54 protein-coding genes and 1 riboswitch (2 of these 55 cut by a window edge) are annotated in these 57,671 nt (G+C 42.8%); of the genes, 23 read left to right on the top strand and 31 right to left on the bottom strand.

Annotated elements, in window-relative coordinates:
- From NEE14_RS01415 to NEE14_RS01405, 3 genes are all read left to right on the top strand, one after another.
- On the top strand, window positions 1-677 hold the 3' portion of the coding sequence (locus NEE14_RS01415; RefSeq protein ID WP_005938364.1) for a PcfJ domain-containing protein. Its footprint begins 598 nt before the window's first position; only the last 677 of its 1,275 coding nucleotides appear in the window; its start codon lies off the left edge, out of view; the stop codon is at window positions 675-677.
- 350 nt (window positions 678-1,027) lie between these two features.
- Window positions 1,028-1,792: a ParA family protein gene (locus tag NEE14_RS01410; protein ID WP_005938361.1), complete on the top strand. Its 765-nt coding sequence runs from the start codon at window positions 1,028-1,030 to the stop codon at window positions 1,790-1,792.
- 85 nt (window positions 1,793-1,877) lie between these two features.
- Window positions 1,878-2,351, top strand: a complete 474-nt coding sequence (locus NEE14_RS01405) for a hypothetical protein (protein ID WP_005938359.1) — start codon at window positions 1,878-1,880, stop codon at window positions 2,349-2,351.
- Window positions 2,352-2,446: 95 nt separating this feature from the next.
- Here the strand turns inward: NEE14_RS01405 and NEE14_RS01400 are convergent, their stop codons facing one another.
- Genes NEE14_RS01400 through NEE14_RS01350 form a run of 11 tightly spaced genes read right to left on the bottom strand, consistent with a single transcriptional unit; the run spans window position 2,447 to window position 15,706 of the window.
- Window positions 2,447-3,511 carry an HIRAN domain-containing protein gene (locus NEE14_RS01400; protein ID WP_005938356.1) on the bottom strand — a complete coding sequence of 355 codons (1,065 nt, stop codon included), beginning with the start codon at window positions 3,509-3,511 and terminating at the stop codon, window positions 2,447-2,449.
- 20 nt (window positions 3,512-3,531) lie between these two features.
- Window positions 3,532-3,762 (bottom strand): hypothetical protein, encoded by a 231-nt coding sequence (locus tag NEE14_RS01395; protein WP_026231524.1) that lies wholly within the window; start codon window positions 3,760-3,762, stop codon window positions 3,532-3,534.
- On the bottom strand, window positions 3,752-6,022 hold the full coding sequence (locus NEE14_RS01390) for an ATP-dependent RecD-like DNA helicase (RefSeq protein WP_005938351.1): 2,271 nt from the start codon (window positions 6,020-6,022) through the stop codon (window positions 3,752-3,754). Before NEE14_RS01390 ends, NEE14_RS01395 begins: the two co-directional genes overlap by 11 nt.
- A gap of 34 nt (window positions 6,023-6,056) precedes the next feature.
- Window positions 6,057-7,250 (bottom strand): hypothetical protein, encoded by a 1,194-nt coding sequence (locus NEE14_RS01385; protein WP_005938349.1) that lies wholly within the window; start codon window positions 7,248-7,250, stop codon window positions 6,057-6,059.
- A gap of 12 nt (window positions 7,251-7,262) precedes the next feature.
- Entirely contained in the window at window positions 7,263-10,397 is a 3,135-nt protein-coding gene (locus tag NEE14_RS01380) for a type I restriction endonuclease subunit R (protein ID WP_251967695.1), read from the bottom strand.
- A gap of 46 nt (window positions 10,398-10,443) precedes the next feature.
- Complete coding sequence (locus NEE14_RS01375; RefSeq protein ID WP_106480334.1) at window positions 10,444-11,031, bottom strand: restriction endonuclease subunit S; 588 nt, start codon at window positions 11,029-11,031, stop codon at window positions 10,444-10,446.
- Window positions 11,032-11,041: 10 nt separating this feature from the next.
- Entirely contained in the window at window positions 11,042-12,130 is a 1,089-nt protein-coding gene (locus NEE14_RS01370; RefSeq protein ID WP_005938338.1) for a Fic family protein, read from the bottom strand.
- 13 nt (window positions 12,131-12,143) lie between these two features.
- Complete coding sequence (locus NEE14_RS01365; RefSeq protein WP_005938336.1) at window positions 12,144-12,896, bottom strand: restriction endonuclease subunit S; 753 nt, start codon at window positions 12,894-12,896, stop codon at window positions 12,144-12,146.
- On the bottom strand, window positions 12,896-13,888 hold the full coding sequence (gene xerA / locus NEE14_RS01360) for a site-specific tyrosine recombinase/integron integrase (protein ID WP_005938334.1): 993 nt from the start codon (window positions 13,886-13,888) through the stop codon (window positions 12,896-12,898). Before xerA ends, NEE14_RS01365 begins: the two co-directional genes overlap by 1 nt.
- Window positions 13,889-13,941: 53 nt before the next feature.
- Window positions 13,942-15,501 carry a type I restriction-modification system subunit M gene (locus tag NEE14_RS01355; RefSeq protein ID WP_005938332.1) on the bottom strand — a complete coding sequence of 520 codons (1,560 nt, stop codon included), beginning with the start codon at window positions 15,499-15,501 and terminating at the stop codon, window positions 13,942-13,944.
- Window positions 15,502-15,505: 4 nt separating this feature from the next.
- Complete coding sequence (locus NEE14_RS01350) at window positions 15,506-15,706, bottom strand: helix-turn-helix transcriptional regulator (protein WP_005938330.1); 201 nt, start codon at window positions 15,704-15,706, stop codon at window positions 15,506-15,508.
- Window positions 15,707-16,138: 432 nt separating this feature from the next.
- Here NEE14_RS01350 and NEE14_RS01345 point away from each other — a divergent pair, with 432 nt between their 5' ends.
- A complete protein-coding gene (locus NEE14_RS01345; RefSeq protein WP_147349075.1) occupies window positions 16,139-16,348 on the top strand; it encodes a hypothetical protein in 210 nt (69 codons plus the stop codon).
- 260 nt (window positions 16,349-16,608) lie between these two features.
- Here NEE14_RS01345 and NEE14_RS01340 read toward each other — a convergent pair whose 3' ends face one another.
- A complete protein-coding gene (locus NEE14_RS01340) occupies window positions 16,609-16,785 on the bottom strand; it encodes a hypothetical protein (RefSeq protein ID WP_153880861.1) in 177 nt (58 codons plus the stop codon).
- A 472-nt stretch (window positions 16,786-17,257) separates the two neighbouring features.
- Between NEE14_RS01340 and NEE14_RS01335 the strand changes: the two genes are divergently transcribed.
- From NEE14_RS01335 to NEE14_RS01325, 3 genes are all read left to right on the top strand, one after another.
- Window positions 17,258-17,572 (top strand): hypothetical protein, encoded by a 315-nt coding sequence (locus tag NEE14_RS01335; RefSeq protein ID WP_005938326.1) that lies wholly within the window; start codon window positions 17,258-17,260, stop codon window positions 17,570-17,572.
- A 7-nt stretch (window positions 17,573-17,579) separates the two neighbouring features.
- Window positions 17,580-17,942, top strand: a complete 363-nt coding sequence (locus NEE14_RS01330; protein ID WP_005938324.1) for a hypothetical protein — start codon at window positions 17,580-17,582, stop codon at window positions 17,940-17,942.
- A gap of 84 nt (window positions 17,943-18,026) precedes the next feature.
- The gene (locus NEE14_RS01325; RefSeq protein WP_005938322.1) at window positions 18,027-18,404 is read left to right on the top strand and encodes a hypothetical protein; all 378 of its coding nucleotides are present in this window, start codon (window positions 18,027-18,029) and stop codon (window positions 18,402-18,404) included.
- Window positions 18,405-18,437: 33 nt separating this feature from the next.
- On the opposite strand, the gene NEE14_RS01320 is transcribed toward NEE14_RS01325, so the two are convergent.
- Window positions 18,438-18,692 (bottom strand): helix-turn-helix domain-containing protein, encoded by a 255-nt coding sequence (locus NEE14_RS01320; RefSeq protein WP_005938320.1) that lies wholly within the window; start codon window positions 18,690-18,692, stop codon window positions 18,438-18,440.
- Between the two features lie 865 nt (window positions 18,693-19,557).
- Here NEE14_RS01320 and NEE14_RS01315 point away from each other — a divergent pair.
- The 4 genes from NEE14_RS01315 to NEE14_RS01300 all read left to right on the top strand — a co-directional run bounded on the left by NEE14_RS01315 (window position 19,558) and on the right by NEE14_RS01300 (window position 22,705).
- Window positions 19,558-20,127 carry a hypothetical protein gene (locus tag NEE14_RS01315; protein WP_005938318.1) on the top strand — a complete coding sequence of 190 codons (570 nt, stop codon included), beginning with the start codon at window positions 19,558-19,560 and terminating at the stop codon, window positions 20,125-20,127.
- Window positions 20,128-20,129: 2 nt separating this feature from the next.
- Complete coding sequence (locus tag NEE14_RS01310) at window positions 20,130-20,630, top strand: SLOG family protein (protein WP_005938315.1); 501 nt, start codon at window positions 20,130-20,132, stop codon at window positions 20,628-20,630.
- Window positions 20,631-20,725: 95 nt separating this feature from the next.
- On the top strand, window positions 20,726-21,409 hold the full coding sequence (locus tag NEE14_RS01305) for a LexA family protein (protein WP_005938311.1): 684 nt from the start codon (window positions 20,726-20,728) through the stop codon (window positions 21,407-21,409).
- Window positions 21,410-21,436: 27 nt separating this feature from the next.
- Complete coding sequence (locus NEE14_RS01300) at window positions 21,437-22,705, top strand: Y-family DNA polymerase (protein WP_005938308.1); 1,269 nt, start codon at window positions 21,437-21,439, stop codon at window positions 22,703-22,705.
- A 123-nt stretch (window positions 22,706-22,828) separates the two neighbouring features.
- On the opposite strand, the gene NEE14_RS01295 is transcribed toward NEE14_RS01300, so the two are convergent.
- From NEE14_RS01295 to NEE14_RS01285, 3 genes are all read right to left on the bottom strand, one after another.
- Complete coding sequence (locus NEE14_RS01295) at window positions 22,829-23,809, bottom strand: IS30-like element IS4351 family transposase (protein ID WP_005794072.1); 981 nt, start codon at window positions 23,807-23,809, stop codon at window positions 22,829-22,831.
- Window positions 23,810-23,924: 115 nt separating this feature from the next.
- Entirely contained in the window at window positions 23,925-24,869 is a 945-nt protein-coding gene (locus NEE14_RS01290; protein WP_251968784.1) for a hypothetical protein, read from the bottom strand.
- The gene (locus NEE14_RS01285) at window positions 24,866-26,173 is read right to left on the bottom strand and encodes a 3'-5' exonuclease (RefSeq protein ID WP_251968785.1); all 1,308 of its coding nucleotides are present in this window, start codon (window positions 26,171-26,173) and stop codon (window positions 24,866-24,868) included. Before NEE14_RS01285 ends, NEE14_RS01290 begins: the two co-directional genes overlap by 4 nt.
- Window positions 26,174-26,285: 112 nt before the next feature.
- On the opposite strand from NEE14_RS01285, the gene NEE14_RS01280 reads away from it, so the two are divergent.
- Window positions 26,286-27,494, top strand: coding sequence for a glucuronyl hydrolase (locus NEE14_RS01280; protein ID WP_338578760.1), 1,209 nt, complete (start codon window positions 26,286-26,288; stop codon window positions 27,492-27,494).
- Window positions 27,495-27,832: 338 nt separating this feature from the next.
- Here the strand turns inward: NEE14_RS01280 and NEE14_RS01275 are convergent, their stop codons facing one another.
- Window positions 27,833-28,288 carry a helix-turn-helix domain-containing protein gene (locus tag NEE14_RS01275; protein WP_005938268.1) on the bottom strand — a complete coding sequence of 152 codons (456 nt, stop codon included), beginning with the start codon at window positions 28,286-28,288 and terminating at the stop codon, window positions 27,833-27,835.
- Window positions 28,289-28,432: 144 nt separating this feature from the next.
- Here NEE14_RS01275 and NEE14_RS01270 point away from each other — a divergent pair, with 144 nt between their 5' ends.
- The 5 genes from NEE14_RS01270 to NEE14_RS01250 all read left to right on the top strand — a co-directional run bounded on the left by NEE14_RS01270 (window position 28,433) and on the right by NEE14_RS01250 (window position 34,393).
- Window positions 28,433-28,624 carry a hypothetical protein gene (locus NEE14_RS01270; protein ID WP_005938271.1) on the top strand — a complete coding sequence of 64 codons (192 nt, stop codon included), beginning with the start codon at window positions 28,433-28,435 and terminating at the stop codon, window positions 28,622-28,624.
- Window positions 28,625-28,642: 18 nt separating this feature from the next.
- Window positions 28,643-28,966 carry a hypothetical protein gene (locus NEE14_RS01265; protein WP_005938274.1) on the top strand — a complete coding sequence of 108 codons (324 nt, stop codon included), beginning with the start codon at window positions 28,643-28,645 and terminating at the stop codon, window positions 28,964-28,966.
- Window positions 28,967-29,192: 226 nt separating this feature from the next.
- Window positions 29,193-29,396 carry a hypothetical protein gene (locus tag NEE14_RS01260; protein ID WP_005938277.1) on the top strand — a complete coding sequence of 68 codons (204 nt, stop codon included), beginning with the start codon at window positions 29,193-29,195 and terminating at the stop codon, window positions 29,394-29,396.
- Window positions 29,393-32,683 carry a DNA primase gene (locus tag NEE14_RS01255; protein ID WP_005938279.1) on the top strand — a complete coding sequence of 1,097 codons (3,291 nt, stop codon included), beginning with the start codon at window positions 29,393-29,395 and terminating at the stop codon, window positions 32,681-32,683. Before NEE14_RS01260 ends, NEE14_RS01255 begins: the two co-directional genes overlap by 4 nt.
- 138 nt (window positions 32,684-32,821) lie before the next feature.
- On the top strand, window positions 32,822-34,393 hold the full coding sequence (locus tag NEE14_RS01250) for an RNA-binding domain-containing protein (protein WP_005938281.1): 1,572 nt from the start codon (window positions 32,822-32,824) through the stop codon (window positions 34,391-34,393).
- An 86-nt stretch (window positions 34,394-34,479) separates the two neighbouring features.
- Here the strand turns inward: NEE14_RS01250 and NEE14_RS01245 are convergent, their stop codons facing one another.
- Together NEE14_RS01245 and NEE14_RS01240 are read right to left on the bottom strand one after the other, a co-directional pair.
- Entirely contained in the window at window positions 34,480-34,764 is a 285-nt protein-coding gene (locus NEE14_RS01245; protein WP_025066952.1) for an HU family DNA-binding protein, read from the bottom strand.
- Between the two features lie 401 nt (window positions 34,765-35,165).
- On the bottom strand, window positions 35,166-35,456 hold the full coding sequence (locus NEE14_RS01240) for a cupin domain-containing protein (protein WP_225684282.1): 291 nt from the start codon (window positions 35,454-35,456) through the stop codon (window positions 35,166-35,168).
- Between the two features lie 259 nt (window positions 35,457-35,715).
- Here NEE14_RS01240 and NEE14_RS01235 point away from each other — a divergent pair, with 259 nt between their 5' ends.
- The 3 genes from NEE14_RS01235 to NEE14_RS01225 all read left to right on the top strand — a co-directional run bounded on the left by NEE14_RS01235 (window position 35,716) and on the right by NEE14_RS01225 (window position 38,051).
- Window positions 35,716-36,036 carry a winged helix-turn-helix transcriptional regulator gene (locus NEE14_RS01235; protein ID WP_018452726.1) on the top strand — a complete coding sequence of 107 codons (321 nt, stop codon included), beginning with the start codon at window positions 35,716-35,718 and terminating at the stop codon, window positions 36,034-36,036.
- A 162-nt stretch (window positions 36,037-36,198) separates the two neighbouring features.
- A complete protein-coding gene (locus tag NEE14_RS01230) occupies window positions 36,199-37,179 on the top strand; it encodes an IS30-like element IS4351 family transposase (protein ID WP_005794072.1) in 981 nt (326 codons plus the stop codon).
- On the top strand, window positions 37,176-38,051 hold the full coding sequence (locus NEE14_RS01225) for a hypothetical protein (RefSeq protein WP_338578759.1): 876 nt from the start codon (window positions 37,176-37,178) through the stop codon (window positions 38,049-38,051). Before NEE14_RS01230 ends, NEE14_RS01225 begins: the two co-directional genes overlap by 4 nt.
- 460 nt (window positions 38,052-38,511) lie before the next feature.
- Here NEE14_RS01225 and NEE14_RS01220 read toward each other — a convergent pair whose 3' ends face one another.
- From NEE14_RS01220 to NEE14_RS01200, 5 genes are all read right to left on the bottom strand, one after another.
- Window positions 38,512-39,717, bottom strand: a complete 1,206-nt coding sequence (locus NEE14_RS01220; RefSeq protein ID WP_338578758.1) for a glycoside hydrolase family 88 protein — start codon at window positions 39,715-39,717, stop codon at window positions 38,512-38,514.
- Window positions 39,718-40,178: 461 nt separating this feature from the next.
- Window positions 40,179-42,359 (bottom strand): DUF262 domain-containing protein, encoded by a 2,181-nt coding sequence (locus NEE14_RS01215; protein WP_251968132.1) that lies wholly within the window; start codon window positions 42,357-42,359, stop codon window positions 40,179-40,181.
- Entirely contained in the window at window positions 42,356-44,089 is a 1,734-nt protein-coding gene (locus NEE14_RS01210; protein ID WP_251968131.1) for a DUF262 domain-containing protein, read from the bottom strand. The genes NEE14_RS01215 and NEE14_RS01210 overlap by 4 nt, the downstream gene beginning before the upstream one ends.
- Before the next feature lie 721 nt (window positions 44,090-44,810).
- Window positions 44,811-45,602, bottom strand: a complete 792-nt coding sequence (locus NEE14_RS01205) for a DUF3089 domain-containing protein (protein WP_251968130.1) — start codon at window positions 45,600-45,602, stop codon at window positions 44,811-44,813.
- Window positions 45,603-45,842: 240 nt separating this feature from the next.
- Window positions 45,843-46,598, bottom strand: a complete 756-nt coding sequence (locus NEE14_RS01200; protein ID WP_251968129.1) for an MBL fold metallo-hydrolase — start codon at window positions 46,596-46,598, stop codon at window positions 45,843-45,845.
- A gap of 216 nt (window positions 46,599-46,814) precedes the next feature.
- On the opposite strand from NEE14_RS01200, the gene NEE14_RS01195 reads away from it, so the two are divergent.
- Complete coding sequence (locus NEE14_RS01195; RefSeq protein ID WP_251968128.1) at window positions 46,815-47,114, top strand: glutaredoxin-related protein; 300 nt, start codon at window positions 46,815-46,817, stop codon at window positions 47,112-47,114.
- 1 nt (window position 47,115) lies between these two features.
- Entirely contained in the window at window positions 47,116-47,730 is a 615-nt protein-coding gene (locus NEE14_RS01190) for a YqiA/YcfP family alpha/beta fold hydrolase (protein WP_251968127.1), read from the top strand.
- A 1-nt stretch (window position 47,731) separates the two neighbouring features.
- Here NEE14_RS01190 and NEE14_RS01185 read toward each other — a convergent pair whose 3' ends face one another.
- The 6 genes from NEE14_RS01185 to cobJ all read right to left on the bottom strand — a co-directional run bounded on the left by NEE14_RS01185 (window position 47,732) and on the right by cobJ (window position 56,451).
- On the bottom strand, window positions 47,732-49,606 hold the full coding sequence (locus NEE14_RS01185; RefSeq protein ID WP_251968126.1) for a TonB-dependent receptor plug domain-containing protein: 1,875 nt from the start codon (window positions 49,604-49,606) through the stop codon (window positions 47,732-47,734).
- A gap of 75 nt (window positions 49,607-49,681) precedes the next feature.
- On the bottom strand, window positions 49,682-50,083 hold the full coding sequence (gene nikR, locus NEE14_RS01180; RefSeq protein WP_251968125.1) for a nickel-responsive transcriptional regulator NikR: 402 nt from the start codon (window positions 50,081-50,083) through the stop codon (window positions 49,682-49,684).
- A gap of 62 nt (window positions 50,084-50,145) precedes the next feature.
- Window positions 50,146-51,981, bottom strand: a complete 1,836-nt coding sequence (cbiD, locus tag NEE14_RS01175) for a cobalt-precorrin-5B (C(1))-methyltransferase CbiD (RefSeq protein WP_251968124.1) — start codon at window positions 51,979-51,981, stop codon at window positions 50,146-50,148.
- A gap of 7 nt (window positions 51,982-51,988) precedes the next feature.
- Window positions 51,989-53,815: a precorrin-4 C(11)-methyltransferase gene (gene cobM, locus NEE14_RS01170; RefSeq protein WP_262922379.1), complete on the bottom strand. Its 1,827-nt coding sequence runs from the start codon at window positions 53,813-53,815 to the stop codon at window positions 51,989-51,991.
- A gap of 3 nt (window positions 53,816-53,818) precedes the next feature.
- Window positions 53,819-55,018 carry a precorrin-6y C5,15-methyltransferase (decarboxylating) subunit CbiE gene (gene cbiE / locus NEE14_RS01165; protein ID WP_251968123.1) on the bottom strand — a complete coding sequence of 400 codons (1,200 nt, stop codon included), beginning with the start codon at window positions 55,016-55,018 and terminating at the stop codon, window positions 53,819-53,821.
- On the bottom strand, window positions 55,015-56,451 hold the full coding sequence (gene cobJ / locus NEE14_RS01160) for a precorrin-3B C(17)-methyltransferase (RefSeq protein ID WP_251968122.1): 1,437 nt from the start codon (window positions 56,449-56,451) through the stop codon (window positions 55,015-55,017). Before cobJ ends, cbiE begins: the two co-directional genes overlap by 4 nt.
- Window positions 56,452-56,504: 53 nt before the next feature.
- Window positions 56,505-56,712: riboswitch (cobalamin riboswitch) on the bottom strand.
- A gap of 60 nt (window positions 56,713-56,772) precedes the next feature.
- Here cobJ and NEE14_RS01155 point away from each other — a divergent pair.
- Window positions 56,773-57,162, top strand: coding sequence for a GtrA family protein (locus NEE14_RS01155; RefSeq protein ID WP_251968121.1), 390 nt, complete (start codon window positions 56,773-56,775; stop codon window positions 57,160-57,162).
- 9 nt (window positions 57,163-57,171) lie between these two features.
- Here NEE14_RS01155 and NEE14_RS01150 read toward each other — a convergent pair whose 3' ends face one another.
- Window positions 57,172-57,671, bottom strand: partial view of an SDR family NAD(P)-dependent oxidoreductase gene (locus tag NEE14_RS01150; protein WP_251968120.1) — the 3' portion only. The gene runs 229 nt beyond the window's last position; only the last 500 of its 729 coding nucleotides appear in the window; its start codon lies off the right edge, out of view; it ends in the stop codon at window positions 57,172-57,174.

Here is a 57,671-nt window from a genome sequence, read left to right as displayed (position 1 = left end):
TGATGAAAGCCGTGCTGACAGACAGCCGGATGGAAACCATCCTCAAGTCAAAAGATTTACATGCCGTGTCTTACTTTGTACACCGACCTTTGGAACTTGACCGATGCTGGCAGTCGTATAAAGTAGCCACCCGGCATCACTACCGCCCTTCGGACATGGGATTGTGGGCAGATACCATCCGCTTGCTGGAGCAGTGTGGCAAGGACATCTGCAACCCCAAGTATATCTGTCCGCAGAACCTCAGAGCCGAGCATGACTATTGGATGAACCGACACAACCAAATGGAGCAGAAACGCAGAAGCCAGGAGCAGATGCAGCGAGCCAAACGGAAGGAAGCCGAGTTCTACAAGGAGAAGTCACGCTACTTCGGTATCACCATCACCGACAAAGACCTGGTGATTTCGGTACTCGATAGTCTGGAGGCCTTCCAAACCGAGGGAAATGCCCTGCATCATTGTGTCTTCCAATGCGAATACTATGCCAAGGCGGACAGCTTGATACTATCGGCTCATGACAAGGAGGGGAATCCCATCGAAACGATTGAGTTTTCACTGACCGAGGGGAAAGTGATACAGAGCCGAGGGCTGTGCAATACGAATACTCCGCACCACGACCGGATTGTCCGGCTGGTCAATGCCCATGCCCATCAGATACTCGCAGCCAAACAGACAGCGTAAATTCCTTATATATGTTCCGCTCCGACTTCCGCCGTGAGGCGTGGGTCGGAGTTTAAAAGCATACCATGCGAAATGTATTGACAAATTATTTCATACTGAATTAAGACGCTCTTTCTGCTTGCCAATACTTGAATATAGGGAAGATTGTTCAGCAGGACAAAAACCATCTTGATGTTTGTCTGATATTTGTTTAATGTTTATTTAATGGTTGATTAACAAGGAAATAAAATCATCAGAAAAGTGATATTTCCGCAGAATAAATGAGTAAGCTTTCTGCCTAATCAGCAAGTAATAAAGTATTTTTGTAAGTAAAGAAAAAATGGAATAGTAAACTTTTAATCTTGAAGATAATGAAAGGAAATAACTTGACAATCGCTATCGGCAATCAGAAAGGTGGAGTCGGGAAGACCACCTCGACAGCCTGTATAGGTGCAGCGCTCGCCCTGCAAGGAAGACGTGTGTTGCTCATTGACCTGGATGCACAGCAGAACCTCACGTTCACGCTGACGCAGAACGAAGACCCGGAAACGAGCATCTATGACACCCTGGTCAAAGACCAACCGCTGCCCATCGTTTCCGTCCGAGAAAATCTTGACCTCGTTCCGGCTTCATTGGATTTGGCAAGAGCCGAAATAGACATGGCTACCATGATGGCAAGGGAGGGCATCCTCAAATCCTACCTCGATGAACAGAAGGAGAAGTATGACTACATCCTGATGGATTGTTCGCCCTCACTCGGTATCGTAACCACCAATGCGCTGGTGGCAGCGGACAAACTCTACATACCGCTTACTGCCGAAGCCTTGCCCTTGAAAGGCTTGACCATGCTGGATGATATAGTCCGGGAGGTGAAGCGCCGAGTGAACCCGACGCTGGAGTTGGGTGGAGTGTTCTTCACCCGGTTCAATAACCGGAAGCTGAACAAGGAAGTGATTTCCATGGTAGAAAAACGGTACGGAGAGAAGGTGTTTCAGACGAAAATCCGTGAGAATATCGCCATAGCCGAGATGCCGCTGTCCGGTCAGACCATCTTTGAATACGACCCGAAAAGCAATGGTGCAGCGGACTATCGCACACTGACCGATGAAATAATCAGTCGGGAGGAAAATTGGTAAACTATATTACTATATGACTATTCACAAAGGTTATTGGTAACATAGTAAGTAAATCAGCAAGTAAACAAGTAATAAAGTAAGCAATATGAGTAAGAAGAATTTATCCTTATTGATGGACGGCTTCATGGGTGAAGCCAATCAAGCAGAACTGGCAAAGGAACAGCCTAAGGAAAAAGCTGTTGAACAAGTCGCAGAACAAGCGGAACAGCCAGCAGCTCAAGATGATAAGCAGGAAATTCCGAAGGCAGCACCTGCAAAAGCATCTTCTAAGCAGGAAACAACCGAAACGGCTGCTCCCGAGCAACTGAAGTCCAAACTGGATGCCAAACGCAGGGAGAATGTGGGTCGCCCCAAGAAAGGAGAAACAGCCAAAAGTGTCAAGAAGCCCCAGGAAATCCGCGCCACCTTCATCGTGGATCCGGATTTGGTTCGCAAAGTGAAGTACATTTCCCTCGTGGAAGGCATCCTCTTGAAGGATGTTATCTCCGAAGCGCTGAACAACTATGTGGATGCCTGGGAGGAGAAGAACAAGAAAATCCGGTTGCCGAAGGCGAAGTGATAACATGCAAAAACGGAGCAAACTGTTACAGCCTGCTCCGTTTTGTTTGTTCGCTTTCTTGGTTTTCAAATCTACTGAATACTGACTATCACATATTACTCGCAATCAAATAATTGTTTGAAATGTTCCTTTATATCCGGAGATAGTCTTCCCTCTGGTTCGCTGGTAGGGATTTGCTGGAAGTCCAGGAACTCCAGGTCTTTGTTTTTGCAGCTCAATGGCCCCTGGATATTGGTCAGGATAAAAATCGTAGTGTCATCGTCAAACATTAAATCCACCGGTTCAACATCCAGAAATTTAGCGGCTTCATATTCTCCCCGTGCCATCACTTTCATGCGATACAACCTGGTCTTTCTTCCTGCGGGACAAAGGAAGATTACCTCGTCATTCTTTTGAGGAAGGTCTTTCAGCGATATGGGGAATCCACCCCATTGAAACTCTACAGATCCGAGATTTTCAAGTTCATTCGAAATGCCCTTAAAGTCATCTTTGTTTACTTTCACAGCAAAGGTGTTGCAGGATAGGGCTTCCATATCTTCCAGTTCTTCGTCACTTTGGACATAGATAGTCATGCGTAGACGCTCTTTCATGGTGCCATTCATTTTCTTTGTAGTCAGTTCAGCAATGAAAGTATTGTGCAAGCCTTGGTCCATCAATTGAGCAATCAGTTCGTTATCGCTTTGGGGAACGTAGCCGATGATGTATTCGAAATCGAAATTCTCAGGGTCACCTTCATAGTCTCCGGCAAAGGCTATGGCAACTGCATTGAAATCATGCTTGTTGTTGTAATCACGAATCAGTACCAATTGTTCTCCTTCATCTACATCTTCCCACCATTCTTCCGGATTATATCTGTTCCATCTGCTGATGGCACATTCCTTGAAGAAAAACCGTTTTCTTCTTTTAAAGGGAGTGTCTTTCAGAACTGTTTTTCCCGGATTTTCCAGTTGTTTCCAGATATTTTCATACCAGTCAATATGGTCAATGCCTTGTCTTTTCAATTGCTCCTGCAAGGTATTCCAGTCATTATCCGCTTTGACTGTTACTTCCGAACAATTGTCATCACAGGTACAATCAGTTGGCTGGTAGCTTAACTTGTATTGCTTGGCAATCTCTTTTATGATTGCTTTTATCACATTGCTTTTATCTATCTTGTTCATGGTGAATGGTTGTATTGAATTTATCGAATCAGCTCGTTGAGCTTGTCCTCTCTGACAATTTTAGGCTGCGCCTTACCTGCCAGAATCAGTACTTTCTTGCCGTTGCGGTAGATATGGAGTTGTCGACTGCGTACCACTGCAGTGATTTCTTTATCCTCCTGTATGGCTTTCCATATCGGATAGTATTCACCTCCCTGTAGAAACAGCTTCTTTTGAAGGTGGGAACACATATTGGTAGTATCAATGGTCATCATGGTTGTCATTCATTTTCGTTTTAATGGTAGGTTGTTCCTTTCCGTAGCTTTCGCTGGGTTCGGCGGCTGCTTCCATAACAGGTTCATTCATCGGATAAATCTTGCCCAACTTCTTCTCCGTGGGTTTTGCCAATTCTGGATTCAGACGCTCCTTCAGTTTCGTGTTCCGTTTCAGCACCGACATGTTGCGGATGGCAAAAGAGAGCGCCTTTTTGGTACCGATGAGCACGCAAATCTTCTTGGCACGGGTGATGCCCGTATAAATCAGGTTACGCTGAAGCATAACATAGTGTGTCATAAGAACAGGCATCACCACGATGGGATATTCCGATCCTTGCGACTTGTGAATGGTCGTAGCGTAGGCCAGTGTCAACTCATCCAGTTCTGAGGCTTCGTATTCTACCAGACGCTCCTCAAAGTTCACCAGCAGCGTACGTTCCTCCATATCCACCGATTCCACATAGCCGAGGTCCCCGTTGAACACATCCTTGTCGTAGTTGTTGCGCAGCTGCATCACCCGGTCGCCCTGACGGAAGGAATAGCCGCCCCGGTTCAAGGCAATCTGGGAAGGATTCAGTGCATTTTGCAGAGCCATGTTCAGATTGGCAGCACCCACCACACCCCGTTGCATGGGAGTCAGTACCTGAATGTTGCTCACCCTTTGGCTGTAGGCTTTCGGCAGTCTACTCTTCACTAGATTGACGATGTCCTCCGCCACTTTTTCCGGCTCCTCCTGCTGGATGAAGAAGAAGTCCGTCTGCTTGCCGTTGCTCGTATCAGGGAAACGTCCCTGGTTGATAGCATGGGCACTCATTACGATGCGGCTGGTTTGTGCCTGACGGAAAATGCGGGTCAGCCGGATGACCGGAATCTTTTCACTCTCAATGATGTCGCGCAACACGTTGCCGGCACCTACACTCGGCAACTGGTCGATGTCGCCCACGAAGACCACGCGCATGGAAGAGGGGATGGCCTTCATCAGGTTGTTCATCAGGATGATGTCAATCATCGAACACTCGTCCACAATCAGTGCGTCCCCTTCCAGGGGATTCTCATCGTTCCGCTTGTAGCCGTCTTTCGGATTGAACTCCAGCAGCCGGTGAATGGTCTTGGCCTCCATGCCGGTGGCTTCGCTCATACGTTTGGCTGCCCGCCCCGTAGGAGCCGCCAGCAGAATGCGGAGTCCCATATGCTTCAAAGCCGCAATGATACCCTGCGTAGTGGTCGTCTTACCGGTACCCGGTCCACCCGTCAATACCATCACCTTTGAACGGATGGCTTCCTCGATGGCTTGCAACTGCACCTCGTCATATTCAATGCCTGTTTCCTTCGATAAAGCCTGCACATCCATCTTCTTGGCAAAGAGATCCTGTCCTGATTCACGGAGCAAAGCCTGCAGCCTGTTGGTCGTACCTACTTCGGCAAAATAGAAAGGCGGCAGATAGATGGCTTCGTCTTCCAACTTCAAGTCATCCGTCTGCACCATATTACTCAAAGCCTCACGGATAGGCGCTTCGTCCGCTTCCAGCAATTCCAACGCTGCTTTGACCAACTGTTCCTCTTCAGCATAGACATGCCCTTCGTTGGCCAGCTGATTCAAGGTATAGATGATGCCACTCTTACAGCGGCGCAGGTCGTTCTTTTCGTAGCCCATCTTCGCTGCAATGCTGTCGGCCGTCTTGAAGCCGATGCCCCAGATGTCGTCTGCTAGTCGGTAAGGGTTCTCCTTTACCTTGTCGATGCTTTCCTTGCCGTACTGGCGGTAAATCTTGGCCGCATAGGCCGTACTGACACCATACCCCTGCAGGAAAAGCATCACATTCTTGATGTCCTTCTGCTTCTCCCAACTCTCGCGAATCTTCTCCACGCGTTTTTTTCCGATGCCCGGCACCTCGTAAAGCCGTTCGATGTCTGTCTCGATCACATCGATGGTTTCCAGACCAAACTGACGGACGATGAGTTGGGCAAATTTCGGACCGATGCCTTTTACCAGTCCGCTTCCCAGATATTTCTCGATGCCATAGACTGTGGCCGGCATTACTTCCTCCCACGATTGGCATACGAACTGGCTGCCGTAGCGTTTGTCCACCTTCCAGTCGCCCTCACACAACAGCACACTTCCGGCAGGCACCTCCAGCAGGTTGCCCACCAGTGTCACCAGGTCGTCATAGCCTTTGACCTTGACCCTCATTACCGAATACCCGTTCTCGGGATTCTGGTAGGTTATTCGTTCTACTACGCAGCGAAGTCTGAGCATAATATTTCGTTAAAACAGATTTGAACTTAGCAGACTAGCAAGGAATATGGTGCTTGTTGCAATATTCGATAACCTCCTCTTGAGTGTCGAATCCTTTGTCACAGAACTTTTGTAGTCCTCCCTTTACATCTTCAATGAACTCTTTTTGTGCATTGAGGACACTAGTTGCTTTATTAATAAAACTTTTATAGTCTGCATTTATTCGGCAGAGTTTATCTATGGTATAATAGTCCAACTCATTTCTACGAGCTGGGAAGAGTTCTTTAGTTGCATCTGTATAAGGAGATAATAGGATGATTCCTATACCAAAGGCTCGGTTGAGACGGGCTATCTCTTCCATCAGATCTTCATTGATTTCAAATGCAATCAAGTACCCATAATTGGCCCAACTGCTGTTGGAGAGGGCTTGAAAGAAATACTCCTTCAGTTGGTGGTCGTTTTCAATCGTACGCTTTAGTTCATACGAATGCAAAGCGATGTACTCTTTGGTCTCTGTAGCTTTCAGCAAGGAACGGGTTGCAGTCTCTTGAAACTCGTGAAATTCTACGCCCACCATATCAGGATGCACCCACTTTTGAGCTTGGTCTGCACTTTTGAAGCTATTCTCATGGAAAATGGTCTTGGAATAGATACTTTTGCTGAGAAGATAGTTAGTAAGGAGTCGGTGCAGACTGCGTTCTTTGTACATTTCTACTTTTGCTTGAACAACCGGTGCAATAAATGGCTTTTCGTTACTTATCAACTGTTCCAACTCTTCAGTATATTTAGTGATGTTACAGCAAGTACCGATTGAGCCTGTGGAGTTTTGCAGACTTTTAGACATGCTTTGTCTGGGAATGGTAATATTTAGCCATTGCACTTGTCTACGATGTGGAAGAGCTTGATTGGGAACATAGTGGTAGTTCCCGGTAATCTCTGCCACACAATAACCACCTTCTCCATTGGGAGCAAGAACTATGTCACCTATCTTTAGTCCATAGCATACAGTCCAAAGAAATCCAATGGATGTTCTAGCTGTACCCATAGATTTCTCAGGATTGCATTCTAAATATTTGGCAATCATATGATGCCGCCAGCTATTTTCATCATTGTGAGGATAGGATGTTAAATCCTCCTCTTTTATAAAGTTGACCCCGATGTAGTTGTGTTCAAGGCAGTCTTGAATGTACTTTCCACCTTCACCTAACATGATACGATTATATTGTCTCATTTTATGATAGTCAATCATTTAACGGTATATTTACTCTTCATTATCTGCCCAAAGTTCGCATTGACGCATTACAACTTCAATAGCATTTTGTGCTTCTTCTGGTGGATAATGGTACTTCTTTAGAAGACGTTTTATCATCGTTCGCATTTTAGCGCGAGCTGTTTCCTTTTGTCTCCAATCCAAAGTACGGTTTTTCCTGAGTGCATCTGTGATCTCTCTTGCCATGGCGACCAGTTGATTGTTTTCGTAGAAATCCTTGACGGCCCGAGGTCGTGTCAACGCATCGTAGAATGCCTGCTCTTCATCAGATAAACCAAGAGCATTACCTTCTTCTGCGTGTTGCTTCATTAACTTAGCCATTTCCAGAAGTTCCTTTATCACTTCTTCATTGGAAATCATACCACGGAGATATTCAGCCAAGCGTTTATCTAACATTTCACTGAACAATTCAGCTTGTGTTAGATTCTTTTTTTGATGTTTTTTGATATGTTGAGCAAGTAACTTTTTCAACATTTCAATAGCTAGATTCTTCTCCTTCATATTGGCAACATCATTCAAGAATTGCTCATCAAAGAGAGAAAACTCTTCCCCTTTAGTATTGATAATTTCTACAACACCATCTGATTGAATCGCAACTTTAAGCAATTCTGAGATGCGTTCGTCTATTATCTTCCGTGTGATAGGAGCCTTACTGGTCAAGCGGATAAATAAAGTACGTACAGCTTCAAAGTATGCTTCTTCAAATTTTTCTTCCGGTGTCAGAATACTGCGACAAATTGTTGCTGCTTGCATCATACGTTTGCTATATTCTGAGAATACCTCACTTACGGGAGTCAGTACAGGATCACAGTGCACATGTATGATGTTACCATTCTCATCATACATGGTTCGTTCGCTTGGGCAGCCGGGCACCATCCGATCGGGAATCAGCAATGTATCCAGTCCTTCTCGAATGAGTCTGCTTCTTTGTAGATTGGTACATGTCGCAAATGTGGAGTAATCCACTAAATCACTTATACACAAACGGCACATGCTGATTGCTTCCAGAAATTGTTCATAAGCAGTTTGCTTGATGTCTTGATTCCCGAAGTTCTTTTTGTCGCGCCCTGTGTAATCGTGCATGGCTTTCTTTAATGCTCCAGCAATGCCGATATAATCCACCACAAGTCCTCCAGATTTTTCTGGGAAAACACGGTTTACTCTGGCAATGGCTTGCATCAGATTGTGCCCCTTCATGGGCTTGTACACATACATGGTAGCCAAGGAAGGCACATCAAATCCAGTCAACCACATATCCACTACGATTGCAATCTTCATCTTGGAGCTGTTGTCCTTAAAGTCGCGGGCAAGTTGCTCCTTGTGTGCTGCACTCCCAATAATATCAGCCCTTTCTACGGGATCTTGATTGCCGCTTGTCATGACAACCCCTATGATTTCTTTCCAGTCAGGACGTAGCTCGCATAATTTACGATAGATATCAATACCTGTGGCACGATCTATGGCTACTATCATGGCTTTTCCTGTGAGATGATTTTTTCTACATTCTTCATAATGTTGTACCAAGTCGCGACACAATGTATCTATGGTTTCCGGGGCTCTAAGCAGTGCATGCAAGCGAGCATTTTCTTGTTTGCTACGTTTTAAATCTTCATCGCTGGCTCCTTCTTCGGCTAATTTGTCATATTCTTGATCCAACAGTTTCATTGTTTCTGCATCCAGATCAAGTTTTATAAGTCGGCTTTCGTAGTACACTGGAACCGTTGCACCATCTTCTACAGCTTGCGTCATGTCATAGATGTCAATGTAATTGCCAAACACTTCACGAGTGTCGTGATCATCTGCTTCAATAGGTGTACCGGTGAAGCCTATAAAAGAAGCTCCCGGCAGAAGTTTACGAACGATGGCAGCAAAACCCAGTTTCAATTCTCCGGTTTCGGTATCTACCTTGGTTTGGGTGTTACTCTGACTACGGTGTGCTTCATCACTTAAAACTATAATATCTTTGCGTGTAGTAAGCGGAGTCTTTCTGTCCTTGAACTTTTGTAAGTTGGCAAAGATGATTCCACGGCTTTGGCGGGTTTCCAGTAATTCATACAGGTGTTCTCCATCTTTTGCCATCACAGGCTGTTGACGCAAATAATCACAGCAAGCGCTAAACGTGCCATAAAGTTGTTCGTTTAAGTCCAAGCGGTCCGTTAGCACCAGAATGGTTGAACTCAAAAGATTATGTAGCAATTGATGGGCATAAAAAACCATACTTAGGCTTTTTCCTGATCCTTGCGTATGCCAAAATACACCAATTTTACCATCTTGACGTTTGATGGCTTCTTTGGTGCATTCCATTGCTTTCTTTACAGCAAAATATTGGTGATAACCGGCAAGGATTCGTGCTTTCTTGTCGGTACCCATTGCCATCGTGAAGTGGGTGATAATATCCACTAACCGTTCTTTCTTAAACATGCCGTTGAAGAGCGTTTCAAAATCAGCAACGGATGTGCTTTCGTAGCTGCCATCAGTGGTTTTCCACTCCATGAAACGGTCAAGAGGAGCAGTGATACTTCCCACTCTGGTATCAGCCATGTCACTAATGACGCATAGTTGACAAGCCGTAAATAGTTGAGGAACACGGCGCATGTAGTTTTGTAGCTGTAGCCAAGCTTCTTCACTGTTCGTTACTTCTCTGGTTGGCGATTTGAGCTCTACAACTGCAATAGGCAGACCATTGATGAACACAACAATGTCTGCGCGCTTGGTGTTAGTTCCGTTTACAATTGTCCACTGATTCACTACGGTAAAGACATTATTGTCTATATTTTCTTGATCTATCAGCTTCAAGTGGTCACAGCGTATTTGACCATCACTGGCGCGATAGCTTACATCTAAACCTTGTTGTAACCATTCTGTCATTTTTATATTAGCTGACAGAAGCGGCTCATTTTGAATAGTATGCAATTGACGCATGGCTTCTTCTATCGCCAGTTGTTTCGTGGCTCCGTTAATAACAAGCAGCTGCTTTCTAGTAATGCAGGATATTGATACATCCTCTAGGTCACGAGCTGTTTCTTGTTCTAGCTCTGGTCCATAACGGTAGTCGTAGCCCATTTCCTTGAACAAATCAAGAATGGTTTGTTCATACGAATCTTCAGTATAATGATATGTGTTCATAATCAAAGTATTATATATAGTTATATGTTGTCGGTTTCACGATTTCCTACGCTGCCGTAGATTTTAAATTATCATTTATACGGCGGTTGAGGGCGATTTTATTATCAAGAGAAGCTAGGATGGCTACCATCTTCTTTTGAACGCTCAGTGACGGTAATAGTATTTCCGTATCTTCGAGAATTTTTGTAGAAATATTAGCCTGACTTGCGCTTCCTGTTGCTTTAGATGCTAATGAATAAAGATTTTCGTATTGTCTGAAATAATAGTAAACATATTGTGGGACAACATTATTACATTGAATTATCTTACATGTTCGTTGATTTAGATAAGCTGGTATATCATGTGTATATAGAGATACACGACCAACCCAGCTATTTGCATTTTGTTTACTTACTGGATCTCCTGTTAATGCGAATATAACATCCCCCTTGTTGACCAATATTTTAGACAAAATCTCGTTTGGTTCGTCGGAAATGGATACAGTGTCTTCGAAAAACTTAACTAAGCCATTCTTTAATTCTTTTATCCTAATGATTTTGTATTTACCATCGTAGAGGAATTTAGAGGATTTAAATGCATAACCATTTTGGAAATCCACTAAATCGCCTAATCTATATATTTTCCACTCTTCCATAAATGAGAATTTAGCTGTTTAAATTATTCGTTTTCACTTCCCAAAAACCGTTTCTTTTGCCATTTTTGCGTTCTATTATGCCTTTTTCGGTCAAATTTACGGTAATGGTCTTAACTGTTCGCTCAGATTTGCCTATATGCGCAGCGATTTCTTTTTGCGTGGCTTTAGGCTGTTCTCTCAAGAAGTTCAGCACGGCCATTTCTTCTAAAGTGCAATTCAAAGTGCAAATATTGCACTTTGGGGAGATTTCCTTTGTTGTATTTGCACTTTGAACGCCTTGCACAGAAGATTCTTGCACAAGCATTACTCGGTTCTTTAGTTCGTTATGTTCGGAAAGAATAAGGTTCCTAAAGAACGCTTCAATATATTCAGTGGTAGCGTAAATGCCTTTGCTCAAATTGTTATAGTTGGCGCGGACCAAAGCGTTGCGGAAATACCATGAATGATTGGCAAACGCCTCGTTACTGATGTCGAATCCAAACGTACGCAGGTATTTGATAGCAAACACTGCCGTAGTACGAGTATTTCCCTCACCGAAAGCATGAATCTGCCATATGCCGGAAATAAACTTTGCGATGTGAATGATAGCATCGTTGATATTCAAATCCTTATAGCTAAAATTTTTCTCCTGCATGAAATCGAAATCTAACGTTTCACGTATGCTGTCAGCACTGGCATAAAGGACGGTTTCTCCTTTCAATACCCATTCTTTTTTGGTGATATTGTAATCTCTGACCTTTCCTGCAAATTTATAGATACCTTGGAAAAGGCGACGATGAATGGTGATATACTCAACGGGCGAAAATGTGAAGGTCTTTTCAGATAAAATTTCAGCAATACGGGCTGAAACTTTATCTGCTTCTTCCGTTCTGTCTTCGATGTTTGCTCTGACTGTTTTGGATTGATAGTAGCTATCAATAAGCTGTTTGGCTTCTTCGATAGTTATATCACCCTCAATGTGCTGACGCGCTGTTTGAATCAAGTACTCAGACGGTTTCAGATCATCTACTGCCTGCAATCCGATAGCGGTCTGCCAAGCATAGCCTTTTTCTTTTTTCTGAGGCTCACCTTGTCTTATATATTCTTCAAAGTCATTCATTATCAATGAGAATTTAGCAGTTTAAATCGTTAATTTTTAATTCACCGGACATTAGCTTTGGGAGTATTGTATCACGCAATTGTTCTAACATATCGTTTTCCTTTAAATTTTCACTCATTCGTTTATAATAACCGCCCAAAATCTCGTTCATCTTTTTAGCCTCTGTATCTGTAGGTATCATTACTTTATACTCAGGAAGAGCTTTTTTGTTAAGATGCAGAACGGTTGTACCATTTACGTAGCCCTGACAGTGCCCTTTAAACAGTTTATTTTTAAGCATAGCTGCTATTAAAAAGCGATAAGGAAAACTCGAACTTGGCAACACTTTTACCAAATCCATTGAGAAGATTATTTTATTATACTCTCCTAGAGAAAGCACAAGTTCAGCATTTCCTATAACTTCAGCATTTTGCGTCAAATCAGTATGCGCTACTAGAATTTCAAACAATTCTGCATATTGTGCGTTTTTTACTTTATCTGACGGATTTATAGCCTTAAAACCATCAGTCTTAAATCCTCCAGAACGATTGTAATTCTTTATCGTAGCCATACCTGTATTGGAACTATCGACCAGTTCATCACCCTTGTATGAATATCCTCCTACAAATGAAGCTATATCAGATAAACTTCCCTTTGTCCATTGAGGATTAGGTTTTTCCACGAACCAAGACTTGAACAACGCCTGTGCCTGCTGTTCTAAATTATCATTTATGCGCTTATTAAAGAGCACTTGCTTATGGGTATAATATCTATTTATAACTCTCATCAGCCAATGTATTTACGGTGAGACAATTTTACGTTATTCTGGTTGACCATTGCATAGTGCATGGTGGTGTCAATCTTAACGTGACCAAGCAATTGCTGAACTTGTTCAACAGGCATACCCTTGTCGATGGCCATGGTTGCCAATGTCCTTCGGAACTTATGAGGATGTACACGAGAAATTTTACAATTTCTTCCTATTTTACGTAATCTACTTTCAATGCCTGATATTCCAAGTCTTGCATGTGGCTTAGCAAGTGAAACAAAAAGTGCCTTGTTGCGATCTCGCCTTGAAGACAAGTATTGTTGTAAATGGATTTTTGTACGAGCATTGAAATAGACCATACGCTCTTTATTGCCTTTTCCAAAAACAATACACTCGCGTTCATTGAAGTTGACATCCTCCCGATTGAGTTTAACTAATTCGCCCACACGCATACCAGTAGAGGAGAGCAAATCTATGATTGCAAGATCTCGAATATTTTTACAGTTATCACGCAAGGTTTCAAGATTTTCGTCAGTGAGAACTTCTTTAACTTGTGTGCCCGTTTTAACTTTATGGATTCGTCTTACCGGACTCTTTATGATATAGTCTTCCTCTTCAAGCCACGCAAAAAAGGAAGAGAATATCCGACGAATATTGTCAATAGTTACTTTGCTTGATTTATGTTTTCGCTGGTAAACGGCCAAATAGGCGCGTATATCATCTGTTGTGAAATTTACCACTTTCTTTGGCATCTTCTTGAAAAGCTGTTTGATAGTTACTTCATAATATTTGGCTGTTTTAATAGAGCAACCTTCAACTTGTTTAGCAGCCAGAAACATCTCCAACAGGCGCAAGTTGGATGCCGAAGAGTCTTGTTGAGTCTCTTCATCGCCCGTGATGGTGTATTTGCTCACAGCTTGGAGCAATACACCATTAAGAGTTGCCAACTGTTCTATATCTAAGAATTCCGCCATTGAGTTAGTAATTTCTTGAATGAATCTTTCTTTCATGTTTCTTCGATGTTAATGATTTCTTAATTAAAACCGAAGAATTAAGCAAGCAATCAAATTTTGTAACCTATACGCCCAAGTTGCTTGCGTATTTCGTCTTCAAGCTTATGGGATTGCTCAAATAGGTCAGACAATTCCGAAGTCAGGCGAGCCATCTTCTCTTCGAAGGGTTCTCCGTCGTCCTCTGTTTCGGCTATGCCTACATATCGTCCAGGAGTCAAAACGAAGTCTTGTGCAGCCATTTCTTCAATAGTTGCAACAGCTGAGAATCCCGCTTCTGGAACTAGATTACCTTCTCGATACTGCTCAAACGCTTCGGCTATGCGTGCTATGTCATTTGTAGTTCTTTCTGCTTCTTGACATTTTTCGTTTTCTTCTGGATTGGGCGTGCCGGATGACAATCTCCGATGGGTGCGATCAAACATGTACCCCAAGTTACGTGCGTCAATGAAGAGTGTCTTACCTGCTTGAGTTTTCTTTTTATTAAAGAACCAGAGACAACATGGGATTTGCACGTTATAAAATAACTGGCTAGGCATCGCAACAATACCTTCTACCAAATCTGCTTCAATAAGTTTACGGCGTATATCTCCTTCTCCTCCGCTTTGACTGCTAAGTGAGCCATTGGCAAGTACAAGACCGATACGTCCGTTGTCATTCAGGTGGTAAATCATATGCTGAATCCAGGCATAATTGGCATTTCCTTCAGGGGGAATACCATATACCCAACGTGGATCATCTTTTAATTTGTCTCCGCCCCAATCAGAAATGTTGAATGGAGGATTAGCCATTACGAAGTCAAACTTACGAAATGGGTGCTGGTCATTATGAAATGAATCTGCCCAGGTCTCACCAAAGTTAGCCTCAATTCCACGAATGGCTAAGTTCATTTTGGCTAATCTCCATGTGTTGCTGTTCATTTCTTGACCGAAGACAGAAATGTTATTCATATTTCCACTATGGCGTTCTATGAATTTAGCGCTCTGCACAAACATACCACCGCTACCACAAGCCGGGTCAAAAATCTTACCCTCATACGGCTGCAGAACTTCTACTAATGTACGGACTACGCACTCCGGAGTATAGAACTCTCCACCTTTTTTCCCTTCTTCACGCGCAAATTCTCCAAGGAAATATTCGTAAACTCTACCCAAAACATCTCTTGCTTGACTTACATCAAAAACGGTATTGTCGAAAATGTCAACAACTTCTCCTAATCTCCTTTTGTCAAGTTCCGGACGAGCATAATTTTTGGGTAATATACCTTTAAGATGGGCATTGTCCTTTTCAATAGCTTCCATAGCTTTATCTATGACTATGCCGATTTCTGCAGTTAAGGCAGAATCAGCAATCAGCTTCCATCGGCTTTCTTTTGGGACGAAAAAGATATTGTCACCGATGTATTCGTCTGCATCCTCTGGGTCTCCGTAAGGATCAGACGTGAGTTCTTCATATTTAGCCTTAAAGCTGTCATTTATATATTTTAGGAACACAAGTCCCAATACCACACTCTTATATTCTGCAGCATCAAGATTGCCACGAAGTTTTTCTGCTGCACCCCACAACTTCTGTTCGAGGGTTTGTTCTTTTACTGATTTCGCTTTCTTTGCCATAATATTATTCTTGATTATCAACAATTAAATCTTTGATACTAACCGAAAGGATGTCGGCTATTTGCTTTAAGGTCTCAAGTGAGGGTTGATTGCGGTTCGTGCAATAACCATTTACGGTACAAAAGCTTTTGCCCAACTTTTCAGCAAGCCAAGTCTGAGATTTATCCTTTTCTACCAGTACAGATTTAATACGATTGATCTTCATATTCTTATGATTATAAACATATTTATGTCATTCCTACAAAAGTACGAAATTCCTTATTTACCACCATGAAAAATACTCACTATTTATAAAGTATTTCTAAATACTAGACTATTAATGCTGAAAAAGGCTTCAATGAATATCATAATGAAGGCTCTACTGAACGCAGGCTGACGCTTGCAGAAGTAGAGCCATCGAATGGTTTATATGGTTAGCTCACAGATGTTGGCCGCCACTTCCGACTTATCGTATTGTATGCGATGCCGGAAGTGACGACCTTTTGGGAAGAATATGCCATCCGGTTGCTCTGTATTTTCAATACCAAGCAAAGCCCGGCTGATAGGATTTTGCTACAAGTAGAAGTTCCATTCCATTGCCACAGAGAGAAGCAGCAGGGTTTCACTTCGCTCCACTCAGCTGTTTCTCACAGTGTCAATGAGGTTGGAAAACATATCTACAAATGATGACTTGCTCGATGGCTCTACCGAACGCAGGCTAACGCTTGCGGAAGTAGAGCCATCGAATGGTTTTGGAGGTTGGCTCACAGATGTTGGTCACCACTTCCGACTTATCGTATTGCATGCGATGCCGGAAGTGACGACCTTTTGGGGAGGATGTGCCATCCGGTTTGCTCCGTGTCGATGACACCAAGCAAAACTCGGCTGATAGACTTTTGCAACAAGTGGAAGATTCCATTCCATTGCCACAGAGAGAAGCAGCAGGGTTCCACTACGCTCCACTCAGCAGTTTCTCACAGTGTCAATGAGGTCAGGTAGCTGGTCTTCAAATGAAAACATGCTCGATGGCTCTACCGAACGCAGGCTGACGCTTGCGGAAGTAGAGCCATCGAATGGTTTTGGGGGCTGGCTCACAGATGTTGGCCGCCACTTCCGACTTATCGTATTTCATGCGATGCCGGAAGTGACGACCTTTTGGGGAGGATGTGCCATCCGGTTTGCTCCGTGTCGATGACACCAAGCAAAGCCCGGCTGATTGGCTTTTGCTACGAGTGGAGGACTCCAGTCCGTTGTCATAGAGAGAACCTGCAAGGCTCCACTTCGCTTCACTTTGTAGGTTCTCACAACGGCAACGGTTTTTGGGAGGACGTTACTTCGTAAGGGTTTGGACGTTAGGTCGCTCAGGCTTGTTCGTACTAACGTACACCCATTATACATTAGTACATGAAGGCTTGAACGAAGTAACGTGTTCGGTGGCTTATACTAAGGTACTTTTCCCTTGGAGTCCAGGTTGAATGAAATGCCTGGTAAATCCTTGGAGCTTCCCGGTCTTTTTACGTTTTGTCGTGCAAAGATACTGCGGACGGGAGAAACATCAAGTGCCGCTGAAGCTTTTGGACGGAGAACTTTCCGGCAGCCTTCCACAATTTGTACCAAATTGGGTATTCCGTAAAGTTCTCTGTCCTCACACTTGCCTTATTCTCCCCGGTGTCCGCAGTGAGGGGATGCACGTAAAACGGTTTTCCCGACCGAGAAGCTCTAAAGGGCTTCACAAGAGGGAAAAGAATCGGAAACGTAAACATCAAAAATATTTGTTATGGACTATTTAGAATTATCCGGAGCAACCATCTCCGAACGTGACAAGGCTTTTGCCCAAGAGTTCGCCAACTTTGTGAATGGCAGTATGTCTTCACCTGACCAGACTGGCAGGGAACTGACCAAGGCTCACCGCTACCTGCAACAACAGATGTTCAAGGTTTTCCTCGGCTTCATGAAGCAGCTGGCACTCAACTATCAGCAGGGAAGATACGATGACCGCAATGAGTGGGCATCACGGCTTTCAGCAGAAGCCTACCAACGGCTCATCGAGTGTGACTTGATTTTTGACCCCGAATTTCCAACCTCTAAATAATACAGCTATGTGCAGACTTATGACAACACAGTTGGAGGAAGCCTTGAAAGGCTATCCTCTCTATTCCCAGGACGGCAAGGGAAAGGATGCTATTTGCCGTGCCATCTTCGCGCTCGGTGGTGTGCGATGGTTCATTCTTGAAGGTGAAAAGGAAGGAAATGACACCATCCTCTTCGGTATCGTCATCGGACTGATGGAGGACGAGTACGGCTACATTTCCTTGAACGAGCTGTCGGACATCGAATTGGATTTGACCAGACAAGGTTTCGGCAAGCTGCAAGTAAGGCAGCAGGAGAACTTCCAGCCGGTACCGCTGAAGAAGTTGCGTGACAGCCGTTTGCAGGAGTTCCTTGCAAGAATGGGTGAATGAGTGTTAGAACGGAGTGATAACAAAATGACCTGCCTTATCCGTCACGGACCGGGCAGGTCTCAAATAGTAGGTTTAGTCTGAGATATGAGGAATGGAAATATAATCAGTATCGCAGCCCAACTCGGTTGGACTGCTTCCGCTCAGTACAAGGAAGGCAGGCTCTTCTTTGACTTCCACCGGAAGACCTTGAGCGGTGTGCCGTTTACCTTCACGGCAGAAATGAAGGACGGCAAGGTAAGTAACCTGGTGAAGGAGATTGAGTCCTTTGTGGAAGCCATTGAGCCGGAGACCTGTGCTTCGGAGTGGATGGTCCGGTCGGGTGCCGTAGCACCTTCCCGTTTCCGGCAAGCCGTGAGCGATATGGATGCCATCCGCACCGATGCGTGGCTCTTGGCTTGCCAGCTTGCCGAGGCGGACGGCAAATCCGTGTTGGCAGGTCTGCCCTGGAACCAGTGGAACTGAGTTCCGCAAGAAGGCAAGTTCAAAGACAGTCCTCTATTCACGAGGGCTGTTCTTGAACTTGCGTCCTCTTCTCGGGAGACCCGCTTCCTTGTAGGCAATGAGGTCGCTTCCTCGGAAGAGGATGCCCCTTTTATCGGTATGGATCCGGATAAAAGGCAAAGGTCGCTCGGGATGGTGGATGTAGTCGTAGATGGTGCATCGGTGAACCCCGAGGAAAAGGCAGGCTTCCTTAATGGTGTAGTTCCGGTCGGGAGCTATCGCTATCCATGTGTTCTTCAAGTCGGTCATAGGCATAAGCGTTTGATGCAGTAAAATTACGAAGAAAGCTCTTGTGTGACAATAGCTTCCGTGTGATGCAATGAGGGATTTTGGGTGACTTTGTGGGATTTTGTGATACCCCTTGCAAAAGGTTGCTTAAACATTCATCCATCTTTCATCCAAGAATGGCGCTTAGTGTGGGTCTGCATCAAAAAAACACCTTCTGCAGTTTCCGGCGGTATAGTTGGGGTGGTGACAAGCTAGCCAGGGTGACAACGGGCTGGAAGGGCCTGAAGCCGCTTCCGAAAGCCCCTGTAATTCAATATCTTTTCTTTTTAAAGGAAAAAGAGAATAGAATAGAGAAGTCGGAGTTTGTCAACCGGTGGCTATAAAATTTTTGCCGCAGATTTTTTTGTCAACGCTTGTCAACGTTTGTCAACGCTAACGGATGTATAAAAGTAATTGATATACAAGGATTTTGGCTGTGGCTATCTTGTCAAAGCGAAAATGCCCCCATTCTAGAAAATGAAGCAACTATTTTATAAGGAATTATCCGTGTGAGTATGATGGTGTAGAAAAGGAAGCAAATCGTGCCTGCAAGGTGTTGTGGAAGCATCAGACAGTAATGGAATGAGGAATATCCGGCTCTGTGAAGTATAAAGGCAATGACCGCTCACCGTTTTCTCATCTTGCCTGCGAGGATATTTTTTTGCAAAGGTAGGCTGTCCCCACCAAACGTCAAATCCCTTGCAGAAAATCTTCCTCAAACAAGTTGAGCGTATTTTCTGCCCTGAATTTGCCTAATTGGTGGCTGCCAGCACTCTGAGAAAAGCAAAAAACATCCCTTCGGACAAGCTGCAAAACAGCAAAACAAGAGGGAAAAAAATCAGAGCGTATGGCACACATGGACAATCACCTCAAGAAGCAGTTGGAAAAAACTCAGACATGGTTCTGCAAGTATTTCCCGAAACGCATCCGTAACGTCGGCGAAAAGGAAGTGGCTGACAGACAGATGGTATATGACTTCAAGGACGGACGAAGCTTTGAAGCAGTGGCACAAATGACCGCAGCAAGCCTAAAGGAGCAGTATGGCGATGGCTGCAAGGACATCACCTTTGTTCCGGTTCCGGCATCCACCTCCGAGAAGAACGAACTCCGCTACAAGGCATTTTGCGAGAGAGTCTGCGAACTGACCGGAGCCATCAACGGCTACGAGCATGTAAAGGTAATCGGTGGGCGCCTTGCCATCCACGAGAACCGCAAGCTGGAGAAGGAAATCCGCAAGGTGAGCATCATCGAGTTTGATGAAATTTGGTTCAAAGGCAAGAATATTGTTACCTTTGACGATGTAATCACCCGCGGCATCACTTGGGCTACCTATTCCGACCAATTGGAGAACTTGGGCGCACACGTTCTCAGTGGCATCTTCTTGGCAAAGACCCATTACAAAGTAAAAACGAACTGACAATGATAGAAAAGAAAACAACGAAGGTAAAGGCAACGGCAAAGGCGGTTGCCTTTACCGGACATAGAGAAATTTCCCATATTCATCAAGAACAAGTAAGGGAACGGCTGAAGGAAGCCGTGCTGCAAGCCATCCGTCAAGGAGCGAACAAGTTCTACTGCGGCATGGCGCTCGGTTTTGACATGATGGCGGCAGAAGAAGTCCTTTCCCTCAAGTTGAGCATCCCCATGCTGAAGCTGGTAGCAGTCGTTCCCTTCAAGGGACAGAGCGCTTCCTGGTCCATGGTGGAGCAGCAGCGCTATGCCTATATCCTTTCCAAGGCGGACGATGTGGTGCATCTGAGTGAAGACTACTTCAATGGATGCTATTTCAAACGGAACGACTACATGCTGTCGCATTCCGGCAGTGTGATTGCCTACTTTGACGGCAAGCCGAAGGGCGGCACAGCCTATACCTGTCGCAAGGCAAGGGAGAAACGGATGCCTGTCGTCAATGTGTATTAGACGAACGATGTTATACGCTTTTCATAGATTTTCTGAAAAGCGTATAACATTATTCGGAAAACTGCTTATCTTTGTGCTGAAATAGTGTTTAGACCATGGATAATCAGGAAAAACAAGTGATAAATCAAGCGGAAAACCAACCCCAGAAACCCGGCAGAGGTGGTAAAAGACCAGGTGCAGGCCGCCCCAAGGGAGATGGCACCAGCAAGCTCTATGCTTTTCGGGCCGATAAGGAGGTGGCTGCCTATCTGGACAGCCAGGAGAACAAGACGGACTTCATCAAGGAATGTATCATCCGGCAGATGGAAGTAGCTAAAAGCAGACAGGAAGACGAAGCCTTGAGGCAGTTGGGAGAAGTGATGCCTACCAGCCGTATCAAGCCGATGTCGCTGCCTTTCTTTGATGTAAAGGTGGTGGCCGGTTTTCCCATTCCTTTGAACAATGATGAACTGGCGCAGGACATCGAGGTATTGAAGATGTTGTGCCCACACCCGGACTCTTCATACTTGATCCGTGTGCAGGGCCGTTCGATGATTGAAGCCGGAGTGCATGATGGCGACATCATCATAGTCGATAAGAGTGAACGGAACCCTACGGAAAAGCAGATTGCAGTCTGTGAACTGAATGGAGAATACACGCTGAAACGGGTTTGCAGGAAGGAAGGAACCCTTTGGCTGGTTCCGGCCAATCCCGAGTACCCCGAGATTGAAATCACCGAGGGCGATGATTTCAGTGTTTGGGGAGTCGTGACATATATCATCCACAAGCCTGTTTACTAATTGCTATAACCCGTTTGCCTACAACCTATGATTGCTTTAGTCGATTGCAACAGTTTCTTCTGTTCCGTGGAGAAGGTCTTCCATCCCGGACTGAACGGAAAGCCCGTCTGCGTGCTTTCCTGCAACGATGGCTGCATTGTGGCCTTGACTCCGGAAGCCAAGGCACTGGGACTGCGTCGTGGAGACCCCATCTTCAAGAAGAAGGATATAGTGCAGCACTATGGAGTGAAGCTGTTCTCTACGAACATGTATCTCTATGCGGCCATGTCCAAACGGGTGAACAACATTCTGCGGTCTGCTGTGCCTCATTCAGAAGTCTATTCGATTGATGAATCCTTCCTCTATCTGGATGGTCTAGAGAAATATCATGACTTGGAGGACTATATGCGTGGAGTGGTGGAGAAGGTCCGGCTTTATACGGACATCCCGGTTAGTGTAGGAATTGCACATACCAAGACTTTGGCGAAGATTGGAAGCAAGTTTGCCAAGCAGTACAAAGGCTACCATTCAGTGTGCATGATAGACAATGAAGAAAAGCGCCGGAAAGCGTTGGCGCTCTTTGACCTTTCTGACGTATGGGGAATTGGTAAACAGACCCTTGCCAAGCTGAACTACCTGGGCATCCGTACTCCTTTGGAATTTGCCGACAAGAAGGAAAGTTGGGTGCGCAGCCACTTCTCCAAGCCGGGATGGCAGACGTGGAAGGAGTTGAACGGTATTTCGTGCATTGATACTTCGGAAGTAGCGCAGCGGCAGACCATTTGTACCAGTCGGAGCTTTGGGAATTTGGTTACGGACTATGATGCGTTGCAGGCATCGGTCGCCAGCTTTGCGGCCAGCTGCGCCAACAAGCTACGGGGACAGCACTCGCTGACTTCGGCCGTGACGGTCTTTGTGTCGAGCAACCGCTTCCGGGAGGACCTTACTCAGTACTCCAACGGGCAGACGAGGATCCTGCCTATGCCGACCTCAGACACGATTGAGATTACACAGGCGGCGCTGAGTGTGCTGAAGGAGATTTATCGGGAAGGAATCAGCTACAAGAAGACGGGAGTCATTCTCGGAGACATCACGGATGCTTCCTATATCCAGCAGAATCTCTTTGATGAGGTAAAGAACCGACCGGAACGGATGCAGCTCATGAAAAGCATTGATGCACTGAATCACCGCTTCGGTCTGCGGAAGATACATCTGGCCGTGGAGGGCGAAGAGAAGCAGGCCTGGCATGCCAAGAGCGAGTTCCGGAGCGGTAACTATCTGTCTGATTTAAAGGAGATACTGACAATTCAGATATAATTCTCATGGGAATTATGGAAATTAAGCCTTAAAATTGCATTCTCATGAACATAGCTATACACGTTTTCTATTGCGCATGATGACCTGATAATTTTCTAATGCCCAGCTAATTAAGTGCTGAATTCAACTTGCAAATGCAACAGAATTCTGATTAATAATTTGTTTAAATTTTTCGTTTGGCGTGAGGTATCCAAGTCTTTTACGAGGTCGATTATTGAGTTTATTTTCAATCCACTTAATCTGTTTGTTGGTTACTTCACTAAAGTCCTTACCCTTTGGGATATACTGCCTGATAAGCCCGTTGGTGTTTTCATTGGCACCACGTTCCCATGAGTGGTATGGTTTGCAAAAATAGAATTTTATTTCCAATTTTTGCGCAATTTCCTCGTGCTTTGCAAACTCCTTTCCATTGTCAGCCGTAATTGTGTGTATTAAGTTTTTCACTTTCCGCAGTGCCCATACTGCAATCTTAGCTACCGGGATGGCTTCTTTTCCCGACAACTTGCGTATCCAGACCCTGCTTGTTGCTCTGTCGTTAATGGTAAGAATGGCACCTTTGTGGTTCTTACCAATAATTGTATCTATCTCTAAATCACCAAATCTCTCCTTCAGTTCCACTATCTCGGGACGCTCATCAATATCCACCCTGCCTGGGATAAATCCTCGCCCTGCATTTTTAGAACCACGTTTGGCATACCTGCGACCTTGTCTGCGAAGATATTTGTGCAGTTTGCCACCCCGCCGCTTATCCTCCCAAATCCAGCGATATATCGTTTCGTGAGATACCATCGCAATTCCCTCCAAGCGGCTCCTGCCGACAATCTGCTCCGGGCTGAATCCTTTCTTCAACAGCTTTATTATCCGTTTTCTCATTGCCGGTGTAAGCACTTCCTTGCGATGTTTTTGCTGCTTGCGCCTGTCTGCTTTTCGCTGGGCAAGCTCCATGCTATAGCTACCACTTCGGGCGTCGCAATTGCGCTTTATCTCCCTGTAAACAGTGCTTTTATCTACTCCGATAGCTTCCGCTATTGCTTTTTTGCTCATCGGTATTTGCAACATCATAGAAATTGCATACCTTTGTTCCTCGGTTATATGTTTGCTCATCTGCAACTTTTTTTTCTTTGGACGGACAATTAAAGCAAAGATAGCAAACTTTATCCATTCAGAGTGAGAGAAAGGGGGACATTGTCTCTCTTTCCTCTCTGAAAAATAAATGTTTTTATTGCTTATTATCCGCACCCAAAAAGTTGCATTTATAAGTTGAACTCAAGTTTTCAATCTCAATTTGACAAATTTGAAACTCTAAATTCTGCTTTTGAGAAATCAGCTTATCGTATGTTAAGTTCCAATCACTAGATTTATACATAATCAATTCTGCATACCTCATAGAAGAGAGATTCTTAATCTCCATGAATAACTGGGTAAGAATGTCAAAATTGTTAGTTTTTTCCTTACGTATATCATAAAATAATTTCTTGCATTCACGCAACTTTATGATATATGTTTCCGGATTCTGCACCTCTATATCATTGACCATAATTTGGGTATTAAGCCCAGTAAAAGAGTTTTTAATATCTTTAATCATAGTGATCAACTTCTGATCTTCACAACCAGAAGTTGTCAGTTCTCCACGAACATAACCTACAATGGCACCCTTTATAAGATTAAATTTGTTATCTTTATATATAAACTCTTGCTGTTCAAAAGAGAATGTCTCTCCAAATCGTTGTAATATAACAGAAGGTTTTTTCCCTTTAACCTCCTTAATGAAGAAATTCGACTGATATTTTTCTATACATTTAACCTCAAATAAAATCTGACTCTCAGAGATAAATGTTTCCAATAATGATTGGCTAGCAAAACGGAAAGCCACTTGACCAACTTTGTAGTAAATAGTGTTGCTATAAGTGAATAATGTCTTGAGATTCTTAATTGGTTTGATATAAGTTTTGTCCAAGATAGACTCGTCTATTTCTATTGTATAATCTTCGCCGTTATCTCTCGTTGATAATATAAGAAAATTTATTTTATCATTGGCATTACTGATGTATCGACTAAGATTGTTTCCAAAGTTACGTTTGTTATAAAATGCAAATGGAGACAAACTTTCTGTTACAAATGACTCTAATAGATTCCAGGAATTTATGCTGATATAGTATTTCATGACTGTTTGGTATAATCTATTTCGGTTACAAATTCTTTACTTACATTTTCAAGGTAAGGTGTGCGCTTACCAGAATATGAAATGTAAAGGTTACGTGAAGATCTTGTACATGCCACATAGAAAGAGTTGCGACTCATTGTGTTTGCTGCATTTGCGAATGGTACAAAGACATTGTCGAACTCTGAACCTTTAGCTGCATAGTATGTTAGAATACATGGTAGATCATTGTTTGAAAAATCAAGAGTGTTAATGGTGTTAAAAGGAACAACTTTACCTGTCCTGTAGTGTACCTGAGTATTTACACCATTATCATTAAGGAACTTGTTAACTTCCATGACATCAGATTCTGTTGGAACCAAAATAGCAACGTCATCAAGGTCTTCCATCTGAATCTTGCTCAAAATGCCATGAAGTTCTTCTTCCCGATTGTTATATTTAGCAATAACAGGTTTGGGATAGTTTGGATAATCACTATTACCGCCATCTTTTTTATTGTTTGTCATAAGATCGACATTCGTATTCTGGATCTGTTGGGCAACCTTGGCTATAGATTTAGGCAAACGATAGTTATAGTCAAGGGACAATCTGTCATAATCTAAGGCAATGGCAATATCTTCGATATTACTTCCATTGCTGTTCATTTGTTGAGCAGAGTCACCGAACAAAGAAAGACTAACACCCGCCTTTGGTACTATGCGTAGTTTGTAATCTGAAATATTAAAGTCCTGTGCTTCATCAATAATGAGGTAATCTATAATGTTCTCACACTGCTTATACATTGTGCCGCTTGGTATCAATTCATAATCTGTATCCGTTACACTAAACTTATTGTCATAGGCAACTTCATTAAACCAACTCACTCTTCTGCCAAATGCACTATAAAATTTATATGCTACCCAATCTGCGAAATCTAAACCGTATGCTTTTGAATTCTTTTCACAACGTTTGAACTTTCTTACCTCAGTATCGTTAACGAGGTATAAATAGTTTCCGTCACCTTTTTTCCAGTATACATCACCTGTCATATCAAAACCTCGGTTAGTCCATGCCCATTCATAAGCAATTCTTTCTTTATCTAGACCAAGAACTTCCATTCCATATGCTATCATACGTTTTAGAGCAATGGTAAAGATAATAATTGCATATGTTCCTTTGTTTTTTGCTTGAAGTGCGCGATGTATGGCAAGATTTGTTTTACCACTTCCTGCAGATCCTCGAACAACAATACTTTTATCTATGCTTTGAACAATGATATTCCTTTGTGAATCATCAAGATTTGATATAAACCATTTTTCTAATCTCATTTGTTATGACTTTTTTTATTGTCCTTATTTTTTACCTACAAAAGTATAAAAATTGTGCTTCAGGTTTGTGTAAAAATAGTTAACCTTTTTAGAATAAGATAATTAACGGATTATGAAGAATTTTTTGTTATTATGTGTGTTATCGACTGTAGGATTACTCTTGTCAGCATGCACGAGTGAACCGAAGGAAGAACCTATTGGTTCGGTTATTGAACGTGGATTGAAGACAGCTACAGATCAAGCCTTACTTATGGCCAAAGAATTGGAAAACCAGGAGGAAAAATTACCCAAGTCGATGAAAGATGGTAAGCTGGAAACCAGCGATTACAGTTGGTGGTGCAGTGGATTTTTCCCTGGGGAATTATGGTACTTGTATGAAGCTAATCCGACACCTGAATTGAAAAAGTATGCTGAGTTATATACCGCTCGGGTAGAAAAAGTAAAGACTATTACTTATAGTCATGACGTTGGTTTTATGTTGAATTGCAGCTATGGTAATGGTTATCGTCTGACGGGTAACCCGAAGTATAAAGAAGTCATGATAGAAGGCGCTCATTCGCTTGCCACACGTTATAATCCGCAATTAGGATTAATGCGCTCGTGGGATTCCGATAAACAGAAGTGGCAGTATGCGGTCATCATTGACAACATGATGAATTTGGAATTCCTGATGTGGGCAGGTCGTGCGACGGGAGATAGTACCTTTACCCAAATGGCTATTTCGCATGCAGACAAGACAATGGCCAATCATTTCCGTCCGGATTATAGTAGTTATCATGTCGTATCATACGATACTTTGACAGCCCAGCCACACATCAAACAAACCCATCAGGGATATGCCGATGAATCAGCTTGGGTTCGCGGTCAGGCGTGGGCTTTATATGGTTACACAATGATGTACCGCGAAGCCAAGAAACAGGCTTATTTGGAACAGGCCAACCACATTGCTCAATTCTTGATGAATCATCCCAACATGCCGGCTGATAAGATTCCTTATTGGGATTTCGACTGTCCTGATATTCCTCATACTGTGCGTGATGCCTCTGCAGCTGCTATCATGGCTTCCGCCCTCATTGAATTGAGTCAGTTTAATCCCAATGATTTCGGTAAGCAATGCCTTAACTTTGCCGAACAACAGATTCGTTCGCTGACTTCTCCAGCTTATCTGGCAACACCGGGGACGAATGCAAACTTTTCCATCATGCACTGTACAGGTCATCTTCCGGGAAACAGCGAAGTGGATGTGCCTCTGAGTTATGCTGATTATTATTATGTTGAAGCTTTACTCCGTTTGCGGAATGTGTTGAATATTGGCCGATAAATGCACGAACTGCCTAAAAACAACTTAGGCTGTAACACCTGAAGAACAGTTTGTTACAGCCTAAATCTCTGTTATTCTAATATTGCTTATGCTTCCTCTATCGCAGCTTGTGCGGCTCTAAAACGCTTTTGATTTTCAGCAAATTCAAACTCATTGGAAAACTGAAAAGAAACCCGTTGAATTTTCTTGTCAAAAAAACCTATTTGCAAGCATTTTTGCAGCAACTGCGGCAGCAATCATATTATGATTATCAGTAAATTACCGAGACTGGTTCAACTTAAAAGCAAACCAAGTCTAAAACAACATGTAAAATACCACTATTATAAAATAAGGTAGCATCATTGTTGGCCTTTGCGCAAAAGCTCAATGATAGCATTCTTATCCTCTAAATTATTCTTTAAGGATTCTATATACTCTTTTTGCATTTCCACTTTCTCGGTCAATTCCGCTACTCGCTCTTCTGCTTGTGCAGCCTTAGCTCGCTCTGCGGTCAGCTCAGCGATTAACTGCGCATCACCTATAAAATTGTTGGCATCACCATGAAGCGTTACGGCAGCGAGATAAGCCGAGATCTGAGGGGGCACTTCACAGAACAAAGTGAAAAAGTTAAAGTCCAGGGCATGACATAGGTCTACCAGCTTCTTACTCTCCATCGTATCTCTTTTCAATATTCTGTTGACATGCTGCTGGGAGACACCAATTCTACGTCCGAGTTCGGACTTACTGATGTCAAGTTCCAGCCGGCGTTTCTCTATTGCCTCGCCTATATGCACACTTTTTACTGCAACTTCCATGGTCTATAGTTAAATTTTAAGCTTCAATCAAAATAATATCATTCAAATATTGGCTATATAAACACTATTTTGTTATTTTGCGAGCATAAAGCTCTCATTATTTGAGTGCAAAGTTAATCATTAATCATTAAATAATCAAGATTTATGGTAGAAATTTCGGCAAAAATCCGTCCGTCGCTCATCGCTCTTAACGTAGGTGACGAAATCTCCTTCCCCATTGAGAAACTAAAAAGTGTACGAACTCAGGCATCCGAACTGGGCGCCATCATGAGTCGTCAATACACCACCAAGACCGATCGGATAAACCACATCATCAAGGTGAAACGCATATTATAGAACCAAACTATCAAAATTATGTTTTCGATACAATTTATAGACCACGAAGTCCCTTACGATGTGTTTCTGAATGACCTGGTTAACAAACTAGTTCAGGCGCTAAAAGACACGCACGACGACCCTGAATTCATCAGTCAGAGAAAGGCCTACAAGCTCTTTGGAAGACGAAACGTAGATCGATGGAGACGTCAGGGAAAGGTGGTATGCTACAAGCGTCCGGGGAAGGTAGAATACAAGACCGCCGACCTTCGTATGCTGCAGAAGACCACCCAGGATTACTTTGAAAGCCCGCCTCTTTCATCCATTACCAGTATTAAAAAGACGGTAAAGCATACAAAATAAGAACTAAACAGCATCAACAAAGAGGGAAAAGGTTATCAATGCAATCAAACTGAACTATACATAAACCTTTTTTGTTCCATCAGTATAGTTGTAGTCTTACGGAACATAGAAATAGATTAGTAGGTACAAGAGACTGCCAAAAGACATGAGAAAGTAAGAGAAATAGCCATGAAATTCTATCATCTGATTGCCATGTTGTAGGTATTCTCCTCGTTTTTTAAGAAAAATGAATGAGACAAAGCCATCAGTAGACCCTCATGGTGTCTATACCGTCAAAAGGACTTGTGCTGCCTTGGAGGTCAGCTACAAAACGCTCCGTAAATACCGGATGAACGGCCACATACAGCCCATCAATCCGGACAATCCCCATCGTCTGAAATACACTGGGCAATCCATTCTGGACTGCTGGTTCAAACTCCGCATGCTATGATTAGCGAAGGCACACTTGATAAAGTCAGGGAATTGCCCATCGAGTCCATTGTAGAGCCGTACGTGAAGCTATCGCGTGACGGCAGACTCAACATGAAAGGGCTATGTCCGTTCCATTCGGAGAAAACCCCTTCATTCTCGTTGAATCTGTCCAAGAACCTGTACCACTGCTTCGGCTGCAACCGGGGAGGCGATGGCATCCGGTTTATCATGGAGAAAGAAAACCTCTCCTTCACCGATGCGGTGCATTTTCTGGCCAAGCAGCACGGAATCCCGGTAGATTATGAAAAGGAAGAGGAACAAAGCGGGGAAGCCGTAGCCGAACAGAAACACAAGGAATCCCTTCTGGCTACACTGGATATACTCCAGACCTTCTTTGTGGACAGCCTTCGTCTGGCAACTACGGAGGATTCACGGAATGCCCGGTGTTATGCCTACAACCGCTGGCCGGAAGACTTTTGCTCAGAGGCCGGATTAGGATATGCCCCGAAAGACAGCAACGCCTTCCGCGATTTCTGTCAGCAGAAAGGATTGAAAGAGGAACTGCTGTTTGAACTGGGCATGCTCAAACGGAAGGAGGACGGCACCAGTTACTCCATGTTCCGCGAACGGATCATGATTCCGATACGGAACCGGTGGGGACGCATCATTGCCTATACGGCCCGTTACATCGGTGCCAATCCGAATGCCCCCAAGTACATCAATTCCGCCACCAGCGTGCTCTACACCAAGGGAGAAACCCTGTTTGGCATCGACCGCGCCTTTCGATTGAGGGATGCAGAGAATTTCATCATCGTGGAAGGCGCTCCTGATGCGTTGCGCTTGCAATCCATCGGTCTGGAGAACACGGTGGCCTCTTTGGGTACCAGCTGGAACGAGAACCAGCTGAACCTGCTCAAGCGCTACAAGTCCTCCCTCTGTTTCATTCCTGACTCTGATGTGGCTCCGGAAGGCCAATATGGTCCCGGATTCAAGGCTGTGATGGAATGCGGCACACTGGCCATCCGAAAAGGATTCCATGCCACAGTCAAGGAATTGCCCTTCGGTACCCGGGAACTGACGGAAGAAGAACTGCAGGAAAAGTACGAAGGGGCTATTCCAAAAGATGCTCAACGGGAAGTGCTTGTCAAGAATGATGCAGACAGCTACATTCTGAGCGAAGAAATCTACCGCAACCTGAGGGAAAAGCATTTTATCGTCTGGCTGGCAGAGAAGCAGTTTGCCACGGCCAGTTCACTGCTCAGGGAAATCAATTGCGTCAATCAGATTGCGGACTTGTTGCGTTATGTAAAGGACCAGTTCGTATATGAGCAGTGCATCGAGCAGCTGAGTAAGATTTACGGCAAAGCCCGCCTGTGGAAGGATGCCGTGACACAGGCCCGCAACCAGGCCAAGAGGGCCAAGCAGCCGACCATGATGGACAAACAGCAGGAAGAGACCGATGCACTCCGGCAGCTCAACCTGTTTGTCCGCAACAACTGCTACTATTGCCTGGGCAAGGATGATGAAGACCCCATCCGCCTTTCCAACTTTCGGATGGAACCCCTGTTCCACATCCATGACGAATGCAACGGTGTCCGCCTGTTCCGGCTGTTCAATTCCTTTCGGGACAGCTGCATCATCGAGTTGAAAGAATCCGAAATGTGCTCCATCTCCAACTTCCAGCAGAAGATAGGTTCGGTCGGCAATTACGTATGGCTGGGCAAGATAGACAAACTCAACAACGTCAAGGAGTTCCTGTATGCCCGCACCCAGACGGCCGAGCGAATCCGCAAGCTCGGATGGAACGAGAGCAAGGAGTTCTTTGCGTTCGGCAACGGCATCTTTCAGCACGGTGTCTTTCATGAAGCCGACGAAATGGGCATCATCCAGGATGACAGCCACCATGCCTATTACATTCCCGCCACTTCTAAAATCTACCGGGACAATGCGGAAATCTACCAATTTGAACGACTGATGGTGCACCGAAAGAGCAACGGCGTGCTTCTCCGCTCTTTCGTGGAAAAGCTGACGGAAGTCTTTGGCAACAATTCCCGCATCGCTTTCGGCTACCTAATTGCCACCCTCTTCCGGGACGTGGTCTATAAACGCACCCGGCATTTCCCCATCCTGAACCTGTTCGGTGAGAAAGGTACCGGTAAGACCACGCTGGCCACCAGCCTGCAGGCCTTCTTCCTCCATGACGTGGAACCGCCCAACATGGGTGTGGCCTCCGTTCCGGCCATGAACGACCGGGTATCGCAGGCGGTCAACACCCTGGTTGTTTTTGACGAATACAAGAACGACCTCGATGTGCGCAAGATTGCTTTCCTCAAAGGTCTTTGGGGCGGTGGCGGCCAGACCAAGAAGAACACCAACACGGACGGCATGGCCTCTCAGACCATCGTCAGCACGGGAGTCGTCATCTGCGGGCAGGAAAAGCCGACGCAGGATATGGCGCTCTATACCCGTGTTCTTTTCCTGGCTTACACCAAGACCTCGTTCAGCGTCCTGGAGAAAAAGCATTACGAGGAACTGCAGTCCATCTGCAACCTGGGCCTGACCCACTTGACCCTCGACATTCTGAAACATCGGGAGCTGTTTGAGAAGAACTTTCCCGACATGTATTCCCTCACCAAGCGGGAACTTGCCATCCAGATGGAACAGGAAGGCATCCATGACCGTATCTTCGGAAACTGGATTATTCCGTTGGCCACACTGCGCACGCTGGAATCCGCCTTGCATCTTCCCTTTAGTTACGCCCAGATGCTGGAAACCACGGTCAACGGCATGCGCAACCAGAACGAACTGGCCCAGGAAAGTTCCGAAGTGGCCGACTTCTGGAACATGCTCCAGGGCTGGCAGTCCATCGGAAAGTGTACAGAAAAAGTACACTTCAACATCCGCTATCTCAAGAAGTTCCGTCCGATGAATGTCAAGGAAGATATGGAGTTCATGGAAGCCCGTCCGATACTCTACCTGAACATGGCAGCCATCTCTTCGCTGTTCAGCAGCCGGAACTCCACCCAGAACATCACGGCCAACCGTTCGTCCTGGTCCACCGTTCTGTCATACCTCAAATCCCATCCGGCCTTTCTGGGCACCAAGCAGGACCGCTTCTACATCCTGCTGCCCAGTGGTAACCCGGATTGCGTGACGGTTGTGAAAGACGGAAAGGTTATCCAGAGTCCGAAGGTGAACCGCCCCAAAGCGCTTTGCTTCGACTACCTGCAACTCAAGGAGATGTTCGGACTGGATCTGGAAACGGAAGTGATTACGGAAAACAGTGAAGATGATTCCGAGATATAAGATAACTGATAGGATTAACCCCCATGATATAAAGACCGTTTTATTTCGAAGATTCAGGGAATAGAATTATCTTTGTATCTTGGGCCTCAATGATAGGACCATGCAATATATATATCTGTAAACAAGTTACCGAACCTCATGAGAGAAGACCAATTTATCAAGCTCTCCCAAGCTGGAGAGAATGTTCAAATAGAATACAAGACATGCTATGAACAGATTTCTGATTCATTGTATGAAACCGTCTGCTCCTTTCTGAACCATAGTGGTGGCCACATTCTGGTGGGAGTCAAGGATAATGGTGAGATTGCCGGAGTAAATCCAGACAAGGCTACCACCCTGCAGGGGAATATCATTACCGCCATCAAGAATCCGGATTTGTTCTTGCCCTGTCCCTACTTCACACCGCAAATACTGACCGTTGAGGGGAAGGTGGTCCTGTATCTGGACATTCCTTGCGGACAATACGTTTACCGCTACAAGGGGAAATACTGGGACCGCAATGGAGATGCAGACATTGATGTGACCGACCAGCCGGAATTGCTGCTTTCGCTCTTTGAACGAAAGAATCCGCATCTTTTTGAAGAAAGGATTGTAGAAGAACTGACACTGGAAGATCTGGACAGTGATACTTTCCAGTATTGCCGTAATATCCTGGCAGTCATCAAGCCGAACCATCCCTGGCTGCAGCTGACAGATGAAGATATACTGCTTCATACCCGTCTGGCCAAGAAAGAAAGGGAAACCGGAAAACTGAAGTTGAAGTATGCTGCACTCATTCTGTTTGGCAAGGAAGAAGCCATTGAAGAGTATATGCCCCGTTACCGCTTCGAGGCGCTGTTTCACATGTGTACCTACGAGGAATACAATGACATCAAGCGTTTCCCCAGTCGGTACGACGATCGCATCACCATGCGCTGTAACCTGATCAAGGTCTATGACCGACTGACGCAGTTTACGGAACGCTACCTGCCGAACAAGTTCTACTTGCCAGAAGGGACTACCCAACGGGAAGACCTGCGCTGGGACCTCTTCCGTGAAATTGTGGCCAACCTTTGCGTACACAGTGATTTCAGTACAGGTTATGCCTGCTTCTATCATGTGTTCAAAGACCGGGTAATCACGAAGAACCCCACTCGTCTGCTTCCGGAGATTCCCGAAGGCGAACTCACACTGCAGGAATTGAGCAACTACACCAAGAATCCGCTGCTGGTGCGCGTGTTCCATGAGTTGTCCTGGGTGGAAGATATGGGCTCCGGTACCCGTAATATCTTGCGCTATGCCCCCTTGTACTATCCCGACTACAAAGTGGAAATCGTCAACGGCTCGCAGTTCATCTTTTCCATTACCTATATGGAAATGTCCCAAGAAACCGTGGAAAATGTCCCAAGAAATGAGAAAATGTCCCAAGAAACTGCGGAAAATGTCCCAAGAAACGGACAAATGTCCCAAGAAACCATTTCCACTAACGATGAAGACGATTTGAATATTTCTCTTGAAAAGCCGACAGACAAGAAAGAAAATTCTAAAAAGAATAAGCGCCATCAAGCGATAGTCTCGTTGATCAGGAAGAATTCGAGGATTACAATGGAGGAAATGGCAGACAAGTTAGGTGTCAATGCGCGTACCATTCATCGCGACATCGAAGAATTGAAACATGTTGTAGAGCATATTGGTCCGACCAAAGCCGGCTACTGGAAGCTGTTGAAATAAAGTAGTGCAAATGCCCATGTAAGAAAAAACCATAAAAGAGAGCCGTTTTCTGACTCGCTTTTATGGTTATCCTTTGCAAACAGCCATTAATCCTCCAGTTTGCTCACCAGCTTCACAAATTCTTTGGCAGGTTTGAATGCCGGGATGTTGTGAGCCGGCACAATCACGGTGGTATTCTTGGAGATGTTACGCGCCGTCTTTTCCGCACGCTGCTTCACAATAAAACTGCCGAAGCCACGTAGATAAACATTCTCTCCCTTTTCCAGCGATTCCTTCACTTCCACCATCAAACTCTCCACTACTGCCAGTACGGTTTGGGCATCACATCCGGTCTTTGCGGATATACTCTTACATAATTCTGCTTTCGTCATTTCTAGATTCTTTAAAAACGCACAAAGATACGCAATGTACTTCAAACAAACATCAAACAACCCCGTTTTTTGCTTGTAAATCAGCACGAAAAGCACTACCTTTGCATCGTTTTTAGAATACATCTTCAATATGGACATTAGTTTGATTGGCACACATGCAGATGCCGTATGGAACGTACTGCATGAAAAAGGTGGAATGGATTTGACTCAACTAAAACAAGAATCCTTTCTAACAGACAAGTAAATTACTTCTGTAATTTGCACCTTATATATAAATTCTGCTTAGCTTAGTTTAGTTTTTTTAGTCAAAAATAAAAAAGGGTATCGACATAAGTTCAATACCCTTTTATTTTTATCAGCTCATAGTATAGCAAATAATAAATGAAACTGACTTAGCATCCCTATAGAAGGCTCACTCGCTCGGTAATGGCTGCATCGTCCAATGTGTAACCTCCGAGACTGTTTTCTTTGGCTTGAATACAGAGATATAGCATTGGTGCATCTGAGGTACATTTCAAGCAACGGTCACAGTGTGTTGAAACACGAACCACCGAACCTTCGGAAATATCAAAAACAGAATCATTTACCTGAAACTTCCCTGAACCGGAAAGAATAATATAGTTCTCTTCGTTATTCTCATGGGTATGGAAGAACGGAACAGATTCTCCTGAAGGGAGAGAGCCAAATGAGATTTCACAGGAATTGGCCTCAGTTGCTTCTTTTACAAATTGTTTCCCTTCAAAGTGCTGCAGATTCCCAACAGAAACATGGGCGAATTTATCGCCGGCATTAATTTTAATAGACTCATAATTGCGATAATTTAAATTAAACAGTATCTTTGCATTTGATAATAACTATCTTTTTGATAGTGCAAAGTTAATATGTAAATACATATAAAACAAGAGGTTACTTAATTGTAAGCTGGTTACTTTTTGAATAGTTTTTTTGAGTATGAGCAAGATAGAGTTAAAAGAAAATCTAAAAAAATATTCGAACTTGGATGAATGTCCAATAAGAAATATCATATCACGATTTTCAGGAAAATGGCCTGTAATTATATTATGTATTCTGTCTGAAAACGAGTGTACGCGTTTCAATCAGATTCAGAAAGCTATTCCTGACATTTCCCCCAAAGTATTATCTGATACCCTAAAAAATCTTGAAACAGATGGTATAATCAAACGAATTGTTTATGGAGAAGTACCCCCAAGGGTTGAATATTCATTGACTAAACTTGGCCTAAGCCTAATGCCATACATTAACAACTCTTGAGTTCAACTTATAAATGCAACTTTTTGGGTGCGGATAATAAGCAATAAAAACATTTATTTTTCAGAGAGGAAAGAGAGACAATGTCCCCCTTTCTCTCACTCTGAATGGATAAAGTTTGCTATCTTTGCTTTAATTGTCCGTCCAAAGAAAAAAAAGTTGCAGATGAGCAAACATATAACCGAGGAACAAAGGTATGCAATTTCTATGATGTTGCAAATACCGATGAGCAAAAAAGCAATAGCGGAAGCTATCGGAGTAGATAAAAGCACTGTTTACAGGGAGATAAAGCGCAATTGCGACGCCCGAAGTGGTAGCTATAGCATGGAGCTTGCCCAGCGAAAAGCAGACAGGCGCAAGCAGCAAAAACATCGCAAGGAAGTGCTTACACCGGCAATGAGAAAACGGATAATAAAGCTGTTGAAGAAAGGATTCAGCCCGGAGCAGATTGTCGGCAGGAGCCGCTTGGAGGGAATTGCGATGGTATCTCACGAAACGATATATCGCTGGATTTGGGAGGATAAGCGGCGGGGTGGCAAACTGCACAAATATCTTCGCAGACAAGGTCGCAGGTATGCCAAACGTGGTTCTAAAAATGCAGGGCGAGGATTTATCCCAGGCAGGGTGGATATTGATGAGCGTCCCGAGATAGTGGAACTGAAGGAGAGATTTGGTGATTTAGAGATAGATACAATTATTGGTAAGAACCACAAAGGTGCCATTCTTACCATTAACGACAGAGCAACAAGCAGGGTCTGGATACGCAAGTTGTCGGGAAAAGAAGCCATCCCGGTAGCTAAGATTGCAGTATGGGCACTGCGGAAAGTGAAAAACTTAATACACACAATTACGGCTGACAATGGAAAGGAGTTTGCAAAGCACGAGGAAATTGCGCAAAAATTGGAAATAAAATTCTATTTTTGCAAACCATACCACTCATGGGAACGTGGTGCCAATGAAAACACCAACGGGCTTATCAGGCAGTATATCCCAAAGGGTAAGGACTTTAGTGAAGTAACCAACAAACAGATTAAGTGGATTGAAAATAAACTCAATAATCGACCTCGTAAAAGACTTGGATACCTCACGCCAAACGAAAAATTTAAACAAATTATTAATCAGAATTCTGTTGCATTTGCAAGTTGAATTCAGCAAACAATATAACAAATATCAAAGAGGAACTTCAACAAATCAAAGAAAAAGAAAAGCTGATGGGTGAATCTCAAGGTAAGACTAGAGTCTATTTTAAAAAAGGTACGCCAGAGTATGAACGTAAATGCAAATTGAAAGACTCTCTAAAAGAATTTGAAGAAAACAATGTTAACTACAAGTCTCTACTGACAGAACTTAATAATATAAATAAAAGAATTATTGATTCCACAACTGGAAAAAGCCAGTATGATAATGCAATCAGTGCTTTATTCACTCGTGTTAGTGATATTGTCAATGACCTACAAAAAAAGTTTGATGCGGGAAAATCACTCAATATGGTTGACTTAACTCCTTTGAAATATACATTAAGTGGAACACTACTGTTAGAGGATACCACAGCTGACAAAGCGGAAATAGAGTTCTTCAATGTATTACTTAAAATATTAATAGAAAGGGATACTTTAGAACCAATCTCTGATGCATATATCTTATCATTAATAGAAAATGCAGCAAATGTATATAAAACATGTGTATCGTCCACAACAGAGAACGGAATAAAAATCATCACATGTTTGAGAAACTACTGGAAATATAAGCATAATGCAATCAGCGGATTCCTCATTCCAGATGGCATGCCTATTCTTCAAGCTATCATGGCATTCTTCTTGAAGCCTTTTGGCTTTGACCAAATCGAACGATATATGTTAAACAAAAAATATACAGAAAAAAAATATGCTATGATGTTATGGGCCGCTTGTAATGGTTATGCTGCTCTTCCAAAAACATTTACAGCTATTCTTTATCAAGATAAGTCCCGATACATGGAAATGGATGATCTATTGCAAGTTACATATAACTCATTATAACATACCATATATGCTGACAAATAAAAACGCAATGACAAGATATAGAATACTTAATGAACTTTCAAGTAATCAATATCACAACTATTCACTTGATGACCTCACGGAAGAAGTGAGCACACATCTGTCTGAGATCTATCCAAATATGGATGGGATAGTAAGACGACCCATATTATATATAACTACGGATATGAAAGTTCTTTCTTGATTGAAATTGAACATCATACAATATTGGTTGTAATAGAAACATATTAGATTGCTGCCATAATGATTGCTTGTTTAATGATTAATTGTATTAATAGAAAGTCTCCTATAAGGAGGCGTTTAATTGTTGATTAAAGTGCTCTTTACAGATAATTCTTTGATTTTCTTCATATGTTTTTTACTCTTGAGACAACTTACGAAAACAAACTGTTCTTCAGGTGTTACAGCCTAAGTTGTTTTTAGGCAGTTCGTGCATTTATCAGCCAATATTCAACACATTCCGCAAACGGAGTAAAGCTTCAACATAATAATAATCAGCATAACTCAGAGGCACATCCACTTCGCTGTTTCCCGGAAGATGACCTGTACAGTGCATGATGGCAAAGTTTGCATTCGTCCCCGGTGTTGCCAGATAAGCTGGAGAAGTCAGCGAACGAATCTGTTGTTCGGCAAAGTTAAGGCATTGCTTACCGAAATCATTGGGATTAAACTGACTCAATTCAATGAGGGCGGAAGCCATGATAGCAGCCGCAGAGGCATCACGCACTGTATGAGGAATATCAGGACAGTCGAAATCCCAATAAGGAATCTTATCAGCCGGCATGTTAGGATGATTCATCAAGAATTGAGCAATGTGGTTGGCCTGTTCCAAATAAGCCTGTTTCTTGGCTTCGCGGTACATCATTGTGTAACCATATAATGCCCATGCCTGACCGCGAGCCCAAGCTGATTCATCGGCATATCCCTGATGGGTTTGTTTGATGTGTGGCTGGGCTGTCAAAGTATCGTATGATACGACATGATAACTACTATAATCCGGGCGGAAATGATTGGCCATTGTCTTGTCTGCATGCGAAATGGCCATTTGGGTGAAGGTACTATCACCCGTTGCACGACCTGCCCACATCAGGAATTCCAAGTTCATCATGTTGTCAATGATGACCGCATACTGCCACTTCTGTTTATCGGAATCCCACGAGCGCATTAATCCTAATTGCGGATTATAACGTGTGGCTAGCGAATGAGCACCTTCTATCATGACTTCTTTATACTTCGGGTTACCCGTCAGACGATAACCATTACCATAGCTGCAATTCAACATAAAACCAACGTCATGATTATTAGTAATTGTCTTTGCTTTTTCTACCCGAGCGGTATATAACTCAGCATACTTTTTCAATTCAGGTGTCGGATTCGCTTCATACAAGTACCATAATTCTCCAGGGAAAAATCCACTGCACCACCAACTGTAATCGCTGGTTTCCAGCTTACCATCTTTCATCGACTTGGGTAATTTTCCCTCCTGGTTTTCCAATTCTTTGGTCATAGGTAAGGCTTGATCTGTAGCTGTCTTCAATCCACGTTCGATAACAGAGCCAATAGGTTCTTCTTTCGGCTCACTCGTGCATGCTGACAGGAGTAATCCTGCAGCCGATAACACACATAATAACAAAAAATTCTTCATAATCCGTTAATTATCTTATTCTAAAAAGGTTAACTATTACTACACAAACCTGAAGTCAGTCGACTTCTTTATCTCATCTCCCTTGTTTGTTGCCATAAACCAGCCCTTCATCCTTACGGAGCAATAAAGCCTGGAAGAACATCATAGATATCTTTATGCAACCAACTTATACATCCCAAAGATAAGCATTCATTTGAAACCAAGTCTCCCGGCCGTAGATGTTCTATGGCAATATCTCTATCCTGGGGCCATTATTTCTTAGTTTCACTCGCATACATATAGCTTTCTTCTTGATTCCTCATAAGATTCGGATTGGGGCAAACTTTTTTTCATTTCAAAACACGATGTCTTAACCTGAAAAAGGTTAACTTCTATTTTTTAGCTTACGAAGAGAATAGGGCGAATCGCATAATTAGACACGCCCTATTTGAATTTTCTCACTAAGAGAATTATCAAAACAACTAATCTGAAGGTAAGGCATTTAAATACTCCAGAAGGAGAGCTCCTCCGTCTATCAGATCATAATTGTCGACAATATCAACAAAAACAAAGTTGTCTTCTTCTTTTGCAGGCGAAATTGATAAAATTAGCTGATACCTGTCTACAAGTTTTTGCAGATATTCTGTGATTCTCTCTCTGGTTAAGTTCTTTTCATAATTAATTCTCCATCCATGTCTATCCCTTCCATTTTTCAGACATATCCTATTTGCAAGTATTGGAGACCATTCATTGGTACTATGTTTAGAGGCATGAGCAAGTAGACTTTCAAACATCCATGTACCATTATCCTCGTTCCAGTTTTTGGGCGCAGAATATATGGCAATATTATATGATTTCCATGTAGTTCGATTGTCCCAGATATATTCTATCCACAGCTTGTTCCATCCATTGGATTTTGCTCTCAATGAATCAGGATATTTAAGTATGTAATATCGGGAGTCATGTGAGCCTGGATATGTTTGCCATGTTGTATTTATTTGTTTTTCCATGACAGCGTACATACGATCAAAAGCAACAGGGTATAGCTTCCCAATCATGCAAGAAATTCTCTGACAAGAGGTCTTATTTGCCAGCATTTCACTCCAAGAGTCATTACGTCCCATAAAACGATATTCCCTGTCTTGAATATAATAGTCATATTTTTCCAAAGAGAGAAGATAACGGGCTAAGAAAGCATTGTCAATTACGCCATTTTCATGCTTACGACTTAATTCCATCCACTTATTTCTGAATAAGAACTCAAATGTGTCTATTCGTCTATTAAATTCAACATCATTCTGTTCAGACCATTCTAATGAGTCGTCTGAGAATTTCTCATTCCATAAAGCATTCAAAAGGCAGTAATAGTCTTTGGTAGAATATAAATCCAAGCTTTCAGCTTTTAGAAAAAGTTCTTCAGTCTTTTCTGTTCCATGTTTTATAAACTGAATTTTTCGAATCTCATGTTGGTGTAAACAAGAGGTAACTATGCTATCCTCAGCCGAAGTATCTACAAAAGCGTACAGATCAAGATGTGAATCTTTGTATCTGCGTAAAAAGAGAAGCAAGTCTTCATCTTTCATCGTTTGCCCTCTGAGACACATTTGCACAAGATGATTCATCCTTTGCAATTCTTTTGATAAATCACTCGGATTCAGGTAAGTCACCTGAAGCAATGCTTTAGGACCTCGAAAAAACAGTTTTTTGTCTTTTGTCTTAGAGAGGTTGAATATCTCCATCACAATATCAGGATAGAATTCATAAAGCTTTATCAATGACTCAAAATATAGTTTTACCTCCTTGAAAGACAACACCGATTCAGCAACAGTTTCCCAATAGTCGGTGATTGGTTTGGCCGTTTTTAGTTCATATACAATACGCAAAAAATTGCTCATTGCAATATCAACTGTACTCTTATCTCTTTTTAAATTCTTTGCCAAGCGATAAAGCCAATCTTCCCAGGTGTTCCAAATAATACTTTTCGATATGCTATCTTCGCCTGTTATTATATAAGGTTTAAGGCGTTCATGTTTAGCCAATGGTTGTCCGCAGCTATTCATCGTAATATAAATATCGCGGCCTTGAACTGTCTGTTCAATGTCAGTATAGTAGAACATGACATTTTGAATAACATTATCAAAATTTAGTGTATCCATGTTCCCGCTGAAAATACACATCTGAACATAACGGTCGATAATGTTGAGTGCTTCTATCATGTTTTCGACTGTCGTATCATTGTCCCATTTTTGAGCCGATAATACTCTGATATCGTTAAAGGAAAGACATTTTTCTGACAAAAAAAGATATTCCATGAAATCTTCCGCAGTTTTACGAACACGATATGTGAAGCGCAGTGTTTTATCTGGTGCAATCAATTGTTGAAATGCCATCCAGTTCTTTCGATTTTCCCTTAGAGAAAGATAAAATGCCAATAACACTAATGTAGTCATCCGCTGCTGCCCATCTATAAGACAAAATAAGCCATCATGCTGACAGGCATAGATAAATCCGATATTAACTTTATTACCATTCGCTCTGTTTATAATTTCCAATAGCCTGTACACGTTGTCAGAGGTTTTGCTCCATACATAATCTCTCTGCATTTCAGGTACGATGATGATATGTTCATCCAGGAGGCTCTTTATGCTGTATTCTTTATTCATAGCTCTTCAATCCATTTCTTAGTTTCATTGTATAGGCGATGAGTATTATTACGAATATCTTCAAATGTCCATCGTTCCAATCCTCCTTTATTTGTGGAGCTTAGAAATACCTTCAAGGTGTATGGACGAATATATCTTTTACGGTTTTTACCATTTTGAAAATAAGACTCAACAACTTGTTCCCGTTTTATTTCATAGGCCGAATTGCCATAGCCGCGGTTTAATCCTTTTTCTAACAAAACAAGATTACCAGCACAATTCAATCCATATCGGTTGATAATAGCCATCGCAGCTTCTGCTGTCGTTGCATCATCTTCTAGGGTACGGATATCTTGGAACAATTGGGTATCATCAATATTCTCAGCCAAGTCTTTCATGGCGGCAATGTATAACTGCCTTCGCTCCCCGTCGTGAGTATCTTTCGCATTGGGAGTTTGGCATGCGATGTGTTCTACATCATCATTTTCCCTTGTAAAATAGTCTACTGGTAAATATCCAACTTCAGGATAGCGGGTGCAAAGCAGTACGTCCTGAAGGATAAGAATTTTAATGAGTAGTTTCATTCTACCATCGTCTTCAAAGTTACTGAGATACCATTGATGGCACTCGTTGCCTAAATCGGAAAAGCTGTAACTGCCGTCTCGAAATTCAGCCAGTAAACTTTTGCGAATCATAGACTTTATATTTGCCAAAAACTTATCATTTTCGGATATCCACAAATTATATATCTGCGAGAAATCACATTCTTGAGTATTGGATATTAAAAAGCCTAGGAAATGGTATATATCTCTATTATCTTTCCATTCTTTCAATGCTGAATACAAATGCCGCAAATCTGTAAGTTTTTCCCGGCAAATATTGTGGGTGGAAAGAAGTCGTTCAAAAAACACATAATTGTATTCTTCTTCTCCGGTATGATTAATAACAAAGAACAGTTTATAAATTAAATCAATAGGATAACGCTCTTCATTAAAAACAATTTTGGCATGATAGGAACCGAGATTGTCTACTTTTGTTTCAGTAATCGTATTAATTTTAACCAGTCGTTTTAGGAATTTATAATTTTCCTCATCTCTACACCATTTGTTCATTTCATCAAACTCTTCGCCTAAATCGTGCTCAGTTTCCATTTCTGTTTCGCATCGGGTAATAAATATAGCACGAAGGAGATCCGAACCATCAAGTTCAGATTTTACACCATTTAGATTTGCAAAAGTCTGTTCTTCTGTTGTAGCATCGCTTTCTATGACATTTACAATTAATTTAACTTTATCCAAAAACAAATCTAAAGGTAAACTATTGGATTCAAGCCACTCTCGAATAGCAGTAACTGCCTCTGAAATATATTCTTCATCCAAACTGTCTGCATTGCCGATCGTGTGATTTATGATGATGGCTTTGATAAAACTCTCCGTTCTGTCTCTAGTTGGAAATATGATATGGCTCTTGATATTGACGTCCAGTAAAGATAAAATCAGAGTAAGGGTTATCAAACGTTGTTGACCATCGATCACTCGTAATCCCTTATCTGAATTACAAAGTGTTATATTCTGTAGACAAAAGTATTGGTCAGAATCATGACATACCGGTATTTTGCTTGCAATACTTTCAAGTAAATGGCTAACATGCTCTTTTGTCCATTTATATCCACGCTGATATGCTGGTATGATGAACGTATTTTCATCTTCAAGGAAAATTTCTCGAATTGATTGGACTAATTCATTTTTCATAATTTGTTTTTATTCTGTATAATATCCATACATTCTCTCAAATAGTCTTAGCCCAAAGGATAAAGGCAAAACAAGAAGATTCCATAGATATCTTTATACAACCGACTTAAGTACTCAAAGGTAAGCATTCATTTGAAACCAAGTCTTCCTGTCGTTGATGTTTTATGGCAATATCTCTATCCTGGGGCCATTATTTCTTAGTTTCACTCGCATACATATAGCTTTCTTCTTGATTCCTCATAAGATTCGGATTGGGGCAAACTTTTTTTCAGTTCAAAACACAAAGCAATGTGCGCACCAGTCTTCATCATTCAGCAATTCCATTTTTCATTAATCCCATTCAGCTTTTTAACGATTGATTGTTCTCGCGCGCACGCGCGTTGTTGTAATCGTTGTTGTTTAAATTTATACTTTCTTTTTCTCTACTTTCCTTTACTTTACTTTTATCTACTTTACTTTGTTCAAAATTGCATGCAATTTTTGGATTTTTGTCGACAGAATCGTCGTTCAAATGCTCTTTTGGGGTAGTTGAACCCAGTATCATGTCTACAATTAACAAATATTCAGAATTCAAGATTTTCGCTTTTTTTCCGCCAGACAGTCGCTGAATTCCTATTTATTGGGTAAAGCAAAATGAAAAATAGCCGGCGTCTTTTGATCATTTCCCGGCGTCTTTTAGGTAAAAGCCGGCGTCTTTTGATGAAAAGGTAGGCAGCTCTTTTCACAACCGGTTTTTTCTGAAAATCTCGATACGATTCTTAATATTCTTTTCCAGACACTCCTTATACAACCACGGCTCACAGCTATGGAAATCGCCCACATTGAGGAAGCCCATGATGGGAGCATATTCACTGCCACTGTAACCTTTCACTATCAGCACTTTTTCCTTTTGCGCCACACTCACCGTAATCGTATCATGCAAGGTAGCCGGTACATCATCTGTACGCCAATTGACAGGATTGATACAGAAAGCACATGGAGCAGCCACCACGGGCTGAATGTACTTCACATCGCTGACAGAATTATAACATATCGTCACACCAATATCATCGGGACCCAGAGCTGCCTTAATATTGGCTGAAGCCAGTGTATCGGCAGGTGTAACCTTATAGCCCAACACATAGGCAGCCACCAGCTGTCGGTAAACATCCTCAGGCATTATCTTCAGCAGCTCCACAACAACCTTGCCACCCTGACTGAATCCGGCCAGTACAAACGGACGATTCTTCGGGCGATTCTTCAAGAATGTTTCGAAAGCGTTACGGACATCTTCAAAGGCAATTTCGAAACGGCTGTTGATGATATTCTCATCGCGGGTTGCCCATCCTTCAATTGTAATATGCCGGTAAAAGGGAGAGTAAAAGTTATTATCCTTACCCATATAAGCCGCTATACCCGAAATCTCCTTCGTCATATCATCCCGATGTTTCTTATTGTAGACATCCGCATAATGGACTGTCACGCCACTATCAGTCTTCCAATCGGTTTCCCACGTAGAAACGATATAAAACACGTCGGCATTTTTTCCCGTCTTATCATTCTCTTCTGCATACTAGAAAGTCGAATCAGAATAATCGGGCGCCTGGGGAATATACTCCTCCAACTCACTTTTGCTACATCCTGAAATCAGAAGACAGAGCAAAAAAGCTATCACATAGCCGAAACGGATATTTTCCTTTTTGTTGAAACAAATTCTATTCATATGATTTTTATTTAGATAATTCATCGAAACAAGACATTAATTAGTTCTGTGTCAATCCGGGCAAATAGTTTCCCCTTCCTGCCGGATACTCCAGAACGGGACGGACTTGGCGTCGGTGAACTCTTTCATCCGCCAGGCCGATTCGAACCCACTTGCCACGAAATGCATGGGCACGAACAGACCGACCTGAAACACATCGAGGAACTGACGGGCTCCACGAGTGTAACCGTTGCCGATGCGTCCATCTACGGGAAACATCACGACGTCGAAGCGGTCGGAGAGCTTGCGGATGTCTTTCAGCTCGCCCAAATAGCGTTTCTCTTCCTTCAGAGGATCGATGTCCATGCCGGAATCAGGATTGTAAACCAAGCCTCCGTGGTAGTCGTCAGTCAGAAAGCGGGCGTACCAGTTGTTCAGGTCGCCGGCATGGAAGATACGTTTGCCGCCGGTCTCAATCACCCACGACACACCGCTGTCGGTGCTCCCCGTAGCAGCCACACGAATAAGTTCATCTTCCCACGTAGCACCTTTACCTAACCAAGCATCAGCTTCATCCTTCTGAGCCCGACGGTGTTTCAGGATGTCTTTCGAAAGGATATAGCGAATATGATCCTTTTTCCCCTTCCATCCAAAAATCTCCCGGTTGAAATGATCCTCATGAAAATGACTGGAGAAGGCATACATCGGCTTGGGTGACAGCAACAGACGCGACATGACATCTGCCGGATCCTTCCAATAGTCAAATACAAGCATGCAGCTGTCAGTCTCAAGCGCAAAGCCGCTGTGGAAAATATAGGTAAGTTGCATCATCGGTAATATTTGGAGAACTTCACTTTACCTGGCAAAGGTACAGATTAAATGAAAGACATGCAAAGATTGGAGATATACGTTATAAATATAAAATAAACCGACAGAAATTCGCCAACAGACTTTTCCGATTTGATTTTTTAGATAACTTTGTGTACAGAGATATCTTTTGTATTTCTCACATTTTCACAATTCAAGTTAAAAGCTTAAAAGATTATGATCAAAATATACAGCATGAGCACCTGCCCCGACTGCTATTACGTTGAAGGGCAAATAAAAGGGAACGATAAATATCAGGTAATCGATATAGGCAAGCACGTCAAATACCTCAAAGAATTTCTGAGGCTGAGAGACCATAACCCTGTCTTCACCAAGGCAAAAGAAATGGGAGCAGCAGGAATTCCCTGTTTTGTACTGGAAGACGGTACGGTGACGCTCATTCCTGAAGAGGCCGGATTGCAATCCCGCCCTGTGAATGAAGGAGCCGCCTGTAACATCGACGGAAGTGGTTGTTAAGATGGAAACACGGAAAATAATCTTTCTACACGGTTTCTTTGCTTCAGGCAGCTGCATCCCGGCCCAGGCTTTCGTGCAATATCTAAAGGGAAAGATTCAGGTGCTGACTCCTGATCTGCCTTTACATCCGCACGAAGCCCTCAGGTTTATTCACCAGCTGTGTGAACAAGAAAAACCAGATGCGCTGGTAGGCAACAGCAACGGCTCATTTTTAGCTCAAATCGAAGCAGCCAGAAGTGGCATACCGGCCCTGTTGGGAAATCCCTATTTCGAAATGACTAAATTTCTGAAAGAGCGTATTGGCCCGCACGAATACAAGTCGCCCAGAAGAGACGGGAAACAACAGTTCATCATTGACCAGGAACTGATCCATGAATTTGAAGAGGTTCAACTTCATCAGTGGGATTATTATAAAGAATCCGATCGTGAACGGATCTGGGGATTATTCGGAGAAAATGATCAGTTAGCTCATTACAAGCCTCTGTTCTTAACTTATTATACACATGCTTATTCGTTTCCTGGGGCACACACACCAACTGCCGAAGAAGTAAGATATTATTATGTACCCTTGGTAGAAAAACTGATCCAAGATTTTTCTACCAAGAGTCATCATTAAATTAGAATGTCACCTCTACTCCACCCATGAAAGTAGCCTTCGGCATCGGGAAGCCGTCATTAATGGAATAGCGTGTAGCCGTCAGGTTTTCACCTTTCACGAAAAGATTCAATCCTTTGTCCTTACTCTTACCAAAATGATAGGCTGCACGGGCATTCAAGACTGTGTAGTCTTCCAATTTTGTACATGCCTCATCGGTATAAAGGTCAAATATGGACTGGACAGCCAAATAGAAGGAGAACCTGCCCGGCAAATATGTCGCTCCCGCATAAAACTTATGCTTGGGTGCACCTGCTATCGGATCACTCTGGTCGAGAAAACTATAGTTCGTCGTAAATGAAAGATTCTGCAGGATCTGATATTTGACCTCCGCTTCAACACCTTTATTCGTAAACTCTCCTGTATTGACATTTAATGGATTACCATTAATCATCGCTGTACGGATCATATCCTTTCCATCAATGTAGAAGGCTGTTACCTCGGCAGACAAGCGTCCCTCAAGAAATGACTGACCAACCGAAATCTCGTAATTCATCATGTTCTCCGGCTTCAAATCAGGATTCTTGGGCTTGTACATATACAATTCACGGATATTCGGACTGCGGAATCCCTTGGAAAGAGAAGCCTTCCATACATTTCCTTCAAAGGGACGGAACGTCAAACCGGCCTGAGGCACCCAAGCACCTCCAAACGAGCTATTATGTTCATAACGCACACCGGCATTAACACCAAGCTTGTCAAGAAAATCCTGCTGCATAATGACATAACCGGCTACTTCATTGACCGATTTATCAATAATCTCCTGATCGGAACCATCATTCATCTGGTTCCAGGCATGGCCTCCCCAGTTTTTATAATCGATTCCGACTGTAAAATTATTCCCGGGAAACAAGCGAAAAGACTCATAAAACAATACACCCAGATTTCTATCAGTTGACCGGAAAAGATAGTCCTTGGGAGTTTCACCCGTATAATATCCGTCATTTATTTCATGATTTCCCCAGTTGTAGAACAGGCGGATTGCTCCACTCACCTTCTCATACTGATTCTCGAGTGCCAAAGATGATGTACCACGCCAGACATTCATCTTGTTATCATAAATAGGATTGAATGTTTCTCCCGGATTCTGGAACTTATACTTCGCCAGACTCACATCACCACGCAATTGATAAACATCATTAAAACGATAGCCTAAATTAGCAAAGCCATTTGTAATCCGGAATTCAGAATTAGGCCGATGACCGTCTGTCCGATCGTGATTAATGGAGATAAAAGAGCTGAAATTACCCACATTATATCCATTATTCACCATATACTTCTGCGTATTGTACGAACCATACATGATCCGTGCCTGCGTACGTCTGCCCTGTTCATGATGTCTTCGCGTAATGATATTGATGACACCTCCCATCGCATTCGAGCCATACAATAATGAACCCGGTCCACGAATCACTTCTACTTTCTCTACATCAGATGCCACATACGTATCAGGTAAGGCATGGCCAAAAAGTCCTGCCCACTGAGGCTGGCCATCAAATAAAACCAAGACTTTATTGCCACCCCCGACTCCTCGGATGTTAATCGTTCCCGCAGCATTCGTAGACACACCAAATCCGGTAACGCCTTTCTCTGTCACAAAAAGTCCAGGAACCTGCTCCGACAAGACTGGCAATAAAGCTGATTCACTGCTGTTTTCTATCTGATTCCGATCTATCACAGAGATAGTCAGCGGAACACTGTTCCGGTTTACTTCTATTTTATTGGCTGATACAACCAGACTATTCAAATGAATCAGGCTGTCTACTTCCATGGGTGTTTCTGCCATCATCCTGACTGAAGCCAGCAGGCAAGCTACAATTAATACATTCCTTTTCATTTATCTATTAATAAAAATACACGCAGTGTTACCTTTAAATAAAAACGTGTTACTAATTCTCCAAAAAAATAAGGCTTAATCAGCCCTACTCATCACCAGTTTGCCATGCTTAATCCCCTTAATAGCTGTCAGACAATCTGATAAATCAGTTAGTCTATGAGCTTCCCCCATAACTGCAGCAATATGCAAACAAAAATTCTTATTGATAAAATATTGCGACGACGAAAGAATGACATCCTGATAATCCTGTTCTATCAAAGTTATCTTAGAAGCGATTTCGCTTTTCCCCTGATCATACATGATAATGATCGTACCGGCAACAATATGATTACACAACCATTTCTTCTCGGCCAAATTCTTCTCTATCAGGAAACGAATTGCCTGTGAACGATTTGAAAAACCATTCTCCAAGACATACTGATCCAACGATTCAAGCAAATCATCTTCCAAAGAAACACCAAACCGTTTTAATGCCATTTCGCCTTCTTAATAAATTTGCGTACAAATATAAGAAGTTAATTTAAACGAAGCAAAACCTATCAGACAGTTCTTAACGGAATAACCTTTCCTTCCTCCGAGATCAATAACAAATCCAGATTCGCTGATTGTAAAAGAGGCTTACAAGACCGATAGCAATCCTGAAGTATCAGCTGATAAAAATCAGGAAATGCTTCAGGCGATATGATCTGCCATAGCTCACGGGCTAAAGTCAACGAACGGATTGCCGATAAAATATCCGTACCACAATGAGCCTTCTCAGCTGTATGCAAAAGATAATCTCTGTTCATTATCACTTTCTTGCTATGCGTGTCTAAAGCTCCTTCCGCCAACTTCACTGCTTTCCCCAACATCAAGCCCATAATAATTTTCCGAAAACCTGTCTCTACTGCAATTCGGACTGTATCACCAATAAAATTGCCATAATGAACATAGGCTTGCAATGGCAGATTCAGAGAAGCCAGATAGCTCTTCAAAAACCGCTCACTTTTTGCCCCGGAGTTGATAACCAGCTGCGGGCTCCCTATTGCTTTGGCTACTTGTATTTCCTTCCGGATAGAAGCAACAAAAGCCTCAGATGAGAAAGGCCGTACTATACCAGAAGTACCAATAATAGAAATGCCTCCAACAATTCCCAATTTCGGATTAAAAGTTCTTTTCGCTAATTCTTCCCCATGATCCACCGATACCGTAACAATCATTGAAGAAATCTTTCTTCCGGAAGAAGCTACCAAACGACGCAGTTCACTCTCAATCATCCGTCTTGGTGTCTGATTAATAGCAGGTCCGCCCACTTCAAGTCCTAAACCAGGCAAAGTGACGGTCCCAACACCGGGACCAGCCTTCAAACAGACCTCCGGCTCATTATCACCGTCACCTTCAATCACCTGAACATGTACTCTTATCACGCACCCGTTCGTTACATCCGGATCATCTCCAGATTCTTTAATCACAGAACAAGTGACGCCGGAACTGTCCTCTTCGACAGAAGCAATAGGCAAAGTGACAGATTCGCCGGAAGGCAACTGGATTTCCATATCAGAAAGCTCTTTCTTATATAAAATCCCATACAAAGCAGCTTTCGCAGCAGCAGTCGCGCACGAACCCGTTGTCAGTCCGCAATGCAAATCAAAAAAACCTGGTAACAGCCGATAAATCTCGCGGCGCAAACCAAATTCACCATCCACAGAAAGGAAAAAAGGAGAAAGCTGTGGACGCTTAATCACATAGACCGGGATTCCATATTTAACCGCCGCATGCGTTTTTTCTTCAAAGAAACCTGATGTACCACTTTCTTTCGTTAAAATTGCATCAGGAGCTATCTGCCGGATCATATCCTCATCTGATTCTTCCTGGTAAAAAAGCAGATGATCTGTCGGAAAACCCTGCTCCATGGCAATCCGACGGGAATCTTCCCGATCCAAAATCCGGAAGAAAGACTCATGTTCAGACCAAAACGCTTTTAATGGCCTAATCGTATTCACGCCTGTCCAGGCCAATAAACGGGATACTTTATGCTGCCTCATCTTTTGCATGGCATCCACATAATCATCACACCAGATAAAATCCGGATTCCGGGGTGGATATTTCCGTTCATAACGGATAACCGGTAATCCGAGCTGGGCAGCAACACCGGCAACAGTCTGATGCAACTGAACAGCAAAAGGATGGGCAGCATCAATAATCAGTCCGATATGTTCATTGGAACAACATTCAGTCATAACCTTCTCGTCCATTGCCCCACAAATACGCTTCCCATGAACCAGCTCCATTTCCTGCCCTCCACCTTTCGTGGAGTACAGAAATGGCTTGCCCGCCTCTTCCAGGATGCGGGCCACAATTCGCCCTTCTGTTGTTCCGCCCAAAACAAGTATCATACAACTTTTATTTTCTGAATAAATGCTTAAATTCATCTGCATATAAACGAGACAGCCCTTCACGATGCCCGATAGCCTCTCCTACTACAAGTAAAGTAGTCAGTGTCAGATGATTTTCACGCACTACCTGTGCTAAGTTCTTTAATTCACCCCGGAAAATCCGCTGTTCTTTCCAGGTTAATTTATAGCATACGGCAACAGGTGTTTCTGGAGCATAATGCTGTAACAACTCCTGTTCGACTTTATCTGCGATTGAGGCGCTTAAATAGATGCACATCGTACTTTGACTTGCTGCCAGTTTATGCAACTGTTCTTTTTCAGGAACCGGCGTACGTCCTTCACCACGGGTCAGAATAATTGTCTGAACTTTCTCAGGCACAGTAAACTCCGACTTCAATTCGGCGGCAGCAGCCTGAAAGGCCGAAATACCCGGAGTAATATGATAGTCCATGCCATACTGGTCAAAATAATTCATCTGTTCCTGAATAGCACCATAAAGACATGGATCACCTGTATGCAACCGGACAACCAGCTTTCCTTTCTCATAAAACGATTTCATAAGGGCAAACTGTTCCTCTAAATTCATATCAGCCGAACTGCGGACCACGGCACCCGGTTTAGCATAATAAGTTAATTCTTTAGGAACCAGACTTCCTGCATATAGAATTAAATCGGCTTGTTGAAGAAAGTGCTTACCTCTGACAGAAACCAGCTCAGGATCACCTGGTCCAGCTCCTACAATCTCAATATGTCCTTCCCGCCTTGCTGTTCCATTATCCAAAGCGACAGCCCAAGTAAACTGAATATCTCCATCGTGATAAATCTGTTTAGGCAAAATTAAGGTTCCACCACCAGCTGCCTTGATTGCTGAAGCCTCACTCACGCTCGGAATCCCAATATTCGACTCCACGATGGCAGAAGGATTCGGCACATTTATTCCACTCAACTCTGCAGTAGAATAGGTATTAAAAGGAATATGCAAAGAATCGGCCAATAACACCAAGGCCTTTTCATTTTCTTTAATATCAACCGAATCCAAGGAACAAATTGCCTGGGCAGAGAGATGATGTTCCTGCAAAGATGTAAAAATCTGATTCTTCAACAGCTGAACGTCCGCCTCCATTTCCCGTTTACATCCCATTCCTACATGTAAAACCTTTGGAATATACTGTAGGCATAAAGCAGGATAGGTATGCATCCAAGGCGTTACGGCTATTATCAGTTCATATTTATCTGCCGGAATGGACGCTGCATCAGTATACAAATCTACATGTGAAGGCTTGGTCTCAGTCAAAAAATCACACCCTTCTGCTGAACATTCCAACAAAAGAGCAGTAGGTTTCTGATTCACAAAAAGAGAAATAGCATGATTCATCAACCTGTTTACATGCTCAGCAGCAACTGGCGAACTCTCGCCTTTATGTAGCAAGACCGGCGACCAACCATATCTTTCAGGTAAAATATCCAATGCCCATAGTCCGGTATTGTCACTCTGCGTTGTAATTACCGGTTCAGCAGACAACAGACGGGCAAGAGCGACTGTCAGTTCATTGGCGCCACCCACATGACCAGATAAAACGGAGATAACTTGTTTTCCCGTGCTATCAATACATACTATGGCAGGATCCGTATGTTTATCCTGAATCAAAGGAGCTATACTTCTGACACAAATGCCAAGAGCTCCGATAAATACTATCGCATCCGAATCATAAAAGGCCTTTTTCAAATCTGGCAAACGAGATATTGTTACATCTTCATAATGAAAAGATATCTTTTCTGCCAAATCTCTGCCCTTTTCTGAAACTACTATAATTGTTATTCTCTTTATCATCATGTATCAATTTTTACTTCGTTCGGCTTTACATATCGTTATAGGATTAAACTCATCTACTGCGATCCGGATTTCTTCCTTGCATACAAGACCTGCTGCAGGCAATGACGCTTTAAACAAGGACAGACTATCTTCCGATACAGAATTAAATACGACCGTTCCTGTTTCAGCGAGACAAGAAGAAATCTTTTGAAGCATTTCTGGAAGTTTTCCCCCGTGACCACCAATAAAAACAGCATCGGGAGAAGCTAAATCAGACACATCATAGGTCATAAAATCTGCAATAATTGCTTCTATGCCAGGTATTCCCATCCGATGTGAATTGATCTCCATCAGTTCTCTGCCTTCTTGTCTGACTTCAAAAGCAGTAATATGCAAGTGAGGAAATTGCAATTTAGCTTCTATAGAGACAGAGCCCGTACAAAAACCTATATCCCAAAAATTCTTCTTTTCATGCAAATCCAACAGACTTAAAGAGAGCAGACGAACAGGCATTTTAGTAATCATCCGGGACCTTCCGTTCAAATACTCGAAACATGTATCCGGTATGCCAAACGGACGATACATATTCTTTCCATTTTGCTCCAGAATTACACAATTCGGTGTTTGAAAAGACTCAGCAGCCGCCTGTTGAAGCGAGAACTTCCGAATACTCTGTTTTTCAGGATTTCCCAAATTAATTCCTACATACATCACATACATAGAATAGCCATATTCCAGCATGCGTCTGGCTATTTGTGCCGGCGTATGGACATGGTCTGTCAGAATCCCGATCTTGGTGGAACGTTCTATCAATGCATGGTCAAATTCATGCCAAGGACGTCCAGTCAATGACACAATACGCAAATCGTGGTATGGGATTAACAGTGCATGCGCCAACATTTGCAACGAATTAAATGCCGGATAAAGAAATATTCCCGCATGAGGCAGTTTGCGTTTGATAGTATTGGCAAAACCGAAGAACAACGGATCTCCAGACGCAAATACCACAATACTTTCTTTAACCTGTTCATATTGGGAAAACACTTCATCTATCGGACTTTTTATATCAATCCAGATCGCTTGTTGAGGTAATAAAGAACGAACAATTTCGTGATGCCGGACACCTCCTGAAAAAACCCGATGAGACTGGATGATCCGCAATATTTCAGGAGAGAAATCCGGATTCGGACTGTCGTTCATCCCTATGACATAAAAATGGCTCATACGTCTCTACCCGGTTTTAATTGTTCCGCATCATCAAAACAAAGGATCGCATTAACTAAAGTTGCAGCCAAGTTACTACCGCCTTTTCGTCCTTCTACTATTATTTTAGGTATTGAAACAAAAGGCTTTATCATATACTTTGACTCTTTCACATGTACAAATCCGACAGGAGCGGCAATCACGCCAGCCGGATGCGCTTTCTGCTTCCGAATCAGATCGCACAATTCCATTAAAGCCGTTGGTGCATTACCAAAAACGAACAATGCGCCAGGACATTCTTCTGCAGCCAGACGTATTCCGGCTTGTGTACGTGTAATACCTTTTTCTTTGGCCAACTGAACGGTCCTTTCATCTCCCAGATAGCATCTTACATCTACACCTAACCGATGAAGAGCTCCTTTGCGGATGCCAGAAGCCGCCATCGTCACATCTGTTACTATCGTTTTTATTTCTCCATTCTGAAACTTATGAAACAAATTTTCCACAGCATCAGGATCTGTATAAAGAATATCTTCCATTTCAAAATCGGCTGTTGTATGAATGGCATGCAGCAAAGCCCATTTTTTCCCTAATGCTATTTCCGGATGTTTTAATTCTTTTTCTATTGTCCGAAAGCTTCTGATCATGATATCCTGACCGATGCCATATTTCTCCTCTTTATTTTTCTCCTCTCCGAAATATCCCCGCGGAGTAATGATAGCTCGGTTTGATACACCCTCATTATTATCAAAAAAGCTTTGAGAATTTCCTATCAGCAATACTGTAAACATATCGATCTGTTCAGGATCTAATTCTGCTAAAGTACAGGTATGCACACTCTGTTCTGGTCTTCCAGCCTGACGGACATAGCCCACTGGTGTCATACCATTACGTTCTTGCAAAAAGATTTCCTTAAGACGATACAGCTGCCAGTAACGACCTTGACTTTTCGGATTATAAACCGCCGTCACAAAATCGGCCATGGCGGCTGCCCGAATTCGTTTTTCAATTATTTCCCAAGGAGTCATTAAATCAGACAATGATATCACACAAAAGTCATGTCCAATCGGTGCCCCCAGTAAAAACGCTGCCTTCTGAAAAGCACTGATGCCCGGTAATGAAATAATTTCGATATCAGCATTCATCTGCTTCCGCATCTCATAAATTAACGGTGTCATTCCATAAATTCCGGCATCCCCAGAACTAATTACACAAACAACATGTCCTTCCAAGGCATAACGAAAAGCATCTTGGGCTCGTTCTTGCTCCTTTTTCATGCCAGAGTCTATACAAAGTACGTCAGGACGAAGTATTTGCTGAATAAACTGAAAGTAATATTTATATCCGATAATTATATCAGACTCACGAATGGCCGCCAACACGGCTGGTGTGATATCGTCTAAATCACCTGGACCAATACCCACCACAATGATCTTACCTTTGCTTACTATCATAGACTTATTATTTTATCATCCAGAAAATCATCCTGACCCCGGGATTCTCATCTGTTGTTCGCATAATGTTTGGCAGGTTTCCTGACTTCATCTGAAAAAGACAACCTTCCCATTCCCTACAGGAACAGTGGCATTGAGGCTTATGTCCTTTTCTTGTCCAAGATGTCACAGTAGCGGGCACTGTTCCGGATTCTAACCGGATTCCCTTTTCAAATCAAAAGTTGAAAGCACTTTTGTTTCACCAATACAACGACAAATGTATAGATATTTTTCGGGTTAGGCTAATCTTTTGATTATATTTGCAGTGAAATTTATGGATTGATGAAAAATTCTCAACAAATATTTCGTTTCATTATCATCGGCACATTGAATGCTTTTATTACCGCTTTAGTAGTTTGGCTGATGATGGATATACTGCATTTCAACTATATAGCATCCAATGTGACAGGCTATGTAGCTGCATTGCTTAATAATTTTTTCTGGAGTAAATTTTGGATTTTTCATTCTGGCAAAGGGAATTATTTCCAGCAGGCTCTTTTGTTTTTATTAGCCTTTATCTGCGCTTACGGATCCCAATTTGTCTTTTTATTATGGATGGTTGAATTATTAAAATGGAATGAATACATATCTCAATTCATCGGACTTTTCATTTATGGATTTGTAAACTTCCTTATGAATAAAAAGATAACATTCCGTTCCAGGCAAGCATAAAAGTTCAATCTAATTTCGAATAGAAAGTCGCTCCCAAATAAATTCAGGGATCAGACGCCAAAAGAATACTATAACAACATATTTCCAGTCTATTATCACTCGGCGCTTACGTTTGACAACAGCATTCATAATCAATTTTGCCACTTTCTCTTTCCGCATCAATAAAGGATACTTCTTTCCGTCTGCCAGTAAATCAGTAGCAACAAAGCCCGGACGGATATCAGTAAAATAAATTGACAAATGATTCATATGGGCTAATTGGGCCAATGCATCCACATAACAATTTTGAAAGCATTTAGTAGCAGAATAAGCTGGAGCAGCTCCTAACCCTTTCGTTCCAGCAATCGAACTGACTACAGCTATATGCCCTTTTCCCTCGTTACGAAAATATGACCACGCCGCAGTGATCATACGGACAAATCCATCTCCATTAGTCTGCAGAGTCGCTAACTCGATCGTTGGATCCAAATGATAATTTTGCTGTCCAATTCCCGATACATGAAAATACA

The sequence above is a fragment of the Parabacteroides sp. AD58 genome, from assembly GCF_023744375.2.
GTDB classification, from domain to species: domain Bacteria; phylum Bacteroidota; class Bacteroidia; order Bacteroidales; family Tannerellaceae; genus Parabacteroides; species Parabacteroides absconsus.
The sequence above is the reverse complement of the archived record's forward strand: the minus strand, read 5'-3'. Positions and strand labels throughout refer to the sequence as shown.

What these genes read in the sequence shown, in the direction of transcription:
- NEE14_RS01410 (WP_005938361.1), top strand. Translation starts at nt 1,028, where the DNA reads ATGAAAGGAAATAACTTGACAATCGCTATCGGCAATCAGAAAGGTGGA.
- NEE14_RS01405 (WP_005938359.1), top strand. Translation starts at nt 1,878, where the DNA reads ATGAGTAAGAAGAATTTATCCTTATTGATGGACGGCTTCATGGGTGAA.
- NEE14_RS01400 (WP_005938356.1), bottom strand. Translation starts at nt 3,511, where the DNA reads ATGAACAAGATAGATAAAAGCAATGTGATAAAAGCAATCATAAAAGAG.
- NEE14_RS01395 (WP_026231524.1), bottom strand. Translation starts at nt 3,762, where the DNA reads ATGACCATTGATACTACCAATATGTGTTCCCACCTTCAAAAGAAGCTG.
- NEE14_RS01390 (WP_005938351.1), bottom strand. Translation starts at nt 6,022, where the DNA reads ATGCTCAGACTTCGCTGCGTAGTAGAACGAATAACCTACCAGAATCCC.
- NEE14_RS01385 (WP_005938349.1), bottom strand. Translation starts at nt 7,250, where the DNA reads ATGATTGACTATCATAAAATGAGACAATATAATCGTATCATGTTAGGT.
- NEE14_RS01380 (WP_251967695.1), bottom strand. Translation starts at nt 10,397, where the DNA reads ATGAACACATATCATTATACTGAAGATTCGTATGAACAAACCATTCTT.
- NEE14_RS01375 (WP_106480334.1), bottom strand. Translation starts at nt 11,031, where the DNA reads ATGGAAGAGTGGAAAATATATAGATTAGGCGATTTAGTGGATTTCCAA.
- NEE14_RS01370 (WP_005938338.1), bottom strand. Translation starts at nt 12,130, where the DNA reads ATGAATGACTTTGAAGAATATATAAGACAAGGTGAGCCTCAGAAAAAA.
- NEE14_RS01365 (WP_005938336.1), bottom strand. Translation starts at nt 12,896, where the DNA reads ATGAGAGTTATAAATAGATATTATACCCATAAGCAAGTGCTCTTTAAT.
- xerA (WP_005938334.1), bottom strand. Translation starts at nt 13,888, where the DNA reads ATGAAAGAAAGATTCATTCAAGAAATTACTAACTCAATGGCGGAATTC.
- NEE14_RS01355 (WP_005938332.1), bottom strand. Translation starts at nt 15,501, where the DNA reads ATGGCAAAGAAAGCGAAATCAGTAAAAGAACAAACCCTCGAACAGAAG.
- NEE14_RS01350 (WP_005938330.1), bottom strand. Translation starts at nt 15,706, where the DNA reads ATGAAGATCAATCGTATTAAATCTGTACTGGTAGAAAAGGATAAATCT.
- NEE14_RS01345 (WP_147349075.1), top strand. Translation starts at nt 16,139, where the DNA reads ATGAGGTTGGAAAACATATCTACAAATGATGACTTGCTCGATGGCTCT.
- NEE14_RS01335 (WP_005938326.1), top strand. Translation starts at nt 17,258, where the DNA reads ATGGACTATTTAGAATTATCCGGAGCAACCATCTCCGAACGTGACAAG.
- NEE14_RS01330 (WP_005938324.1), top strand. Translation starts at nt 17,580, where the DNA reads ATGTGCAGACTTATGACAACACAGTTGGAGGAAGCCTTGAAAGGCTAT.
- NEE14_RS01325 (WP_005938322.1), top strand. Translation starts at nt 18,027, where the DNA reads ATGAGGAATGGAAATATAATCAGTATCGCAGCCCAACTCGGTTGGACT.
- NEE14_RS01320 (WP_005938320.1), bottom strand. Translation starts at nt 18,692, where the DNA reads ATGACCGACTTGAAGAACACATGGATAGCGATAGCTCCCGACCGGAAC.
- NEE14_RS01315 (WP_005938318.1), top strand. Translation starts at nt 19,558, where the DNA reads ATGGCACACATGGACAATCACCTCAAGAAGCAGTTGGAAAAAACTCAG.
- NEE14_RS01310 (WP_005938315.1), top strand. Translation starts at nt 20,130, where the DNA reads ATGATAGAAAAGAAAACAACGAAGGTAAAGGCAACGGCAAAGGCGGTT.
- NEE14_RS01305 (WP_005938311.1), top strand. Translation starts at nt 20,726, where the DNA reads ATGGATAATCAGGAAAAACAAGTGATAAATCAAGCGGAAAACCAACCC.
- NEE14_RS01300 (WP_005938308.1), top strand. Translation starts at nt 21,437, where the DNA reads ATGATTGCTTTAGTCGATTGCAACAGTTTCTTCTGTTCCGTGGAGAAG.
- NEE14_RS01295 (WP_005794072.1), bottom strand. Translation starts at nt 23,809, where the DNA reads ATGAGCAAACATATAACCGAGGAACAAAGGTATGCAATTTCTATGATG.
- NEE14_RS01290 (WP_251968784.1), bottom strand. Translation starts at nt 24,869, where the DNA reads ATGAAATACTATATCAGCATAAATTCCTGGAATCTATTAGAGTCATTT.
- NEE14_RS01285 (WP_251968785.1), bottom strand. Translation starts at nt 26,173, where the DNA reads ATGAGATTAGAAAAATGGTTTATATCAAATCTTGATGATTCACAAAGG.
- NEE14_RS01280 (WP_338578760.1), top strand. Translation starts at nt 26,286, where the DNA reads ATGAAGAATTTTTTGTTATTATGTGTGTTATCGACTGTAGGATTACTC.
- NEE14_RS01275 (WP_005938268.1), bottom strand. Translation starts at nt 28,288, where the DNA reads ATGGAAGTTGCAGTAAAAAGTGTGCATATAGGCGAGGCAATAGAGAAA.
- NEE14_RS01270 (WP_005938271.1), top strand. Translation starts at nt 28,433, where the DNA reads ATGGTAGAAATTTCGGCAAAAATCCGTCCGTCGCTCATCGCTCTTAAC.
- NEE14_RS01265 (WP_005938274.1), top strand. Translation starts at nt 28,643, where the DNA reads ATGTTTTCGATACAATTTATAGACCACGAAGTCCCTTACGATGTGTTT.
- NEE14_RS01260 (WP_005938277.1), top strand. Translation starts at nt 29,193, where the DNA reads ATGAATGAGACAAAGCCATCAGTAGACCCTCATGGTGTCTATACCGTC.
- NEE14_RS01255 (WP_005938279.1), top strand. Translation starts at nt 29,393, where the DNA reads ATGATTAGCGAAGGCACACTTGATAAAGTCAGGGAATTGCCCATCGAG.
- NEE14_RS01250 (WP_005938281.1), top strand. Translation starts at nt 32,822, where the DNA reads ATGAGAGAAGACCAATTTATCAAGCTCTCCCAAGCTGGAGAGAATGTT.
- NEE14_RS01245 (WP_025066952.1), bottom strand. Translation starts at nt 34,764, where the DNA reads ATGACGAAAGCAGAATTATGTAAGAGTATATCCGCAAAGACCGGATGT.
- NEE14_RS01235 (WP_018452726.1), top strand. Translation starts at nt 35,716, where the DNA reads ATGAGCAAGATAGAGTTAAAAGAAAATCTAAAAAAATATTCGAACTTG.
- NEE14_RS01230 (WP_005794072.1), top strand. Translation starts at nt 36,199, where the DNA reads ATGAGCAAACATATAACCGAGGAACAAAGGTATGCAATTTCTATGATG.
- NEE14_RS01220 (WP_338578758.1), bottom strand. Translation starts at nt 39,717, where the DNA reads ATGAAGAATTTTTTGTTATTATGTGTGTTATCGGCTGCAGGATTACTC.
- NEE14_RS01215 (WP_251968132.1), bottom strand. Translation starts at nt 42,359, where the DNA reads ATGAATAAAGAATACAGCATAAAGAGCCTCCTGGATGAACATATCATC.
- NEE14_RS01210 (WP_251968131.1), bottom strand. Translation starts at nt 44,089, where the DNA reads ATGAAAAATGAATTAGTCCAATCAATTCGAGAAATTTTCCTTGAAGAT.
- NEE14_RS01200 (WP_251968129.1), bottom strand. Translation starts at nt 46,598, where the DNA reads ATGCAACTTACCTATATTTTCCACAGCGGCTTTGCGCTTGAGACTGAC.
- NEE14_RS01195 (WP_251968128.1), top strand. Translation starts at nt 46,815, where the DNA reads ATGATCAAAATATACAGCATGAGCACCTGCCCCGACTGCTATTACGTT.
- NEE14_RS01190 (WP_251968127.1), top strand. Translation starts at nt 47,116, where the DNA reads ATGGAAACACGGAAAATAATCTTTCTACACGGTTTCTTTGCTTCAGGC.
- NEE14_RS01185 (WP_251968126.1), bottom strand. Translation starts at nt 49,606, where the DNA reads ATGAAAAGGAATGTATTAATTGTAGCTTGCCTGCTGGCTTCAGTCAGG.
- nikR (WP_251968125.1), bottom strand. Translation starts at nt 50,083, where the DNA reads ATGGCATTAAAACGGTTTGGTGTTTCTTTGGAAGATGATTTGCTTGAA.
- cbiD (WP_251968124.1), bottom strand. Translation starts at nt 51,981, where the DNA reads ATGATACTTGTTTTGGGCGGAACAACAGAAGGGCGAATTGTGGCCCGC.
- cobM (WP_262922379.1), bottom strand. Translation starts at nt 53,815, where the DNA reads ATGATGATAAAGAGAATAACAATTATAGTAGTTTCAGAAAAGGGCAGA.
- cbiE (WP_251968123.1), bottom strand. Translation starts at nt 55,018, where the DNA reads ATGAGCCATTTTTATGTCATAGGGATGAACGACAGTCCGAATCCGGAT.
- cobJ (WP_251968122.1), bottom strand. Translation starts at nt 56,451, where the DNA reads ATGATAGTAAGCAAAGGTAAGATCATTGTGGTGGGTATTGGTCCAGGT.
- NEE14_RS01155 (WP_251968121.1), top strand. Translation starts at nt 56,773, where the DNA reads ATGAAAAATTCTCAACAAATATTTCGTTTCATTATCATCGGCACATTG.